The sequence below is a fragment of the Fulvimarina manganoxydans genome (assembly GCF_900176465.1).
In the GTDB taxonomy this organism is placed as follows: Bacteria; Pseudomonadota; Alphaproteobacteria; order Rhizobiales; family Rhizobiaceae; genus Fulvimarina; species Fulvimarina manganoxydans.
This window is the reverse complement of sequence record NZ_FWXR01000029.1, coordinates 1-53155: the sequence shown is the minus strand read 5'-3', so window position 1 is coordinate 53155 and position 53155 is coordinate 1. Positions and strand designations below refer to the sequence as shown.

At 64.5% G+C, this 53155-nt stretch carries 49 protein-coding genes; 26 read left to right on the top strand and 23 right to left on the bottom strand.

Annotated features, from left to right (window positions below; translation table 11 throughout):
* Window positions 1-584: 584 nt before the first annotated feature.
* Window positions 585-1946, bottom strand: a complete 1362-nt coding sequence (locus tag B9A15_RS20800; protein WP_084412638.1) for an Nramp family divalent metal transporter — start codon at window positions 1944-1946, stop codon at window positions 585-587.
* A 298-nt stretch (window positions 1947-2244) separates the two neighbouring features.
* Here B9A15_RS20800 and B9A15_RS20795 point away from each other — a divergent pair, with 298 nt between their 5' ends.
* The gene (locus B9A15_RS20795; protein ID WP_244557058.1) at window positions 2245-2700 is read left to right on the top strand and encodes a Fur family transcriptional regulator; all 456 of its coding nucleotides are present in this window, start codon (window positions 2245-2247) and stop codon (window positions 2698-2700) included.
* A gap of 29 nt (window positions 2701-2729) precedes the next feature.
* On the opposite strand, the gene B9A15_RS20790 is transcribed toward B9A15_RS20795, so the two are convergent.
* Window positions 2730-3068, bottom strand: coding sequence for a hypothetical protein (locus tag B9A15_RS20790; RefSeq protein ID WP_084412634.1), 339 nt, complete (start codon window positions 3066-3068; stop codon window positions 2730-2732).
* 463 nt (window positions 3069-3531) lie between these two features.
* On the opposite strand from B9A15_RS20790, the gene B9A15_RS20785 reads away from it, so the two are divergent.
* Window positions 3532-4026, top strand: coding sequence for a hypothetical protein (locus B9A15_RS20785; protein ID WP_139798522.1), 495 nt, complete (start codon window positions 3532-3534; stop codon window positions 4024-4026).
* 64 nt (window positions 4027-4090) lie between these two features.
* Here the strand turns inward: B9A15_RS20785 and B9A15_RS20780 are convergent, their stop codons facing one another.
* From B9A15_RS20780 to B9A15_RS20755, 6 genes are all read right to left on the bottom strand, one after another.
* A complete protein-coding gene (locus B9A15_RS20780) occupies window positions 4091-4402 on the bottom strand; it encodes a polyhydroxyalkanoic acid system family protein (protein ID WP_084412630.1) in 312 nt (103 codons plus the stop codon).
* 203 nt (window positions 4403-4605) lie between these two features.
* Window positions 4606-5997, bottom strand: coding sequence for a DEAD/DEAH box helicase (locus tag B9A15_RS20775; RefSeq protein WP_084412657.1), 1392 nt, complete (start codon window positions 5995-5997; stop codon window positions 4606-4608).
* Window positions 5998-6359: 362 nt separating this feature from the next.
* Complete coding sequence (locus tag B9A15_RS20770; protein ID WP_084412656.1) at window positions 6360-7556, bottom strand: D-alanyl-D-alanine carboxypeptidase family protein; 1197 nt, start codon at window positions 7554-7556, stop codon at window positions 6360-6362.
* Between the two features lie 224 nt (window positions 7557-7780).
* On the bottom strand, window positions 7781-9973 hold the full coding sequence (locus tag B9A15_RS20765; RefSeq protein ID WP_084412628.1) for a putative bifunctional diguanylate cyclase/phosphodiesterase: 2193 nt from the start codon (window positions 9971-9973) through the stop codon (window positions 7781-7783).
* A gap of 277 nt (window positions 9974-10250) precedes the next feature.
* Window positions 10251-11339 carry a TraB/GumN family protein gene (locus tag B9A15_RS20760; RefSeq protein WP_084412626.1) on the bottom strand — a complete coding sequence of 363 codons (1089 nt, stop codon included), beginning with the start codon at window positions 11337-11339 and terminating at the stop codon, window positions 10251-10253.
* A 127-nt stretch (window positions 11340-11466) separates the two neighbouring features.
* Window positions 11467-12420 carry a tyrosine recombinase XerC gene (locus tag B9A15_RS20755; RefSeq protein ID WP_139798521.1) on the bottom strand — a complete coding sequence of 318 codons (954 nt, stop codon included), beginning with the start codon at window positions 12418-12420 and terminating at the stop codon, window positions 11467-11469.
* Window positions 12421-12652: 232 nt separating this feature from the next.
* Here B9A15_RS20755 and B9A15_RS20750 point away from each other — a divergent pair, with 232 nt between their 5' ends.
* On the top strand, window positions 12653-13087 hold the full coding sequence (locus tag B9A15_RS20750) for an OsmC family protein (RefSeq protein ID WP_084412652.1): 435 nt from the start codon (window positions 12653-12655) through the stop codon (window positions 13085-13087).
* A gap of 103 nt (window positions 13088-13190) precedes the next feature.
* Here the strand turns inward: B9A15_RS20750 and B9A15_RS20745 are convergent, their stop codons facing one another.
* The 6 genes from B9A15_RS20745 to mnmE form a co-directional block, all read right to left on the bottom strand.
* Window positions 13191-13649, bottom strand: a complete 459-nt coding sequence (locus tag B9A15_RS20745) for a hypothetical protein (protein WP_084412624.1) — start codon at window positions 13647-13649, stop codon at window positions 13191-13193.
* A complete protein-coding gene (locus tag B9A15_RS20740) occupies window positions 13646-13999 on the bottom strand; it encodes a flagellar protein FlgN (RefSeq protein ID WP_139798520.1) in 354 nt (117 codons plus the stop codon). Before B9A15_RS20740 ends, B9A15_RS20745 begins: the two co-directional genes overlap by 4 nt.
* An 8-nt stretch (window positions 14000-14007) precedes the next feature.
* Window positions 14008-14508, bottom strand: a complete 501-nt coding sequence (locus B9A15_RS20735) for a rod-binding protein (RefSeq protein WP_084412620.1) — start codon at window positions 14506-14508, stop codon at window positions 14008-14010.
* 111 nt (window positions 14509-14619) lie between these two features.
* Window positions 14620-16110, bottom strand: coding sequence for an MFS transporter (locus B9A15_RS20730; protein WP_084412618.1), 1491 nt, complete (start codon window positions 16108-16110; stop codon window positions 14620-14622).
* A gap of 145 nt (window positions 16111-16255) precedes the next feature.
* Window positions 16256-16801 (bottom strand): GNAT family N-acetyltransferase, encoded by a 546-nt coding sequence (locus B9A15_RS20725; protein WP_084412650.1) that lies wholly within the window; start codon window positions 16799-16801, stop codon window positions 16256-16258.
* Window positions 16802-16915: 114 nt separating this feature from the next.
* Window positions 16916-18343, bottom strand: a complete 1428-nt coding sequence (gene mnmE, locus B9A15_RS20720; protein ID WP_084412616.1) for a tRNA uridine-5-carboxymethylaminomethyl(34) synthesis GTPase MnmE — start codon at window positions 18341-18343, stop codon at window positions 16916-16918.
* Window positions 18344-18609: 266 nt separating this feature from the next.
* Between mnmE and B9A15_RS20715 the strand changes: the two genes are divergently transcribed.
* A complete protein-coding gene (locus B9A15_RS20715; protein WP_084412614.1) occupies window positions 18610-19458 on the top strand; it encodes a DUF1206 domain-containing protein in 849 nt (282 codons plus the stop codon).
* A 158-nt stretch (window positions 19459-19616) separates the two neighbouring features.
* Here B9A15_RS20715 and B9A15_RS20710 read toward each other — a convergent pair whose 3' ends face one another.
* Entirely contained in the window at window positions 19617-19832 is a 216-nt protein-coding gene (locus tag B9A15_RS20710) for an HNH endonuclease (protein ID WP_244557057.1), read from the bottom strand.
* A 186-nt stretch (window positions 19833-20018) separates the two neighbouring features.
* The gene (locus B9A15_RS20705) at window positions 20019-20942 is read right to left on the bottom strand and encodes a sugar kinase (protein WP_084412610.1); all 924 of its coding nucleotides are present in this window, start codon (window positions 20940-20942) and stop codon (window positions 20019-20021) included.
* Window positions 20943-21307: 365 nt separating this feature from the next.
* On the opposite strand from B9A15_RS20705, the gene B9A15_RS23685 reads away from it, so the two are divergent.
* Both B9A15_RS23685 and B9A15_RS20695 read left to right on the top strand, forming a co-directional pair.
* On the top strand, window positions 21308-22756 hold the full coding sequence (locus B9A15_RS23685) for a DUF4214 domain-containing protein (RefSeq protein WP_084412608.1): 1449 nt from the start codon (window positions 21308-21310) through the stop codon (window positions 22754-22756).
* Between the two features lie 298 nt (window positions 22757-23054).
* On the top strand, window positions 23055-24317 hold the full coding sequence (locus B9A15_RS20695; RefSeq protein WP_084412606.1) for a cation:proton antiporter: 1263 nt from the start codon (window positions 23055-23057) through the stop codon (window positions 24315-24317).
* A gap of 46 nt (window positions 24318-24363) precedes the next feature.
* On the opposite strand, the gene B9A15_RS20690 is transcribed toward B9A15_RS20695, so the two are convergent.
* Window positions 24364-25419, bottom strand: a complete 1056-nt coding sequence (locus B9A15_RS20690) for a DUF2793 domain-containing protein (RefSeq protein WP_084412604.1) — start codon at window positions 25417-25419, stop codon at window positions 24364-24366.
* 137 nt (window positions 25420-25556) lie between these two features.
* Window positions 25557-27056: a CoA-acylating methylmalonate-semialdehyde dehydrogenase gene (locus B9A15_RS20685; protein WP_084412648.1), complete on the bottom strand. Its 1500-nt coding sequence runs from the start codon at window positions 27054-27056 to the stop codon at window positions 25557-25559.
* 139 nt (window positions 27057-27195) lie between these two features.
* Here B9A15_RS20685 and B9A15_RS20680 point away from each other — a divergent pair, with 139 nt between their 5' ends.
* The 3 genes from B9A15_RS20680 to B9A15_RS20670 all read left to right on the top strand — a co-directional run bounded on the left by B9A15_RS20680 (window position 27196) and on the right by B9A15_RS20670 (window position 28887).
* Window positions 27196-28077, top strand: a complete 882-nt coding sequence (locus tag B9A15_RS20680; protein WP_084412602.1) for a LysR family transcriptional regulator — start codon at window positions 27196-27198, stop codon at window positions 28075-28077.
* Window positions 28078-28248: 171 nt separating this feature from the next.
* Window positions 28249-28497 carry an AbrB/MazE/SpoVT family DNA-binding domain-containing protein gene (locus tag B9A15_RS20675; protein WP_084412600.1) on the top strand — a complete coding sequence of 83 codons (249 nt, stop codon included), beginning with the start codon at window positions 28249-28251 and terminating at the stop codon, window positions 28495-28497.
* Between the two features lie 3 nt (window positions 28498-28500).
* Window positions 28501-28887, top strand: coding sequence for a type II toxin-antitoxin system VapC family toxin (locus tag B9A15_RS20670; RefSeq protein ID WP_084412598.1), 387 nt, complete (start codon window positions 28501-28503; stop codon window positions 28885-28887).
* Between the two features lie 32 nt (window positions 28888-28919).
* On the opposite strand, the gene B9A15_RS20665 is transcribed toward B9A15_RS20670, so the two are convergent.
* Window positions 28920-30323 carry an MATE family efflux transporter gene (locus B9A15_RS20665; RefSeq protein WP_084412596.1) on the bottom strand — a complete coding sequence of 468 codons (1404 nt, stop codon included), beginning with the start codon at window positions 30321-30323 and terminating at the stop codon, window positions 28920-28922.
* A 219-nt stretch (window positions 30324-30542) separates the two neighbouring features.
* Here B9A15_RS20665 and B9A15_RS20660 point away from each other — a divergent pair, with 219 nt between their 5' ends.
* Window positions 30543-31511, top strand: coding sequence for a TAXI family TRAP transporter solute-binding subunit (locus B9A15_RS20660; protein WP_084412594.1), 969 nt, complete (start codon window positions 30543-30545; stop codon window positions 31509-31511).
* 92 nt (window positions 31512-31603) lie between these two features.
* On the top strand, window positions 31604-33394 hold the full coding sequence (locus B9A15_RS20655; protein ID WP_210190560.1) for a TRAP transporter permease: 1791 nt from the start codon (window positions 31604-31606) through the stop codon (window positions 33392-33394).
* A gap of 63 nt (window positions 33395-33457) precedes the next feature.
* On the opposite strand, the gene B9A15_RS20650 is transcribed toward B9A15_RS20655, so the two are convergent.
* Both B9A15_RS20650 and rirA read right to left on the bottom strand, forming a co-directional pair.
* On the bottom strand, window positions 33458-33775 hold the full coding sequence (locus tag B9A15_RS20650; RefSeq protein ID WP_210190557.1) for a DUF1289 domain-containing protein: 318 nt from the start codon (window positions 33773-33775) through the stop codon (window positions 33458-33460).
* 190 nt (window positions 33776-33965) lie between these two features.
* On the bottom strand, window positions 33966-34418 hold the full coding sequence (rirA, locus tag B9A15_RS20645) for an iron-responsive transcriptional regulator RirA (RefSeq protein ID WP_084412590.1): 453 nt from the start codon (window positions 34416-34418) through the stop codon (window positions 33966-33968).
* A 239-nt stretch (window positions 34419-34657) separates the two neighbouring features.
* Here rirA and B9A15_RS20640 point away from each other — a divergent pair, with 239 nt between their 5' ends.
* From B9A15_RS20640 to B9A15_RS20625, 4 genes are all read left to right on the top strand, one after another.
* On the top strand, window positions 34658-35683 hold the full coding sequence (locus tag B9A15_RS20640; protein WP_084412644.1) for a magnesium chelatase ATPase subunit I: 1026 nt from the start codon (window positions 34658-34660) through the stop codon (window positions 35681-35683).
* Complete coding sequence (locus tag B9A15_RS20635) at window positions 35683-37452, top strand: VWA domain-containing protein (RefSeq protein ID WP_084412588.1); 1770 nt, start codon at window positions 35683-35685, stop codon at window positions 37450-37452. The genes B9A15_RS20640 and B9A15_RS20635 overlap by 1 nt, the downstream gene beginning before the upstream one ends.
* Window positions 37449-38330: an alpha/beta fold hydrolase BchO gene (bchO, locus tag B9A15_RS20630; protein WP_084412586.1), complete on the top strand. Its 882-nt coding sequence runs from the start codon at window positions 37449-37451 to the stop codon at window positions 38328-38330. The genes B9A15_RS20635 and bchO overlap by 4 nt, the downstream gene beginning before the upstream one ends.
* Window positions 38331-38577: 247 nt before the next feature.
* On the top strand, window positions 38578-39078 hold the full coding sequence (locus B9A15_RS20625) for a lysozyme inhibitor LprI family protein (RefSeq protein ID WP_084412584.1): 501 nt from the start codon (window positions 38578-38580) through the stop codon (window positions 39076-39078).
* Window positions 39079-39433: 355 nt separating this feature from the next.
* On the opposite strand, the gene B9A15_RS20620 is transcribed toward B9A15_RS20625, so the two are convergent.
* Together B9A15_RS20620 and crtD are read right to left on the bottom strand one after the other, a co-directional pair.
* Window positions 39434-40294, bottom strand: a complete 861-nt coding sequence (locus tag B9A15_RS20620) for a carotenoid 1,2-hydratase (RefSeq protein ID WP_244557059.1) — start codon at window positions 40292-40294, stop codon at window positions 39434-39436.
* Window positions 40267-41832 carry a 1-hydroxycarotenoid 3,4-desaturase CrtD gene (crtD, locus tag B9A15_RS20615; protein WP_084412582.1) on the bottom strand — a complete coding sequence of 522 codons (1566 nt, stop codon included), beginning with the start codon at window positions 41830-41832 and terminating at the stop codon, window positions 40267-40269. The genes B9A15_RS20620 and crtD overlap by 28 nt, the downstream gene beginning before the upstream one ends.
* Before the next feature lie 104 nt (window positions 41833-41936).
* Between crtD and B9A15_RS20610 the strand changes: the two genes are divergently transcribed.
* The 11 genes from B9A15_RS20610 (at window position 41937) to pufC (ending at window position 52884) form a co-directional block, all read left to right on the top strand.
* Window positions 41937-43121, top strand: coding sequence for a methyltransferase (locus tag B9A15_RS20610; protein WP_170923389.1), 1185 nt, complete (start codon window positions 41937-41939; stop codon window positions 43119-43121).
* A 56-nt stretch (window positions 43122-43177) separates the two neighbouring features.
* Window positions 43178-44119, top strand: a complete 942-nt coding sequence (gene bchC / locus B9A15_RS20605; protein WP_084412577.1) for a chlorophyll synthesis pathway protein BchC — start codon at window positions 43178-43180, stop codon at window positions 44117-44119.
* 53 nt (window positions 44120-44172) lie between these two features.
* Window positions 44173-45144 (top strand): chlorophyllide a reductase iron protein subunit X, encoded by a 972-nt coding sequence (locus B9A15_RS20600; RefSeq protein ID WP_084412640.1) that lies wholly within the window; start codon window positions 44173-44175, stop codon window positions 45142-45144.
* Window positions 45145-45154: 10 nt separating this feature from the next.
* Complete coding sequence (gene bchY / locus B9A15_RS20595) at window positions 45155-46813, top strand: chlorophyllide a reductase subunit Y (protein WP_084412575.1); 1659 nt, start codon at window positions 45155-45157, stop codon at window positions 46811-46813.
* Window positions 46813-48282, top strand: coding sequence for a chlorophyllide a reductase subunit Z (gene bchZ, locus B9A15_RS20590; RefSeq protein ID WP_084412573.1), 1470 nt, complete (start codon window positions 46813-46815; stop codon window positions 48280-48282). The genes bchY and bchZ overlap by 1 nt, the downstream gene beginning before the upstream one ends.
* Before the next feature lie 52 nt (window positions 48283-48334).
* Window positions 48335-48562: a hypothetical protein gene (locus B9A15_RS20585; RefSeq protein WP_084412571.1), complete on the top strand. Its 228-nt coding sequence runs from the start codon at window positions 48335-48337 to the stop codon at window positions 48560-48562.
* 84 nt (window positions 48563-48646) lie between these two features.
* Window positions 48647-48874, top strand: coding sequence for a light-harvesting antenna LH1, beta subunit (gene pufB, locus B9A15_RS20580; RefSeq protein ID WP_084412569.1), 228 nt, complete (start codon window positions 48647-48649; stop codon window positions 48872-48874).
* Window positions 48875-48889: 15 nt separating this feature from the next.
* Complete coding sequence (pufA, locus tag B9A15_RS20575; RefSeq protein ID WP_084412567.1) at window positions 48890-49081, top strand: light-harvesting antenna LH1, alpha subunit; 192 nt, start codon at window positions 48890-48892, stop codon at window positions 49079-49081.
* 200 nt (window positions 49082-49281) lie between these two features.
* Window positions 49282-50121, top strand: coding sequence for a photosynthetic reaction center subunit L (gene pufL, locus B9A15_RS20570; RefSeq protein ID WP_084412565.1), 840 nt, complete (start codon window positions 49282-49284; stop codon window positions 50119-50121).
* A gap of 13 nt (window positions 50122-50134) precedes the next feature.
* Entirely contained in the window at window positions 50135-51121 is a 987-nt protein-coding gene (pufM, locus tag B9A15_RS20565; protein ID WP_084412563.1) for a photosynthetic reaction center subunit M, read from the top strand.
* Window positions 51118-52884: a photosynthetic reaction center cytochrome PufC gene (pufC, locus tag B9A15_RS20560; protein WP_084412561.1), complete on the top strand. Its 1767-nt coding sequence runs from the start codon at window positions 51118-51120 to the stop codon at window positions 52882-52884. Before pufM ends, pufC begins: the two co-directional genes overlap by 4 nt.
* Window positions 52885-53155: the final 271 nt, after the last annotated feature.

The window sequence follows — 53155 nt, the reverse complement described above, 5'->3', positions numbered from 1 at the left end:
AAAAGGAACCAAGATCCGAACCAGTCCGAAAAACCCGGCCGACAAAACGCCGCCCACGTCTCTCTTTCTTTCTCGCTTTATTCAATTGTCAAAGATCACACGACATCGGCCGTGCCGGGCTCGTCGATTGCTCGCCTAACCCGTTTGAAAACTTGCTAGACCCGAGTGGGTCGGAAGCTCTCGGAACTCGTTTCGGCTGGCACCAGAGCGAACCGAAGGGCTCGCCGGCGGCGCCTGCGCCGTCGATGGGTGGCTTATAGGCCGAGGTTGCTCGTGCGGTCAACAGCCTTTTTCGAAAAAAATGCGAAGGCCCGATTTTTTCTCGCAAAGGCCCGAAATCCCGCATTCTCAGGCTTCCGCGACGTCATCGCTTCGTCATGGGTGGAGCCCCGCCGTTCTATAGAACCCTTCACCGGCATCCTATCCGGGGCCTCCGGGCGAGGGCCTTTGGGAGCTCTCCGCAAACGCATCTCTGTCGCGGTGGGGCGTCCGAGAGCAGGATATAAATCTGATGCTAGAGGTCTTGTTATCGGGTCGATGACTACGCATGCGCGGCTGTCGCGCTCCCATGGCATAGTCGTGTTTCAGGGGGCGAGCGCGCCGCCAAAGGCGACGTCATAGACGAGTTTGACGTTCAGCCCGATGATGAGGACGGCGATCAGGGTGGCCAAGGCGAGCATCCAGATCGGCGCCCGCAGGGCCCCCATTCGCTGGGAGTCCGCCGAGAACATGACGAGGGGAACGACGGCGAAGGGCAACTGCAGGGACAGGACGACCTGGCTCATGACCAGGAGTTCAGCCGCCCCCTTCTCCCCATAGAGGATGATCATCGCGGCCGCGGGGACGATCGCGATCCCGCGCGTAACGAGCCGGCGCAGAACCGGCGAGATTCGCAGGGCGAGAAAGCCCTGCATGACGATCTGCCCGGCCAGCGTCGCGGTGACTGTCGAGGAGAGACCCGAGGCGAGAAGCGCCACCGCGAAGAGGATTGGGGCGATGGATGCGCCGAGAAGCGGGGCGAGAAGCGCATGGGCGTCGGTCAGATCCTCCACCGACCCCGTGCCCGCGGAGTAGAAGGCTGCTGCGGCAAGGATGAGGATCGCGGCATTCACCAGGAAGGCGAAACCCAGCGCGATCGTCGAATCGAGCGTGGCAAAGCCGATCGCCTCCCGGCGCTGGGCCGTGCTCTGACCATAGGCGCGCGTCTGAAGAATCCCTGTATGAAGGTAGAGATTGTGCGGCATCACCGTCGCCCCGAGAATGCCGAGAGCGAGATAGAGCATCCGCTCATGGGTCACGATCTCCGGCGTCGGCAGCAGCCCGACGGCGATCGCGGCGAATGAGGGCTGGGCAAGAAGCAATTCGCCGACGAAACACAAAGCGATGATAAGAATCATCGCTGCGACGAAGGCTTCGATCCAGCGAAACCCGCGCGATTGCAGATAGAGAATCAGGAATACGTCGAGCGCCGTGACCACGACGCCCCAGACCAGCGGCAGGCCGAACAGGAGTTGCAGGCCGATGGCGGTGCCGATCACCTCGGCAAGGTCGGTCGCCACGATCGCGATCTCGGCCAGAAGCCAGAGAATCACGGCGACCGGTTTCGAATAGCGGTTGCGGCAGGCCTGGGCCAGATCCTCTCCGGTGGCGATGGCAAGCCGCGCGCAGAGCGCCTGGAGGAGGATCGCCATGAGCGAGGAGAGCAGGACGGCAGTGAGCAGCGTATAGCCGAATTCCGACCCGCCGGCGATCGAGGTCGCCCAATTGCCCGGATCCATATAGCCGACAGCCACGAGGAAGCCGGGACCGAGAAAGGCGAGAAAGCGGCTGAAGAAAGAGCCCTCGCGCAGACGAATCGAGCGTTGCACCTCGGACAGAGAGGCTTCAGGACGCAGGGAGGACGTGGTCTGTCCCTCGATCGCCGTATCGGCATGGCTGTCGTTCAAGGGATCGTGGCTCCTTGCGATCGTTTGGCGCGTCTTTGGCCCGCATCCGACGCGGCCGCGACATGGGGGCACTCGGGCTCGGCCGTTCTAGCGCCAATGTGGAGAAGAGCCCTCTCTTCGGCCCATCCGCCAGTCAATCTGGGGGCATGGGGCGTTCGGCCAAGGGCGAGCGACGCCGTCCGGCTTCAAAGGCCGCTTGATAGCGGCGCCGGAATGGTCAAAGCACGCAAAGCTTGGCACAATTGGCCGATCATGCCTCGCATTCTGGCGGCGGGCATCGGGCGGAAGACAGCGAGCGATGGAAAGGTGGACGAACGGCATGGGGGGAGAGAATCAGGCGCGCATCGCGGATTACGAAGCGATTCTCCGCCGCTCCGGCATGCGTCTGACCCGTCCGCGCAAGATCATCATCGCGATTCTCGCCGAGAGCGCCGATCATCCCGACGCGCTCGAAATCTTCCGGCAGGCCAGCGCTGAAGACACCTCTGTCTCGCTCTCGACCGTCTATCGAACCATGAAGGTTCTGGAGGAAAAGGGCGCCATTCAGCGCCATGTCTTCGAAGGGGGGCCGGCCCGCTTCGAGCCCGATCGCGGCGAGCATCACGACCATCTCATCGATATCGAGACCGGACAGGTGGTCGAATTCCGCTCCGACCGGATCGAGCGGCTTCAGGAAGAGATCGCCCGCGAACTCGGCTATGAGATCGTCAGCCATCGCCTGGAGCTTTACGCCAAACGCGTCGGCAAGAACTGACGGTTTCGCATCCGTTTCACGAACAGGCCTCAGACCGCGTAGAAGCGACCCGCCAGACGGGACAATTCATGGGGCGGCATCCGCTCGGCAGGTCCCGCAAAGCGCAGGCCGATCTCGCCATGCGCCTGCCAGACCACGAAGGCGGCGCGCAGGGTCCCCTCCGCCTCGTCGAGAAGGATGAGCGAGGGTGGCAGCATCCCCTTGCCATAGCGGCGAACCCGCGCCCCGCCTGACGAGAGATCGACAGCCGAGCCATCCTCGATGAAGCGCTTGTGCAAGGTCACGAGCTTGACCGGCCGCAGCCGTGTGCGGCGGCGCGCGTGGGTGCGAAGGTCGGCGGCAGGCCGGGAGGGCGATGGAACACGCATGGGATAAGGATGGCGCGAAGCCGTGAAGGCGCTCTTAACGCGTCCCCGCGAAGATGTGTCCTAACTGATCCCCACTCCCCCTCGCCCGGTTCGCTGCGCCCATGCGCAATTAGCTTTCGCGAAGCTGGAGCATCGAAACGCCCCGTTAAGGATGCCGTGGCACCGTAGAAATCGATCGAGGACGACGAAAAGCCGGGCAAGCGCCGATGCCTGACAAGGGCAAGAGGCGCTCGTCCGACCCCTGTCGCTTCACCCATTCCTTCCGCGCACGGACGGCGGGAACGCATGAGGCGTTTCTGGCGACGGCTCGGTTTGTGCCACGGGCCCATGAAACCATCGGTTTGATGAGCCTGTCGCCAGCACGAGCGGCGTTCGAGCCCCTCGCCGGACATGGATTGACCCTTGGGGCACTTCATTCGTCCGGCGGTATCATGCCGCCATTTGGTTGGAGATTTGAGTATCCATGAGATCGCAACCTACGAAACTGGCCATTGCCGACGAAGTGCAGGCGGCGGAGATCGCCGAACGCCCCGATGCGGACCGGGTGGTCCAATTCCTGGCCTTCGCGGTCTTCACTCTGTCGATCGGATTCTTCGGCGCGGTGACGACGATTTCCTATACGGATCCGGGCTTCTTCGATCGGATGCTGATCGCCGACATCAAACGCACCGATATCGATCCGATTTCCGTCGGCTCGACCAGCAAGCCGGGGTCCGATATCAATGTGGAAGCAATGCCGGTGCCGCAATTGGTGCGCCCGCGCGATCTGACACCGCAGGATTTCGCCATCGTCATGGTCTTCGGTGGCGAAGCCCATCTCGCCTCCCCTGGTGAGCTCTGGCGCGTCAAGGTCGGATCGGAAGTGCCAGGCCTCGGCAAGATCCTCGCCATCGAGGAAAGCCAGAACGGCGGCACGATCAAGACCGAAAAGGCCGTCTTGACCGGCATTCCGCAATAAGACTGCATCCGGCTGATCAGGCCGGTGTCGTGTCAAAGCCAGACTGTAAATGTCGGGCACCGTATCATTTCTTCTCGAGAAGAATCTGGCCTTCCTTTTTCAACCGGCCGCGCAGCTTGTCGGCGATGGATGCGAGGAACATCGGCAGATCGACCTCCACATGAACGTGGTCGTCCTCGATGTCGAGCCGTCCGGTCACGGTCTGGCCCATCACCCGCGCCTTGAAGTCGAGATGGTCCCCGGTCCAGACATCGTCGAACTTCACCATGCCGCCCAGCATGTCTTGGCGCAGCTTGGCAAAGCCCTCGTCGATGCGCTGGCGGGCCGCCGCGCGTCCGAGCTTGTGCGGGATATCGACCTTGATCGTTTCGGCCATCGGGTCCTCCGGTTCAACCTTCCGACGATATGGAGAGCCGGGACGCCGGGTACAATCCATCAGCTCGATCCTTGGGAAACCAGGGTCGGAGCTTTGGTCGTCCTATGGCCGATATCGTCAGTGTCGGTATGACGCCACAAGACGCAAAAAGGGCCGGCGGATGATCCTCCGCCGACCCTTTCGATGTGATGCGTCGCTATCGCTTAGACGGCCGCACCCGCCTGACGGCGCTGGCCGCCGCGCGAGCGGCGCGGGCGACCCGATGGCTTTTGGGCCGAGCGGCCTTCGCCGCCGGCGTCCTGACGCGGTCCCCTCGCCCCATCGCGCGCGCCTTGCGGCTGGGGCTTGCGATCGCGCTGGCCGTTGGAGCGCCCACCGTTCGGCTTCTGCCCGACCGGCTTGCGACCGCGACCGCCCCGGCGCTCGCCGGAATTGTCCTCGGCGGCATAATCACCCGAGGCCGCGTAATCGGTCGGCTGCGGCGTCAGATCGACGCCGGTCAGCTTGGCGATCGCCCGCAGCTTGGCGCGCTCGGACGGATCGACCAAGGCGACGGCTTCGCCGGAACGACCGGCACGGGCGGTGCGCCCGATGCGGTGGACATAGCTCTCCGGCTCTTCCGGCAGATCAAAATTCACCACATGGCTGATATCGTCCACATGGATGCCGCGGGCGACGATGTCGGTCGCCACCAGCACATTGATCTCGCCCGACTGGAATTCGCCCAGCGCCCGCTGGCGGGCACCCTGGCTCTTATTGCCATGGATCGCGGCCGAGGCGATGCCGGCCTTATCGAGATCGCCCGCAAGCCGGTTGGCGCCGTGCTTGGTGCGGGTGAAGACGACGATCCGCCCATCAGGATGCTTGCCCAGAAAGTCGATCAGCCAAAGCTTCTTGGCCTTTTGCGGCACGGCATAGACGGTCTGGGCGATCGCCTCGACGGTCACGACTTCCGGCGTCACAGAGACCTTCACCGGCTCGGTGAGGATCTTCTTGGACAGGTCCTCGATAGCCTTCGGCATCGTCGCCGAGAACAGCATCGACTGACGCTCGTCCGGCAGGCGATCGACGATCTTCATGACATCGCGCACGAAGCCCATGTCGAGCATGCGGTCGGCCTCGTCGAGGACGAGGAAACGCGTCGCCTCGAAACCAATCGCCCGCTGGTTCATCAGGTCGATGAGCCGGCCCGGCGTTGCGATGAGAATGTCGACGCCGCGCCCGAGCGTGGCGATCTGCGGGCGGATCGAGACGCCGCCGAAGACGACGGCATGGGTCAGACGCGTGCCTTCGGCGTAATTGGCGATCGATTCGCCGATCTGGACGGCGAGTTCGCGGGTTGGGGCCAGAATCAGCGCCTTGGTGGTCTTTGGCGCCGGCCGCGAAGGATGGGAGAGGATGGCGTTGAGGACCGGCAGCGAGAAAGCCGCGGTCTTGCCGGTTCCGGTCTGGGCGACGCCGAGAATGTCGCGGCCTTCGAGGGCGGCGGGAAGCGCGCGGGCCTGGATCGGGGTTGGCGTTTCAATCGAAAGGCGCGACAAAGCGCGCGTAAGCGTTTCGGCAAGGCCGAACGCCTGGAAAGTCTCTGAAGTCAAGAACGATGCCTTGGAAGAAATGCGGCCATTTGGGCCGCGAAAAGGACCGATCGTTCCTGCGCAGAAGGAAACGAGCGGAGGGCCGTGCCGGCCGTCCGAGACTTCCATTTCAAGGGAAGTGGACGATCCGAGGCGCGCGCCGACTGGACGCTCCTAGGTGAGCGAAAAAGATGCGGCGGGCGCTGCGCGTTCACGGCGCGATGGGCTTCATATCGGCGATCATCGCCTCGACGTCAAGATGGCCCATGCCGAATGAAGCTTTCATCTGCGTTGCATGTCTGCTTGGCGCTTTCGCCATACAGCCGGCCTTAGGGCCTGAGCGAGGACGGAATCGCTAGACGGCCGCGTTCTCAGATCAGGCTTTATTCCTCGGTCTCGTTCGAGCGCCAGGTGAGATGATCGACGATGGTCCCGCCGATCCGCGCCAGAAAGCTCGTCTGCTCGACGGCTTCGGCGGCGTGAAGCGGAATGTCGCGAATGGTCTGATCGCCGCTCTTGATCTGAAGCCATCCGAGCCGCTGCCCCTTGGCGACGGGCGCCTCCACCGGGCCGTTGTCGGTCACGATCTTCTCGGCATCGGCAAGGCTGCCGGTGGGCACCAGAAGCGAGACGGTCTCCGAGGCTTCGAGGGGGACGCTGTCCGAAACGCCTCCGCGCACCGAGGCGCTCGCAATCGTCTCCCCGGCCTTTACGAGGCTCACTTCCTCGAAGTCCTGCAAGCCGTAATTCATCATGCGCTTGGCCTCGCGCGCCCGCTCATCGGCCGATCCCATGCGCGACAGGGCAAAGACGATGCGCCGCCCATTGGCCTTGGCGGAGGCGACGAGACCATAGCCCGCCGCACGGGTGTGGCCCGTCTTCAACCCGTCGGCGCCGAGCCCGAGAAGCGGATTGCGGTTCTTCTGATTGATGCCGTTGAAGGTGAAGGCCTCCTGCGAAAAGATCGCATAATCTTCCGGGTAGGTGCGGATGAGATATTCGGCGAGGGTGACGAGATCGCGCATCGTCACATGGCTGTCCGGATGCGGAAGGCCGGACGAATTACCGAACTGAGAATGGGTCAGGCCGATCTCCCGCGCCTTGGCGTTCATCATGTCGGCAAACGCGTCGACCGAGCCGGCAATGCCCTCGGCGGCGACGATGGTCGCGTCGTTGCCGGACTGGATGATGATGCCGTGGATAAGATCGTCGACGCTGACCATCGATCCGAGCGGCAGGAACATGGTCGAACCGCCCGAATTCGCCCCACCCGTGCGCCAGGCATTCTCCGAGACCTCGAAGGTCTGGTCGCGGGTGATGCGACCGGCCGCCAATTCGTCGAAGATGACGGCGACGGTCATCAGCTTGGCCAGACTCGCGGGCTCGATCTTAAGGTCGGCGCTTTTCTCGTAAAGGACGCGGCCGGTGCCAAAATCCTTCATGAAGGCCGTCGGCGCGGTGGTCTCGAAGGCGAACGCTGAACCCGGCAGCCATGTGGCGACCGTAAGGACGAGGCAGGCAAGCACCGAGAGACGGGCAGAGGCTTGCCGCGAGCGAAAGGCAGGAGTGGAATAAGGCATGGACGGTCTCGTCGGCGCTGAGAGCAAGGGGCGATTGAGGCCATTGGTGACCATAAGCTTATCTTGCAGCGCAGCGGAGTCCAGAGGTCGCCTCGTCTCGGCGACGAGCCGTCTCGCTCGCTCATAGCCGCCGCCTGACCTGCCGGCGCGGCGGGCCTCTGCAACGTTAAAGCGCCGCGCGGGCAGACACCCATGATCATCGGCCCAAACCGGAGGCCAGTGGATTATCCCGTTCTTGCCGACGTCGCAGCGCGTTGGACGGCCGGGTCCAACAATCGCGTGATCGCCTCGGCCGGCACGGGACGACCGTAGCGATAGCCTTGGCCGACCCGGCAACCGAGCCGCATCAAAATCGCTTCCTGCTCGCCGGTCTCGATGCCCTCGGCGATCGTCACGAGGCCGAGATCGCGGCCCATGGCGATCATGGCGCGGGTGATCGCGGCATTGGCTGCGTCATGAGCAATGTCGCGCACGAAGCTCATATCGATCTTCAATGTATCGATCGGGAAGCGGCGCACGGTGGACAGCGAGGCATAGCCGGTCCCGAAATCGTCAAAGGCGAAGGTGACGCCAGCCTCGCGAAGGCTATGGAAGCTCCGCAGCCCGACATCGTCCTGATGAAGCGCGATCGTCTCGGTGATCTCGAGTTCGAGCCTTGTCGGCGATACCTGATGGCGATCGAGGGTTTCGAGTACAGATGTCGCGAGCGTGCCGCTCCGCACCTGCGCGGCAAAGAGGTTCACGCCGACCTTGAAAGGCGGCAGGCCGATCTGGTCCCATTCTGCGATCTGCCGGCAGGCTTCGTCGAGAACGAAGGCGCCGACCGGCAGCGTCAGGGAGCTCGTTTCGAGAGCGGATAAGAAGGCGCCCGGCCCGATGAGCCCAGAGACCGGATGGTTCCAGCGCAAAAGCGCCTCGGCACCGATGATGCGACCGCTCGAAAGTTCAATCTGCGGCTGGTAGTGAAGGACGAGTTCGCGCTTCTTCAAAGCCTGAAGCAACTCGTCCTGCATCCCGCGCCGCCGGACCGAGGCCGAACGCATTTGCGGGCAGAAGAGCCGGATCGTGCCTCTTCCCTCCTGCTTGGCACGTAGGAGGGCGAAATCGGCGCTGGCAAGAAGCTCTTCCGCATCCCGACCATGGGTGGGAAAGAGCGCCGCACCGATGCTCAGCCCGATATGGAAGAGCTGGTCCGCGATCTCGAACGGTCGCTGAAACGCGCTGAGGATTTCGGCGGCGGTTGAATCGACGATGAGCGGGTCGCCGCAATCGGGAATAAAGATGGCGAATTCGTCGCCGCCGAGCCGCGCGGCCAGGAAATCTTCCGGCACGCTCGCAGTCAGGCGAATCGCGACGGCCTCCAAAAGCATGTCGCCCACCCCGTGGCCCAGGCTGTCATTGACCTCCTTGAAGTTGTCGAGATCAATCAGAATGACACTCGCGCGTCCCTGTGAAGCGATCGTCTCGCTGATGCGATCAAGAAGATGACGCCGATTGGCAAGGCCCGTCAGGGTGTCATGATGGGCCAGGAGCATCAGCTTTTCGTCCCGCTCGCGCCGCTCGGTGATGTCGCGAAGGAAGGCGCCGACACCGGTACCGCGCTCGTCGTGCCAGAGCGAAAGCGTCAGCTCCACCGGCACTTCTGAGCCGTCGCTTCGCTGAGCGAGAACTTCGACCGTCTTTCCGTCGAGCTTGCTGTCTCCCGAAGCCAAAACCTTGCTGAGCATGGCCTTGTGGCCGCCGCGATATCGTTCGGGCACGATGATTTCGACCGGCTGATTGTGCATTTCCGCCGCACTATATCCAAGAAGCGCACAGGTGGCCCGATTGACGAACTCGATGCGCCCAGCGCCGTCGATGGCGATCATGCCCAGGCTGGTCGCCTCGGCGAACTGGGTGATGCCATGGATTCTCGAGGTTTTCAGCCGCTGGTCGAGATACTCCATGACCATCATCGCCAAACTTTTCAGTGTCGTCTGCTCGGCAATGGACAAAGGTCCGCGCGGCGCCGGGTCGAGAACGCATAAGCTCCCGATTGCATGACCATCCGCCGTCGTGAGAGGCACGCCGGCATAGAATCGAAAGCGTGGATGATCGCGCACAATCGACAAGTGAGAAAAGCGATTGTCCTTGGCCAGATCGGGCACGACCAGCGCTTCGGTTCGCGTCAACACATGCTGGCAGAAACCGTCCTCGCGCTTGAGAGCCTTGATCGTCAGGCCCGTGCGCGCCTTCAGCCACTGCGTATCGGCATCGATGAAGGAGATCGCGGCGTAGTGGGTGCGCAAAGCGCGAGCAGCAAGGCTGGCGATCTTGTCGAGATCAGGCTCGGCTCCGCTGCCGCAAATCCCGTATCCGTCAAGCGCTGCAATCCGGGCAATTTCGGTCTGCGATCCAAGATTCCGGCATTCGCTCATTCGAGGACATCCGAGGCTGACTTTCAAGACTGCGTGATAATAAGCGCGCCAATCTTAAAGGACCCTGAACCTACGGTATAAGTCGAACCGCAGAAGTATTATAACATTTTAAAATTCAGACGAATTCAAGTGCTGGCGAATGATTCCGGAATAATATCGGTCTGGGGGAAGAGAAGCACACCCCCGAGAGCTTTTTCTACCATGAAGTTGCAAAAGGACAGGCTCGCTGTTCCGCTCTTCGGCCATCCGATGCTCGAGGCGCAAGCGCGCCCTCCCGTCATTCAGCGCGCGTCACCGACCAGCCGCGATTACGCAGCGTCTCGACGATGCCGTGTTCGCCCGGCAGATGCAGCGCGCCGACGGCGACGAAACCATTTCCTTTTTCCAAGAGCGGCTCCATGGCCTCGACCATGCGCAGATTGCGGTCGTCGATGAGGGTCTTCTCGACGGCCGCATAGCCCTCGCCCGCCCCCACCAGCATGCCGCCATTGGGGAACGCGGCTTCGAGCGTCGGCATGATCCTCGCGATGTGCCCCTTCAGATAGAGCTGGATCATCGTCTCCATGGTGTCGTTCATCCGATCGCCGAAATCGGCAAGTGCAACGAGCTGTTCGATCTGGGCATCCATCGGCAGGCTGGAGATCGCGCTCAGCTGGTCCTCGACGGTTTCGAGCCCGATCACCTCGCTGCCATCGGCCCTTTTTCGGGCGATCAACGTGCCGTCGAGAACGTCTGCCGGCGACGCCGCCTGAAGCGCCGCGCAATCCGGTGCCGCGAGGTTGAGGGCGATGAACCATGGTTTCAGGGTACGAACCGATGCCGGCGGAATGCCGCGCCCTTCGAGCATGGCGTCGACCTTCTTGCGCCTCTCAGCGCCGATCAGATCGTCGAGCGTCTGGCCGTTCGGCAGGAGCAAGACGTCGGGCTTGGCATAGAGCGCGCCCATCGCCGTAGCTGCATCGCCGATTTCCGTCACCTCAACGGCGAGCCTGTCAGCCGCTCGAAGATCGGCGTCGATCGGCTCCGGCAGCTCGGTCACGCGCTTGTCGGCAACATGGATGGTGCCGAGAAGATGGGAAGGCGCAATGCCCGCCTTCTCGATTCGCCAATAGATCCCTTCCCCCGCCGGGACCTTTGCGGCCTTTTCGCCGATCGCGCGCTTTTGCTCGGCCGTCAGTTCGGCGGAGAGATCGGTGCCGCAGGTCGGACGGTTCTTCTCCTGGGCCTTCGCTTCGATCGTCGCGACGGTGAGAAAGAAAACCGCGACGAGGAGGAGCGGAAAGAGAAGGGCAAAGCGATAGAGCCGATCGGCCAATCGATCGAAATCGAATCGGCCGAAGGAGAGGGTTGAACGGGTCGGTCTCATGATCTCTCTTTGCCCTTGATTGCATTCAGGCACTGAGCTTTAGCGGACAAAGGCGACCGAAAGCTGAACCCGATCTCGTCTTTTCGATCCGTCCAAACGCGGGACATCGCTGAGGAATGCTGCGAGCTTACGCCCGCCGACGGGCCCGTGGATGGGCCGCGTCGTAGACGTCGAGAAGCCGGCCCGTATCGACCGCCGTATAGCCCTGCGTCGTCGAGAGGCTGGCATGGCCGAGAAGGTCCTGAATGGTTCTGAGATCGCCACCGGCGGCCAGAAGATGGGTCGCGAAGGAATGGCGCAGCGCATGGGGCGTCGCCGAAGACGGCAGGCCAAGGGCGCCCCTGAGGCGGGCCATGGTCCGCTGCACGATCTGCGGGCGAAGCGGCCCGCCCTTGGCGCCGCGAAAGAGCGGGGCGTCCTTCGTCAGCGTGTAGGGACAGAGGCGACGATAATCCGCGACGGCCTCATGGACGACGGGCAGGAGCGGCACCAGACGCGTCTTGCCGCCCTTGCCGGCGATCGTGACGGAGCGGGCGGCGGGATCGAGCAGCGCGTCTCCCGGCAGCGACAGCGCCTCCGAGATGCGCAGTCCACAGCCATAGAGCAGGGTCAGAACCGCGATGTCCCTCGCCCCGATCCAGGGCAGGCTCGCCATCGCATCCGCCTCTTCCGTCACGGCGACGGCGTCCGGAGCGCTCAAGGGTCGGGGAAGCGATTTCGCCATCTTCGGCGCGCGCATCGCCTTGGCGCCGGCCGAGGATGCAAGCCCCTTGCGCTCCAGATAGCGCAGAAAGGCGCGCACACCGGACAGGCCGCGTCCAAGCGTGCGCGCACCTGCGCCCTCCCGCCGGCGCGAGGCGAGGAAGCCGCGCAGATCCTGAGGCTTCAGATCGGCAAAATCGGCGAGCTCGGCCGGGCGGGCGTGAAAACCGGTGAGGAAGATCATGAACTGGCGCAGATCGCGTTCATAGGCCGCGATCGTATGGGCGCTCGCCTGGCGCTCGTCGGCGAGGGCCGTCAGCCATGCGTCGCGTTCGCCCAGAAGGGACTTCGTTCCATAAATCAGAAAGGGTTCGCTCATCGGAGTCGCCAATCGCTTCGCCTCCTCCATATGCCGGCTGCGAAACGGCCGAAGGGTTTTTTGAGAGAGTTTCGCATCGGAGTGCGAAGAGAAGGTTTCGCTCCCTGGATTTTATTCGCGCGTGAACTATCTCATGGGTCAACTGCCCGCGATCGCGCTTTCAGCTCATCGAGCCGGGGCCGATCGAACAGAAACTCGACGGTGCAAGATCAACGCCAAAGGAGGCTTCATCATGAAACGCCATTCGACTGCCATCTGGAAGGGCGCGCTCGCCGACGGAACCGGTCATATCACCACCCAGTCCGGTGCCCTGTCCGACCACGGCTATTCCTTCAAGGCCCGCTTCGAGGACGAAAGCGGCAAGTCCGGTACCAATCCGGAAGAGCTTCTGGCGGCGGCCCATGCCGGCTGCTTCGCCATGCAGCTGTCGCATTTCCTGGCCGAGAACGGCACGCCGGCCGAGGAGCTGAAGGCGACCTCGACGGTCAATGTCGAGCAGGTCGAGGGTGGCTTCGAGATCAAGGAGAGCGCGATCAAGCTCGAGGCCAAGGTGCCGGGCATCGAGGCCTCGAAGTTCGAGGAGCTCGCGACCAAGGCCAAGAATGGCTGCCCGGTTTCCAAGGCCCTCGGCGCCATTACGGTCACCATGGACGCCAAGCTCGTCTGACGCTGCCGCGTCAGCGATGACGATAAGTCATACAAACGGCCGCCGGTCTCGACCGGCGGCCGTTTGGCGTTTCAAGCATGTCTTCGCGCGCAAACGAGGCCGATCAGCCCGGCATGCCATTCGAGCCCTTGGGCAGATAATCGAACTGTTCGACCAGGATGTCCTGAACGAGATCTTCCCCATATCGTCCGTTCACGGCTGTCTTGAGCTCCTCCATGAAGCCCGGAAGATCGAAGCGCTGAGGATTCTCGAAGTCGAAATCGTCGCTCGAATAAAGGCGGCGGAAGGCTTCGTCGAGAACGAAGGGCTCGGGCGGAACCGTCAGCTTGGCCACCGTCTTGCCGTCGATCGTGTAGACGAACCGCGCCAGGACATAGCCCTTGATCGCCTTGTCCGCGATGATCGGCACGGTGATGGCACCGGTCGAGCGATAATCGAGCCCGTCATAAAAGTCCGATTCGACCTCACCATGCGCTTCCGGCGCGCTCATGGAAAAGACCACATAGCTCGAGCCGAGCGTGACGACGCAGGCCCAGACGCCAATGATGAGAAGCTTGATCACCGGGTTCGGCCTTTGAATTCAGGGCGCTCCCCATAGGTGCCGTCGGACTCGGCTTCCTTGATGGACTGGGCGAGAATCGCGGCGATGTCGCGGCTCGCATGAAGCTGCGTCTCCAGCGCCTTCTGGTTTTCGTGGAGCCGCTCCTTCAGCCCGGCAAGCTTTGCCATCAGCTCCCGATCCAACGAATCCAGGCTCATGCCACGGGTCAATCGTGTCAGTTCCAGCAGCGATTGGTTCTTGCGGCCCGAAATCTCGCTGAGATCGATCGCCTGATGGCTGCGAAGCGCCTCGGTTTCGGTCACAAGAATCGCATCAAGGCGGTCGACGGCATTGGTCAGCGCGGTCTGCATCAGGAAGGTCACTCGTCGGAGAAGTTGTCGGAAGGGTCGAAAGACGTCGAAAGACGCGCGAGAATATCGCCGGCCGGTGCGGAGCGAGACGCGCTGTTCACGTCGCTCTTTTCGCCGGCGCGCGGGTCGCGTTCGGCGACGATGTCGGCAATGCCGATCCCGCCATTTTCGGCCAGCGAGGCGCCGAGATGCTCCGCCAGCATGGAGCGCCAGATGGAGCCCGCCGTGCCCGAGCCGAAAAAGGTCGATTTCTCGTCCGGCAGCATGGACTCGACGAAATTGCGCAAGGCGAAGGCTTCGAATTCCTGAAGCGGCGACGCCTTTTGAGCCTCGTGCCGCACCAAGGGGCGATGGGCGCCTACACGCTCGCTTTGCGAAAGGGTCTCTGCGAAGGCCACGCCCTCATCACGTGCGGCGGTCGAAGGCGCCATGGGGCGCATGGGCCCAGCCGCCTCGGCCTCGCCGGTATCGATCCGCGACTGAACGCCCGTGATCGGCAGAGTCGTCATGTCATCTCCGTCCGGTTCGTCTCTCAAGCTGAAGCTATAGGCGGTGCGCCTTGACCGAGACTGGCGGAGATCGATGCATTTGTAGCGACACCGGCGATGGCGCCGGTCTCGTCAGGAGCCAGACTTCAACCCTGCGGCCTGATCCGTCGACGCCCTCTCCCTTCCTCGCGTCGGCCCCTTCGTCACCAGAAGAAGCGCCAGACCTGCCACGAAAAAGGCGATCAGCGCGCTCATGCCGACACGCGAGGCCGTCACCGGGTCGGTCATGCCGGCCGCGATCGCCGTCAGGCCGGCAACGGAGGCTGGGGCGAGGAAGCTCGTCGCCCGGCCGATCAGGGCATAAAAGCCGAAATAGCGGCCGGCCTCGTCGGGCGTGACGCTCTGGGCGAGCCAGGACCGCGACGAGGCCTGGACCGGGCCGAAGGCAAGGCCGACGAGAAGGCCCCAGGCGACATAGGCCTTTTCCGCGCCGCTCGCGAAGAGTCCCCCGTCGCTTGCCGGGGCGAAGGGCAGAAGGCCGAACAAGGTAGCCTCCGGGCTCGTCGAGACGAGACCGAGGGTTGCGATCGTCAGAAGCGTCACGGCCCCGGCGACGATCGCTTTGGAGCCGAGCCGGGCATCGAGGCTGCTAGCGACGAGACAGCCGGGAATGGCGGTTAGGTTCAAGATGATGCCGAACAGGCCGATCTCGACGATGGACCAGCCGAACATCGCCGCCGCGAAAGCCCCGCCGAGGACGAGAAGTGCATTGACGCCGTCCTGATAGATCATGCGGGCAATAAAGAACTTGAGGAGTTCGGTGCGCCGACGGATCTCCCCGGCCGTCGCCTTCAAGTCCGACAGGCCGGAGGCCACGGCGCGCGAAATGGGTTCTGCCCGCGGCCGGTCGGGCGTGAGAAAGAGAAGCGGCAGAAGGAACAGCACATACCAGATCGCTGCGAGGGGCCCGGTCGCCCGCGCCCCCTCCCCTTGCGCCGGATCGAGGCCGAAGAGCGGGGTAAGCCCCAAGAGAGTCCGGCCGGTCTCGGGCGAAGCGGCCAGGAGACCGAGGGCGAAGACGAGAAAGATGATGCCGCCCGCATAGCCGAGGCCCCAGGCGACATTGGACACCCGTCCGATCGCGGGCGCTGCGACGAGGCGCGGCAGCATGGCGTCGTTGAAGACGATCGAGAATTCCGCAGCGACCTGGGCCAGAACGATCGCCGCGATAACCGGGATGAGCGCCGAGCCTGGCGCGGCCAAGGGCCAGATTGCGAGGAGCGCTGCGACTTTCAGACAGGCGAAGGTCGCGATCCACGGCTTTCGAGGACCCGCCCGGTCGGCGATCGAGCCGAGGACAGGGGAAAGGATTGCGACGGTGAGGCCGGCGATCGTCGCGGCCAAGCTCCATGCGGTTTGCCCGGAAGCCGGATCGCTCGCGAGTTCGGAGACGAAATAGGGGCCGAAGACGAAGGTGAGGATCACCGTAAAGAAGGGCTGGGCGGCGAGATCGAACGACATCCAGCCCCAGACGGCCGGCTTTGCGAGAGGCCGCGTATAAGGCGGGCCGTCAGTCTCGTTCGAAGCGGAGACCTTTCCCTGGCCGTTCGGTTCTGTCGTCATCGAAGCCCTCGCAATGGCACCGCGGGAAGCGCCGGGCGATGAATCAGGATCACACGATGCTCTCAAAGCGGTCGATATCTGAGTTCCGGGCTTCGGGAAATGGCGGCCTTAAATCGAGAGGGGTCCTCCAAAGCGGCCAGTCTCGTTACGGATCGACGATCCCATCGCCCGGCAGCGGCGAAGGCGGGCGAAGCCGCCCCATCATCAGCATATCCGCATAGGCTCCGTCACGGATCGCCGCCGCCGGCCGCACGCCTTCATCCCGAAAGCCGAATTTCCGATAGAGGGCGATGCCGGGACCATTGTCGGCATAGACATCCAATTCGAGCCGAACGAGGCCCAGCCAGTTGTCGGCGAGATCGATCAGTTCGGACAGCAAAGCTGTGCCGACGCCACGGCCCGACCATCCGTCCCGAACGCCCATGCCGATTAGCCCCACATGGGCGCGGCGATCGCTGAGGCGGACAAGGCTCGCCAAGCCAACGATCTCGCTTTCGATTTCGGCCACGAGAGAGGTCTGGCCCGGCCGCTCGAAAAGCCGCGAGCGCGCCGCTTCCCTGCTCTCGTGAGGAAGCCGCATCGTCCCGAAACGGTAGTCATGACCGTTCATGATGTCGGCCAGGGCGTCGAGATCGGAGGGCTCGGCCGCGCGGACGCCGATTTCATGCCGTTCGGACTTCGAGCTCGTCATGCGCATCCATATCGTCTTGAACCTGTCTGATCGATCTCAGCGATCGATTGGTTCGCCTATATTCAGCTAATGGGGCATGATCCATGTGACCTCTCAGAGAAGAGGGAAGCGACCTCACTTCCCGATACAAAACTCGGAAAAGATCACGTCCAGAAGGTCTTCGACGCCTACCTGACCGGTGAGCGCGCCGAGGCGGGTCGAGGCTCGGCGCAGGGTCTCGGCGGCGACTTCCGCCGGCGCCTCCGGCTCGTCGCGATAGCTCTCCAGAATACGCAGGGCGTCGGCGATCAGCTCGCGCTGGCGCTGGCGCAAAGGGATTGTCTCGGTCGGATCGCCCGCCGCCTCGCGGGCGAGATCCGCAATGCGCCGGGTGAGATCCGCCAATCCCTCGCCCGTCTTGACCGATGTGACGAAGTCGTAGCCGCCTTTCTCGATCGCCCGGGCGCGGTGGTCGTCGGGCGAGCCCTCGACTTCGTCGATCTTGGTGCGCACGGTCAAAATCGCCCGGGTCGGCCGCGCTTCCTCTTCGTCCTCCTGGCCCGGCAGAGCGAGCCCCATCGGGCCGAGCGGATGCTTGACCATCGACATCAGCGAGAAGAAGCGGGAGATCGGCCCCGGCGCATCCGCCGGATCCTCGAGCGCCAGGACAAGATCGGATTCGCGCATGGCCGCCCGCGCCTTGGCAACGCCGATCTCCTCCACCTTGTCTTTCGTCTCGCGGATACCCGCCGTGTCCGAGAGGATCACCGGATAGCCGCCGAGATCGAGGGTGACGGATATGACGTCGCGGGTGGTGCCGGGAATATCGGTGACGATCGCCGCCTCGCGCTCGGCAAGCGCGTTCAGAAGGCTCGACTTGCCGGCATTCGGCGCGCCGACAATGGCCACCTTGAAGCCCGTGCGCAGGATTTCGCCGCGCGCCGCGCTGGCGAGATGGGTCTTCATGTCTCCGATCAGCCGATCGACCGCCTGCCTCACACCGGCATCGGCGTCCTCGCCCACATCGCCTTCGTCGGCAAAGTCGAAGGAGGCCTCCACCATCGCCCTTGCCCGGGTCAGCCGCTCCATCCACCCTTCATAGACATGCCGAAGGGCGCCGCTTGCCTGGTTGACGGCGGCGCGGCGCTGGGCCTCGGTCTCGGCCGACAGAAGATCGGCGAGCCCTTCCGCCTCGGTCAGATCAATGCGGCCGTTCTCGAAGGCCCGGCGGGTGAACTCGCCCGCCTCGGCCGAGCGAACACCCTCGATCCGCGTCGCGGCGGACAGGAAGGCCGCAACGACCGCCCGTCCACCATGAAGGTGGAATTCCGCGACATCCTCGCCGGTCACGGTCTTCGGCGCGTCGAAGAAGAGGGCGATACCCCGGTCGATGACGGCGCCATCGCCATCTCGGAACGTTCTCAAACTCGCGCGGCGTGGCTCGGGCAGGTCGCCGCAAACGCTTTCGAGAAGGGCGCGCGCCTTCGCCCCGCTCGCCCGAATCACGGCGACGCCGGACGGGAGAGCGCCGGAAGACAAAGCGACGATCGTTTCGGTGTGCATGGGTCGTGAGCGCTCGGGTCGGGGATCGGCATCGGCGATGAAGTGGAATGCCAGAGAACCAGCTTCGGCAGAAGGGCGCAACCGTTCAGGGCTCGCCGCCACATCGCCCCTTTGGCTTTGGACGACGATCGCGTTTGGCGCCGTCCCCGTCAATGGCGTCCTTCAGCGTAATCATACGCGGCCCTCGATGAGACGAACCGGGACAGGATTTGGAACGATGCGGCGTCCCCGCGAGTTGCCGCAACGTTCACAAGGGAGACTGATCAATGGGCAAGACGGATCTGTCCTGGGCCGTTCCGGTGATGCGAGCGGGCTATGCGGGGCGTGGCATCGTCTATCTGGTGGTCGCCGGCTTCTCGCTTTATGCCATCTGGCGCGGCGGCCAGGCCAAGGGCACGCAGTCGGCCCTTCACCAATTGGAGACGACTGCCGGCGGCTATGTGATCTTGACCCTGATCTTTCTCGGCATGCTCGCCTATGCGCTTTGGCGCGTCGTCGCCGCTTTCTACGATCTCGAATGTCGAGGCAATGACGCCAAGGGTCTCGTCGCCCGGACCGGCATGATCATCACCGGCCTTCTCCATCTCTCGATCGGCTTCCTCGCCTTCTCGCTGGTCTTCACGTCAGGCGGCTCGGGCGGCTCCTCGATTCCCTCCTGGGTCGCGAGCATCATGGCCCTGCCCGGCGGGCGCTGGATCATTGCCGGCGGCGGCGCGATCATCATCGGGGCCGGAATCCACTATGCGATCAAGGGCTGGAAGGAGAAATACCGCCAATTTCTACAAGCCAATCATTTTACCCTGCACTGGAATCCGGCTTTGAAGGCCGGTCTCCTGGCACAAGGTGTGGTGATCGCCGTGGTCGGACTGCTCTTCGTCTTCGCCGCCTGGCACGCCAATCCGAGCGAGGCCGGCGGCACGGAGGAAGCCTTTTCATGGCTCACCCATCAGCCTTATGGCTGGGCTTTGATCGCGGCCGTCTGCATCGGCCTCCTCGGCTTCTCGCTCTTCTGCTTCGTCAACGCCGCCTATCGGATCGTTCCGCGCGTGACGGGCGACGACATCGAGACCGTGGCCGCCCGGCTGGAGGCCAAGGCGCGGCAGGCCACCAGCTGACGACCCTCGCCACGTTCTCTTAAGCTCACCGCTTGTCCGCATGGCGAAGGTTCATTCATACAAAATGCGTTTGATCGCTTCGCAATACGAATTTTAAAGCCGCTGGGGCGCTGCGCGGGCTTTGAGACGGCGGCCGATTGAATCAGCCGAACGCTGCGTCATCCGTCCCGCCTGCGCTTGCGCGTCGGGGCGTAAAAATCCGGCGGCTTTCCCGCGATGAAGGCTAGAAAGGCGGCGATCGGCTCGGCCCTGCGGATATCGACGCCGTCGCGCTCCATGCGCGCAAGCTCGTGATTGGTGAAATGGGCATGGAGCGTACGGTGGCAGATCGGATGAACCGGCTCGGTCTGCCGGCCACCCCGACTCTTGGGCACGGGATGATGCCATTCGACCCGCCGCCCGAGCGGGCGCTCGCACAGCCAGCAACGGGGCTTGTCAGTTTCGGCGATCGGCGGCGGAGGGCCGGGAGGCAGGCGTTTTGGCATCGCCCTTAAGATAGGAGCAAAGCCCTGCCGCCTCCACGTCGCGTCCGTGCGACCGAATGCCGGCCGCGCTCGGCCTCAGCCCTTTCGCGCCCAGCGCTCAAAGAGCGGCCAATCGGCGAGTGCGCCGCGCACGCCAACCACTTGGGCGGCCATGTCGCGGCCAGCCGCCGCAGCCTTTAACGGGTCCGCACCCGACAGCCGCGCCCCGAGATAGGCGCCGTTGAAGGAATCGCCCGCACCGGTCGCGTCGACGACCTCGACATTCGGGACCGCCTCGACCCGCTCCGCCTTGCCGTCCGCAAAGACGTGGATCGCGCGAGGCCCGTCCTTGACGGCGATTTCCTTCACGCCTGCGCCGGCATAGCGCGCAATCGTCGCCTCCGGCCCGTCATCCTCAAAGGTCGCATGCTCGTCGTCGAAGCTCGGCAGAACGATCGAAGCCGATCCCGCCATCGCCATGATCGCCTCGCGCGCTTCGTCGAGACGGGTCCAGAGGGCCGACCGGATATTGGGATCGAAGGCGACGATCTGGCCCCGCGCCTTCGCAGTCCCGCACAAAGCGATCAGCCGTTCGCGATGCTCGGCCGGCAGGATGGCGAGGGTGATGCCCGAGAGATAGACGAGCTCGGCCGCCTCGATCGCGGCCGAGAGCCGCGTTTCGTCCTCGGCGAGACGGCGGGCGGCGGAGGTCTCGCGCCAATAGGTGAAATGGCGATCTCCGGCGATCTGCTCGATAATATAAAGGCCGGGCCGTCGACCCTCGATCCGCACAATTTGCGACGTGTCGATGCCATTCGTATCGAGAAAATCCGCGATTTTGTCGGAAAAGCCGTCATCGCCAAGCGCTGTGAAATAGGCAGCGGACCCTTCAGCCGGATCGAGGCTCGCCCGCGCATACCAGAGCGTGTTCAAAGTATCGCCGGCAAAGCCGAGATGCCACGCACCACCGGCCCCGCCGGACATCTCGATCATACATTCCCCGATCGACAATATGCGCATCGCGTCTGGTCTTCCCTAAAAAGGCTTCTTGGAATTCGGGCGGCATGAATGCCGATTGGGAGGGTTGGGCCGGGGGGACGGACGAAGTCAAGCCTTGCTGTCATACGGTGTCCGACTGATTCAATCGGGCTCTGTATCAAAGCCCGCGCAGCGCTTGTTTGGCTTTAAGAAGCCGGATCGTGAAGCGATCAATCGGATTTCGTAAGGGCCGGCAGCCCGTGGCCTATCGGCCTTTCCTCGCGGCTGGCCGCTTGCCTGCGACCAAGAACCCTACCGGCTTCTCGGCCTGCAACCCATTCCATTCAAAGGTCTTTTAGTATCCAGTGTTTATCACGTGTTTGCGGCAGAGGACGAGGACCACCGATATGAGCCTTCTTTCAAGTTTTGGGATGACCTATGACGAACTGGCCTTCTGGGGCGATGCGAGCTTGGCGTCATTCTCACCGGACAGGGTCCCGGTCGGATGGTCACTCGTCGACCTTCGCGGGCTGGGCGTCGATCCGGCTCGGGTGAATGGCTCGACCTATGACTATAATGGCGCCCAGGCCGTCATCTTGGAAAATGCCGGCACCTATGTCGTCTCATTCAGAGGCACGGACGAACAGATCGATGTGGCGCAATATCCGGGTCTTTATACCGGATCCTATCTCGAGAACTTCCGCTCCCTCTTGCAGACACTGGCGGCCAACGCGCCCGACGGGTCCAATTTCGGCTTCACGGGCGCCTCGCTTGGCGGCGGAGCCGTCAATCTCATGGCGCGCGTCGCCGACAACGACTACGGGGGTCGCTTCGCCGACGCGCGATTCGTCGCCTTCGCCTCGCCCAACATCACGAGCGAGAACGGCATTCTCAATGTCGGCTTCTCCAACGATCCGGTCTACCGGCTTCTCGCCGGCTATCAGAACAATCCGTCGAGCCTCGACAATCTCGTTCTGGCTACGGGCGACTATCTCGACGGCAATTATGACGGGCGCCACCCCTTCGACGACTACGCCCATTCCGAGGGCGAGACCGCTTTCGCAGCCTTCGCGCGCCTTGGCGATTCGCGCTTCGCCGACCGGATCGGCGCCGATTCCATCGTCATCTTCGACGCCTCGAGCCGCGAGGTCAGCGACCAGACGCCCGGCCGAGAGGGGATCGGCGCGCTTTATATCGGCGATGTCGGTGCCGACCAGATTCGCGGCCGGGACGGCAACGACCTGATCGATGGCAGCTTCGGCAATGATCGGCTGATCGGCGGGCGCGGCAATGACGAAATCGAGGGTGGTGCCGGGCTCGATACGGCCGTCTTCGCCGTCTCCTTTTCCGCCGCCGCCCGATCGATCGCACCCGATGGGCGTCTGCAGGTCGCATCCGACGAGGGCGCCGATCTCCTGTCGGGCGTCGAGCGGCTCGCCTTTACCGACAAGATGCTTGCCCTCGATGTCGGGGCCGGCGAAAATGCCGGCGTCGTCTATCGCACCTATCAGGCCGCTTTCGACCGAACCCCGGACGCGGCTGGACTGTCCTTCTGGATCCGGTCGGCCGATCAAGGCACGAGCTTCGAGACGATTGCCCAAGGCTTCATCGACTCCTCGGAATTCCGCGATGCCTATGGCCGCAACCCAACCAACCAAGAGTTCGTCGGTCTCCTCTATGAGAATATTCTCGGACGTCCCGGCGAGACGAGCGGCCTGGACTATTGGACCGATGCCCTTGCCGAGGGTGCGAGCCGAGCCCTGGTCCTGACCAATTTCGCCGAAAGCAGCGAGAATATCGCTCTGACGGCCCCGGCCATCGGCGACGGTATTCTTCTCGATCCGATGGCAGCTTAGAGCATGATGCGGAAGAGTTACATAACTTTTCCGCTCACATCATGCGGCAAAACAAAGAGTTGGAGAGAAGTTGCGATCGCAACTTATCGCTTGTCGCTCCAACCTCCGCTGTGTCATCTCCCTGGAGGCTTGCGGCATCGGCGACAGCCAAGCGGATGCCAGCCGGGCTTCACCAGACCTCTCGACTTCGATCTCGGGACAGATGGGAAAAGTCGAGGGAGGCGTTAGGCACATGGGCCGACAATCCCTTGATACGCCCTAGCTCTCTCGGCCCATAGCCAGCGCCCGGAGGCCGGTCGTGTCCATCTTCGACCTTATCGCGACCCTTCTCGTTCTCACCGCCCTCTTTGCCTTCGCGAACCACGTCGTGCTTCGCCTGCCTCAGACGATCGGCCTTTTGATCGTCGGGCTTGGCGCGTCGCTTCTCCTCGTCGCGCTTCAGATCGCCTTTCCGCGGATCGGGCTTCAGGAGACGGTCACGACCTATGTCCGCCAGATCGACTTTCGTGCAACCGTGCTCGACGGCATGCTCGCCTTCCTGCTCTTTGCCGGCGCGATGCAGGTCGATCTGACGCGCCTGAAGAGCCGGGCCCTGGCGGTCGGGTCCATGGCGACGATTGGTGTTCTCATCTCGACCGCGATCGCCGGCATCGGCTTCTGGCTGATCGCCGGCTGGACCGGCCTCTCCGTCTCGCTCGCCTGGGCCCTCGTCTTCGGCGCGCTGATCAGCCCGACCGATCCGGTGGCCGTTCTCTCGACCCTCAAGACCGTCGACGTACCGGACACGCTGGAGACCGACATGAGCGGCGAATCGCTCTTCAATGACGGCGTCGGCGTGGTCGTCTTCACCGCCCTTCTGGCGATCGCGGCCGGATCGAGCGGTCATGGGGGCGAGGGCGGGGGCAGCCTGTCGCAAGTGGCGGAGCTCTTTCTCGTCGAAGCACTCGGCGGCGCGCTTTTGGGCCTCGTCGCTGGCTATGCGGCTTTCCGAATGATGCGGGCGATCGACGATTATCCGGTCGAAGTCCTGATCTCGCTTGGCCTCGTCGCCGGCACCTACGCGCTGGCCGGTCACCTTCATATGAGCGGGCCGATCGCCGTCGTCGTGGCCGGGCTCCTCATCGGCAATCGCGGGCCCCATCATGCCTTCAGCGATCTGACCCAGCGCTATATGTTCGGCTTCTGGCAGCTCGTCGATGAAATCCTCAATGCCGTGCTCTTTCTCCTGATCGGCCTCGAAGTCCTCGTGCTGCGTTTCGACCTTTCCTTCGGCTGGGCCATGGGCCTCGCCATTCCCCTTGTCTTCCTCTCGCGCCTCGTCGCGGTGGCCGTGCCCGTCCTGACCTTGTCGCGTTTCATGCCTTTCATGAAGGGGACGATCGCCATCCTCACATGGGGCGGGCTGAGGGGCGGCATCTCGATCGCGCTCGCCTTGTCGATCCCGGAGACGCCGGAGAAATCGGCGATCCTCGCCGCGACCTATGCCGTCGTCCTCTTCACCATCATCGTCCAGGGCCTCACCCTGAAACGGGTCGTTCTCCGTTTCGCCGATTGCAACTGATACGAAATCCGTTTGATCGCTTCGCGATACGGATTTTCAAAGCCGCTCAAGCCAACAAAAAGGCGGAAAGGCGCGTGACGTCCCTGGCGAGATAGCCGTCGACAGCCGACAACCGGGCCTCCAGCTTGACCTCATCGCCTGCGGCAAGCGGCACCGCCATCGTGAAAACGAGCGTCGCCTCGCCTTCGGTGAGATCGCTTGTCGAGAAGGGCCCGGCGAGGATCGTCGACCCACTCACAAGACGCCCGGAGAGTCTTATGGGAACATTCGCGCCGTTCTGATGCCAGCCAAGGGCTGCGGCGAAGAAATAGAGGCCGGCGATTGGTGTGGTGAAGACATTCGCGCCCGCATCGAACGCGCCTTGTGCATTGCTCGCGGTGTCGTTCAGCGCGACCGCCGTCCAGGCATCGGCGGCGATGTAGTTGTCGTAATTGGTCGAAGCAACCGCCTTCGGAACGCTCGGCAAGCGGGCGATCCCATTGGCGCTCGCCGCTTCGAGGACGGTCGCGAAAGCCGAGCCATCGCCGGAGACCTTGATCGACAGGCTGTCGCCGCCCAGAAGCCCGAAAAGCGCGTTCGTCTGGTAAGCGGTCTGGAAATTGAAGGCGGCGTCCTTCGATGCGTCTTGGCGATTGAAGCTGCCCAGGACCGAGCCATTGCCGCTCCCTGAGACGTCGTCATGGGAAAACAGCGCTGAACTCGTCTTCACGACAAGGCGATTATAGCTATCGCCCAAGGCGTTGACGCCAAAGATCGGCGCATTCGAGACCGCTTCCACCCAGCGCTCGCCATCATAGCGGCGCAGGCGCCCATCGCCCGCCACATGGGCGAGCCAGCCGACGCGCGGCGTAAAGAAGGCCCAGGCACCATCCTGGAAGGCGGCGACTTGAGTGCCGCGACCGACCCATTCCCCACCCGCCGGCGCGGCTACGATATGCCGGTCGCCTTCTTGCGGCTCGGCGGGCGGCTCGGTCCGGTCGAGATCGAGAACCGAGAGATGGACGATGGCGTCGAGCGCCCGCAAGGCCTCGTTATGGGTCAGATGCTTCTGTGCCTGGACGGCGAGAATATAGGGAAGGGCGAGATTGACGGTTTCGGACATCGAAGAGCTCCAAGCGGTCTTTGTCCGATGATGCACCGAGGAGAGGGGGGTGGGGATTTCTCCGGTCGGCTCAGAACACGAAAAGGCGCGGAAAGCCTTAGCTCCCGCGCCTTTTCCAGTGTGCCGTCTTCGAAGTTTTACCGCATGGTCGGGATGACGAATTCCGCGCCATCCTTGATGCCCGAGGGCCAGCGGCTCGTGACCGTCTTGGTCCGCGTATAGAAGCGGAAGCCGTCGGCGCCGTGCTGGTTGAGATCGCCGAAGCCGGAAGCCTTCCAGCCGCCGAAGGTGTAGTAGGACAGCGGCACGGGGATCGGCACATTGATGCCGACCATGCCGATATTGATGCGGGCGGCGAAATCGCGGGCCGCATCGCCGTCGCGGGTGAAGATCGCAACGCCATTGCCGTATTCGTGGCTCATCGGCAGATCGAGCGCCTCTTCGTAATTGGCGGCGCGGGCAACGGAGAGAACCGGACCAAAGATCTCGGTCTTGTAGATGTCCATGTCCTTCTTGACATCGTCGAAGAGGCAGGCGCCGACGAAGAAGCCATTCTCATAGCCCTGCATCGAGAAATCGCGGCCGTCGACGACGAGCTTGGCGCCCTCCTCGACACCCCGATTGACGAGACCCAGCACCCGCGACTTGGCTTCGGCCGTCACCAGCGGGCCGAAATCCACGTCGTCGCCGGCTGTATAGGGGCCGACCTTCAACGCCTCGATCTTCGGGACGAGCTTCTCGATCAGACGATCGCCGGTCTCCTTGCCGACGGGCACGGCGACGGAGACAGCCATGCAGCGCTCGCCCGCCGCGCCGAAGCCGGCGCCGATCAGCGCGTCCGCCGCCTTGTCCATATCGGCGTCGGGCATGATGATCATGTGGTTCTTGGCGCCGCCGAAGCATTGGACGCGCTTGCCGTTGGAGCAGCCCCGGCCATAGATGTATTTGGCGATGGCGGTGGAGCCGACGAAGCCGACGGCCTGAATGTCCGGGTCGTCGAGAATGGCGTCGACCGCTTCCTTGTCGCCATTGACCACATTAAGGATGCCGGCCGGCAGGCCCGCTTCCATCATCAACTCGGCGAGCATCAAAGGCACGGACGGATCACGCTCGGACGGCTTCAGGATGAAGGCGTTGCCGGAGGCGATCGCCGGGCAGAACTTCCACATCGGGATCATGGCGGGGAAGTTGAAGGGCGTGATGCCGGCGACGACGCCGAGCGGCTGGCGCATCGAGTAGATGTCGATGCCGGGGCCGGCGCCTTCCGTGAATTCACCCTTCAGCATCTGCGGCGCGCCGATGCAGAACTCGGCGACTTCCAGGCCGCGCTGCACGTCGCCCTTGGCATCGGGAATCGTCTTGCCATGCTCGCGCGACAAGGCCTCGGCGAGCTTGTCCATGTCGCGATTGAGAAGCTCGACGAACTTCATCATCACCCGGGCGCGGCGCTGGGGATTGGTGGCGGCCCAGGCCCGCTGGGCGGCCTTGCCGTTCTCGACCGCCGCGCGCAGCTCGCTTTGGCTGGCCAGCGCCACCTCGGCCTGGACTTCGCCCGTCGCCGGGTTGAAGACCTTGGCGGTGCGCCCGCTCGTACCGGCGACACGCTTGCCGCCAATGAAATGACCGATGGTTTCCATCGCTTCGTCTCCTCCGAATGGTTTCATTGCTCTTGGGGCCCGTTCTGACGCATGAATTTGTCGAACCCAATCCCTTGAAACGCGAATCCGTTGTGCGAAAAATCGAGTCCTCACGCTTCGCCTTCGGAGAGCCATCCTCATGAATTGGGACGATGTCCGCGTCTTTCTGGCGGTCGCGCGCGCCGGTCAAATCTTGTCCGCCGCGCGTCGGCTGGAGTTGAATCATGCGACGGTCGGGCGCCGGCTGACGAGCCTGGAGGCGGCGATCGGCGCAAAACTTCTGCACCGCCGGCCGAACGGATGCGAACTGACCGAGCGCGGCCGGGCCTTCCTTGCAAAGGCGGAGCGCATGGAAGCGGCGATGATCGACGCGCGTGCCGAGATCGAGGGCGCGGATGTCGCGCTCTCGGGCACGGTGCGCGTCGGGGCGCCCGACGGCTTCGGCACAGCGTTTCTGGCGCCGCGGCTTTGGCGCCTGACCGAACGCCATCCGGGCCTCGTCATCGAACTCGTCCCGGTGCCGCGCGCCTTCTCGATCTCGCGCCGCGAGGCCGATATCGCGATCACGGTTGAGCGGCCCGAGGCCGGGCGCCTCGTCGCCGCCAAGCTCACCGACTATGCACTCGGCTTTTATGCGAGCCCGGCCTATCTGGCGGGGGCGGGCTCCCTGGCCGATGTGGGCGATCTCATGCGCCATCGTCTGGTCGGGGCGGTCGAGGACCTTCTCTATTCCCAGAAGCTCGCCTATTGGGCCGACCTGCTACAGGACTGGCCCTCGCGCTACGAGGTGTCCTCGGCGATCGGCCAGACCGAGGCGGTGGCGGCCGGAGCCGGCATCGGCATTCTGCACGACTTCATCGCCGCGGGTCGGCGCGATCTGAAGCGTGTGCTGCCGGCCGAGCGGATCGAGCGCGCCTTTTGGCTCGTCTATCACGAGAGCGTGCGCGACGTGCCGCGCATCGCCGCCGTCGCGGCCTTCATCCGGGAAAGCGTGGCGGCGGAGCGGGAACTGTTTGGCTGAAGGTGGGGCGGTCAATCCGACGCGTGCACCAAGGAGAGAAAGCCACATATGCGGCGCCGGGGCGGTAAGCGTCGGCATGGCCTGACAATCGCAAATGTACGTCACTTGGTTTTGTGCATATATGAAGAGAGTCGGTCGTTCCGGCATCCGATCCAAGGACGGGGCTTTTGCATGACTATCGCGAAAGGCAAGATCGTCGAAGGAGGGCGTGTCATCCTTCCTGCCGCGTTTCGCAAATCCCTCAATCTGGCGAAGGGCGATACGGTACTGATCGAACTTGATGGAGACGAGCTCCGCATCCGGCCGGCTCGTTCGGCCCTCAGGCGCCTGCAGAACAAGCTTAGGGCCTATGCCCCGAAGGAGGGCAGAGTGTCCGACGAGCTGATCGCCGAGCGTCGGCGCGAAGCGGATAGCGAATAACCCATGGGCTGCGTACTCGACGCGTCGGCGATTCTCTGCCTTCTCTTTTCGGAGACCGGCGCAAAGACGGTCGAGGCACGCTTGGGTGAGGCCATGGTCTCCGCCGTGAACTACACGGAAGTTCTGTCTAAGCTGATCGATCGAGGCCTCGATCCAGACGAAGCCATTCGCGACTTTGCCGAACTCGACATGACGATCGTGCCCGTCAGCCAGGACGACGCCGAAGAAGCGGCGCGGCTGCGTATGATGACCCAGCATATGGGGCTGTCTCTTGGGGATCGATACTGTTTGGCATTGGCCAAGCTGCGGGGCGTTCCGGCCATGACGACGGATCAAGCCTGGAAGAGAATCGACACGTCGGCGGGCATCGAGATTGAGTTTGCCCGATAGGCAGTCGGCGTTTTCGGTTCAATTTCGCACCCCTACGATCGACCCAAGCCGGGCGCGGCGTTTCGCCCTCTCGCAAATGTCCGCTCCCGATTGCGCGGCAAGAGCGCGAGCAGGGTGAGACCGCGCAGGCCGAGAAACAGCAGCATGGCGACCCAAAGCCCCTGATTGCCGAAGACGGATGTCAGCCCATAGGCGGCGAGAACGAAGAGGGCGAGCGAGAGGAGCATCATGTCGCGCATGGTCTTCGACCAGGTGGCGCCAATGAAGATGCCGTCCATGGTGAAGGCAAGCGAGCCGGCGATCGGCGTCATGGCGGCGAAGGGCAGGAAGGCGTCCGCCGCCTCGCGCACGGCCTCATCGCTCGTCAAAAAGGCGATCAACGGCTCTCCGCCAAGCCAGAAGACGCCCGCGATCAGGATCGACAGCACGAAGCTCCAGACGATGGTGAGCTTCACCGCCCGGTCGAAAGCCGGCCGCCAATCGGCGCCCACCGCCCGGCCCGCCAGCTGCTCGGAGGCGGTCGCCATGCCGTCGAGGAAATAGGCGCCCACATGGAAGACGGTCATCAAGATGCCGTTAGCCGCCAGGATCACCGCGCCGAAGCCGGCTCCGAGCCGGGCAAAGAGCACGAAGCCGGTCAGGAGACAGAAGGAGCGGATCATGATGTCGCGATTGACCGAAACCATGCGCGCAAAGCCGGCGCGATCGAAGATGCGGGTAAGGGCCGGTCGCTCGGCGCGATCGAAACCTCTCAAGACGACGACGAAACCTATCAGGGCGCCAGCCGCCTCGCCGCACACCGTGCCGAGAGCGACGCCGGCAATCCCCCAACCGAAGACGAGACCGAACAGCACCGAGAGCGCGATATTGACGCCATTGACGACGATCTGAAGGGCGAGGCCGAGATTGGCCCGCCCAAGGCCGAGCACCGTCCCGAGAATCGCGTAATTGATAAGCGCGAAGGGCGCCGAAAACATGCGCAGAAAAACGTAAGTTTCGACCGTCTCGGCAACGCCCTCGCCCGGCGAGACGGCAAAGAGCCCCGCCGCGGTCACCAACGGTTCGAGGACAATGAGCGCAAGCCCGATGCCGAGCGCCAGGATCGCCGCGCGGAAGAAAACCGCCTGCACCTCGCGCCCCTGCCCCGCGCCATAAGCCTGGGCAGCAAGGCCGGTCGTCCCCGTGCGGATGAAATTGCAGGTGGCGAAGGCGAAATCGAAGACGAGCGCGCCGACCGTCAACCCGCCCAGCGCCGCCGCATCGCCCACCTGGCCGACCACGGCCGTATCGGTCAGCCCGATCAGCGGCGTCGTCAGGAAGGCGAGCGTCATCGGGATCGTGATCGCCCAGACCATGCGATGGGTGACGTCGAAGCGCCGCGCGCCGCCCAAATCGGCGCTCTCGAAGTTGGAGCTCTCGACCGTCCTCTCGCTCATCGGTTCCGATTCCCTTCCCGGCGGCCATGTCGACGATCTCTATAGCCGCTTCGCCCGCACGCCGTCATTGTTAGAACGCGCCCGCCCCCATACGCTCAAAGGCCTGGACGAATTAGGACTTCTCCCTTTCGCGGCTCGCGCTCGCCATGGGCAGTGCTATAAGCTCGGCGAGCGACCGAGGGAACGCGGCCGTGACATGACATCCAAGGGAGGAACAACATGACGATCTCGACGAAATGGGCGCTGGCCGGAGCCGGCATCCTCATCGCCAGCATGACCGCGTTTGGCGCGGCCAACGCGCAAGAGCGCATCACCTATAAGTCGGCCAAGAGCGGCACATCCTATTACCAGATGGGCGTCGAGCTCGCCAATGCGATCAAGGCGGGGACCGATGGCGAGGCGATTCTCACCGTCGAGGAAAGCCAGGGATCGGTGCAGAATGTGATGGAGGCGGCCGCCCGCCCCGGCAATTACGTCTTTACCGCACCGCCCTCGCTCGTCACCGCGGCAGCCGAAGGCAAGGGCCCCTTCGCCGATCGGGCCAATCCGAAATTCGCCGAGATCCGCTCGCTTTTCCCGATTCCCTCCCTCACCATGCATTTCGTCGTGAACGCCGAGGAGGGCGCGAAGACGCTCGGCGATCTCGCGGGCAAGACCATTCTCCTCGGCAAGGGCAGCTTCGGGGCGACCGAGGGCGAGAAATATCTCGAACTCTTCAACCTCAAGGATAAGGTCACGGTCGCCGACGCCGAGCTCGGCAATGCCTCCGACGCCCTAAAGAACGGGCAGATCGACGGCTTCGTTACGGCGGGCTCCTTTCCCGCCCCGAACGTCATCGAGGCCTCGGCCGGCTCGCCGGTCACTCTCCTCTCGATGAGCGACGAGGAAATCGAGAAGACCGGCCGCAGCCGGCAGGTCATTCCCGCCGGCACCTATTCGGGCGTCGAGGAGGATGTGGTGACCACGTCGCTGCCCGTCGTCGCCTTTTCGACGACCGAGATGAGCGACGACACCGCCTATCTCGTCACCAAGACCTTCTGGGAGGAAAAGGCCGAGCTTGCGGACGAATCGCGCTGGTGGGCGGCCGTGACGCCGGAGCTCCTGGCGGAAGGCTCGGTCAAGCTGCATCCGGGCGCGCTACGATATTATGAAGAGGCCGGCATCGAGGTTCCGGACGCTTTGCGCTGATCCCTCATCGCCCCTCCCTTCACAAGCGAACCGGGCCGGCAAAATAGGCCGGCCCGACCAAGCGCCGGAGCCGCCCCCTCTTCATGTCGATCATGACCCCGTCCAGCACCGCGCCCACGACGGAGCGGCGCATCCAACCGCTCTGGCCTCTTCTCGGCCTCGTCTCGATCGGCTTTCATCTGTCGCTGATCTTCAGCGGCCTCGTGCCGGCGCTCATCGCGCGGCCGATCCATATGGCCCTGGCGCTGCCCTGGATCTTCATCCTCGGCGCGCGCGGCCCGCTCGCCAAAGCGAGCGGCCTTGTCTTCTTTCTCTTAGGTGAAGCGGCCTGCCTCTACATCGTCTTCAACGCCGATGCCTTGTCCGATCAATATGGCTTCATCGACACCGGGCTGCAGATGGCCGTCGCCATCACGCTTTTGGTCGTCACCTTGGAGATGGCGCGCCGGGCGATCGGCTGGCCTTTGCCCCTGGTTGCCCTCATCTGCCTTCTCTACGGCCTTTTCGGCCAGTTCATCCCCGGCGAATACGGCCATCCGGGTTTTCCGCTGGCGAGCTATCTCGGGACGCTGACGATCACCGAAGGCGGTATCTGGGGATCGCTGACCGGCGTCTCGGTCGGCATCGTCTCGATCTTCGTCATTCTCGGCGCCGTCCTGAATGCCGGGGAAGCGGGCCAAGGCTTCATGAATCTCGCAGGGCTCGCCGCCGGCCGCCTTAAAGGCGGGGCGGGCAAGGTGGCGATCCTTTCCTCGGCCCTGTTCGGTTCGATCTCCGGCTCGGCCTCGGCCAATGTCGCCTCCACCGGCGCGATCACCATTCCGGCGATGAAGAAGCTCGGTTATCCGAAAGCGCTCGCCGGCGCGGTCGAGGCGGTCGCCTCGTCGGGCGGCCAGATCATGCCGCCTTTGATGGGCGCGGGCGCCTTCGTCATGGTCGAACTCACCGGCATCGCCTATCCGGCGATCATGGGCGCGGCGCTCCTGCCGGCCATCCTCTACTTCCTGACCGCATGGATCGGCGTCGATCTCTTCGCGCGGCGCTATGATCTCAAGCCCGTCGACGTCGCGGATCGCCCGAAGCCGCGCGACGTCGCCATCACGGCTTTGTTCTTCGCGGTCCCTTTCGCCATTCTTCTGGAGCGCATGTTCGTCGGCGGCGTCACGCCGCAATATGCCGCCTGTCTCGCCATTCTGGCGGCCGCCCTCCTTCTCTTCTTCGACATCCGCTTCCGCTTCTCGGCTCGGCGCTTCGCCGATCGCCTATCGCTCGCGGCGGTCGAGGCCGGGCGGCAGATCGCCATGATCGCCGCGATCATCATCTGCGCCTCGATCGTTATTGGTGTTCTGGGCCTGACCGGGCTCGGCGTAAAGGTCACCTCCGCCATTCTGGCGGTCGCAGGCGAAGCGCTCTGGCCCGCGCTTCTCTTGACGGCGCTTGCCTGCATTCTCCTCGGCATGGAGGTGCCGACGACGGCCGCCTATGTCATCTGCGTCACCGTTGCCGGTCCGGCTCTGCAGCGCCTCGGCATCGAGCCGCTGCTCGCCCATCTCTTCGTCTTCTGGTTCGCGCTTTTGTCGACCATCACCCCGCCCGTTTGCGGCGCCGTCTTCATCGCAGCCGGCATGGCGGGGGAGAACTGGCTGAAGGTCGCGGGCTCGGCAATGCGCCTCGGCATCGGGCTTTACGTGATCCCGCTGGCGATGATTGCCAATCCGGCGGTAATCGACCTTGTCGAGGCGCCGGGCGCGGCGCTGATCGCCTTCGTCAAGATTGCGATCGCCCTCTGGGCGCTTTCGGCAAGCCTGATCTGGAAAGGCGCCCTCCCCTTGCGCGCGCTTCTTTTTGCCGGCGGGCTTCTTCTCTGCTTCTGGCCAATGTGAGGCAACCGCTGACGGGTCTGCTGAGCGCAGACCACGCGAAAGGACGGCGGCCCCGAAATCGTCTTATGCTTCGCCGCTCTCGTCGATCTCGACGGGACAAGGAACGCCCTCGCGCTCGCATTTGTGGCGATAGGTATAGGCCCAGAAGACCGGGTTGCGGCCGATCTCTTCAAGCCGCGCGATCAGCCCTTCGATGAAGGCCTTCTTCTGCTCGGGCGCGCCAGAATGGGGAAAGGTCTGCTTTTCCATCTTCGTCATGGAACAGCCGATACAGCGGCCCTGACGCTTGTATTTGCAGACATCGATGCAGGGGCTCGGCGCGTCGGCCCAAAGCGCGCGCTCGTCCGGCGTCATATCATCGGCTGCGATCGTCTCTGTCACGTCAAACTATCCGTCAAACCGTCCATTTTGCCCGGGACATCGGGTCTGGCTAGGCCGAAGGCAAGAGGGAGAGTTCGCAAGGGGCCTCACGGCCATCGGGCATGAGGTCGCGCCCCAACGGCCCTTTCGACGCTTTTCCCAAAGCAATCGAAGGGCGGTCCCGCCCATCAGCGAGGCCGGATGTTTGGCGTCAGGCGGCGGCTTCTGCCGGCGTCTCGATGCCGAGAGTGCGATGAAGATAGGATTTGTTCTTTGTCAGATCAGCAATCGTGTAGCGGCCGAGCGTCGACAGAAACGCCTCCAGCGCCGCCCGCAGCGCGCCGTTCAACTCGCAGCTATAGACCAGCGGGCAGTCCGAGCCGCCCTCGAAACATTCGGCGAGCGTGAAGCTCTCTTCGGTGACCTCGACCACTTCCCTGAGATTGATCTTCGAAGCCTCGCGCCCAAGCCGGATGCCGCCGCCGCGCCCGCGCACAGTCTCCACGAAGCCGGCTGAGACAAGAGGCTGCAGGATCTTGAACATGAAGGGTTCAGGCGCCTGATAAGCCTTGGCCACCTCGCCCAACCGGCTGAGACGGCCGGGATTGGCGGCAAGATACATCAGGATTCGGATGGCGTAATTGGTCTGGCGCGTAAGGCGCATAAAGTGCTTCCACCCTGTCGAATGACGATGCTTTTGATCCAGTTTAGAATCATTCGAGACAAAAGGGAAGGCCGGACGGATAGAAGCTCATGGGCAGACGCCATGCGGAGCCACGAAAGGCGCCGGAGATCGCGCCGATCGTTTCCTTTCAGCGAGCAGCTTGACCGCATCGGCATTTTCCCGCGTCACGCATGACGAACGCGGTTTGCGGCGCCTCGCCCCTTCTGTATGGTTCGCCCATGACGCGCCATTATCCCTTCACCGCCATTGTCGGCCAGGACGCTCTGGTGACCGCTCTGAAGATCGCCGCCATCGATCCGGCGATCGGCGGTGTGCTGGCTTTCGGCGATCGCGGCACAGGCAAATCGACGGCGCTGCGCGGCCTTGCGGCGGTGCTTCCACCGCTTATCGCCTATGATTGCGACTATCGCTGCGATCCCCAGCGGCCGGCGAGCCTTTGCGCCCAATGCCGGGCCGTGATCGAGACCGGCGAGGCGCCTGATGTGAAACAGGTACCGGTGCCCGTCGTCGATCTGCCGCTCGGAGCGAGCGAGGATCGCATCGTCGGCGGGCTCGATCTGGAACACGCGCTTTTGACCGGCGAGCGGCGCTTCGAGCCGGGCCTTCTCGCCAAAGCCAATCGCGGTTTTCTCTATGTGGACGAGATCAATCTTCTGGAGGACCACCTCGTCGATCTCCTTCTCGACGTCGCAGCCTCGGGCGAGAATGTCGTCGAACGCGAGGGGCTTTCGGTACGCCATCCGGCCCGCTTCGTAATGATCGGCAGCGGCAATCCGGAAGAAGGGGAATTGCGCCCCCAGCTTCTCGATCGCTTCGGTCTATCGGTGACGGTAACGACGCCGAAGGACGTTCAGACCCGGATCGCCATCGTGAAGGCGCGAGACCGCTATGAGCGTGATCCCGACGCCTTTCTGGCCGATGCCGAACCGGCGGAGGCTAAGCTTCGTGCCGATCTGGAAGACGCGCGCGAGCGGCTGAATTCGATCGAGGTGTCCGACCGCATTCTCGAACAGGCCGCCCATCTCTGTATCGAGCTCGGCACCGACGGTCTGCGTGCCGAGCTGACGCTGGTGCGTGCCGCCCGTGCGCTCGCCGCCCTGAAGGGCGACGCCACTGTCACCTTCGCCCATCTCGCCGAACTCGCTCCCTTCGCCCTCGCCCACCGGCTTCGCCGGGGTCCTCTCGAAGAAGCCGGATCGGAAGTGCGCATCGAACGGGCGCTGAAGGCGCTCGACGCCGCTTGATGCTGGAAACCGCCCTTCGCCAACGCATCCGCCTGTCACCCCTGGCTGACGCCGCCATCGCGCTGCTGGCCGCAGATCCGTCCCTCGGCCTGCGGCTGACGGCCCGGCCGGGCCCCATGCGCGAGGCCTTTCTCAGCGCGCTTGGGGCGCAAAAATCCTGGAGCGGCGCGCGCCCGATGCCGGCCGGCACTGGCCGCGCCACGTCCCCATTGCTCGCCAGTCAGGCGGGAGACGTCACGCGAGCATCGCGCCCCGCCTCGATCGTTGCCGGCGCGGAGCGGATGAGCCCCAGCGACGCCGCCGGCCTGATCGAGCGGCTTGGAGACCGCCACCCGGTCGTTGCTCTCGACGAGGGCCTGACGAGCGAGGAGTCGCCGCCCGCCGCCCTCACCGACCGGCTCGGCCTCTGGCTCGATCTCGGCCGTCCAGCGGAGGACCGCGAATTTGGCGGTGAAACGCCTTCAGAGGTTCAGACGCCAGTCTCTCCCGCATCGGTCGACGTCTCGGAGGCGGCGATCGCTGCGCTTTGTGAGACGGCCGCCGCCTTCGGCATCGCCAGCCTGCGCGCACCGCTCTTCGCCCTGCGCGTAGCGCGGCTTTCGGCTGCGCTCGCCGGCCGCTCGGCGGTGGCTGACGAGGATATCCTCCTCGCCGCCCGGCTGGTTCTCGCCCCCCGCGCCATTCAGGTTCCCTCGACCGGCGAGACGGCCGCCGACGAGCCGGAGGAGGAGGAGGAAGACGCCGACCAGCAGGCGGACCGGACCGACCCGCCTCAGACGAACGGATCGGATGATCCCGCCGGCCAGACCGAACCATCGCAGAACGACAATGACCGATCGGGCGATAGCTCGGAGGCCAGCGGGACACCCGACGCAGAAAACGGCATGACGGTCGAGATCGGCGATGCCGCCATCTCCGCCGATCTCCTCAAACGCCTCGCCGAAACCGCCTCGGCCTCGCATATGAGAGGGGCCGGCGCCTCGCGGGCCGGCGCCAGGGCCTCATCGGGGGCCAGGCGTGGGCGACCCGTCGGCAGCCGGGCCGGCCGGGCCGATCAAGGCCCTCTCGACATGGCCGGCACGCTGACAGCCGCTCTCCCCTGGCAACGTCTCCGCCGCCAACGTTTCGAGCGCTTGGCCGGCCGCAAGCTCATTCTTCTGCCCGACGACATCCGCATTCGCCGCATGCGGGTGAAGCGCGAGACGGCGACGATCTTCGCAGTCGACGCCTCGGGGTCCGCGGCCCTCGCCCGGCTGGCCGAGGCCAAGGGCGCGGTCGAGCGGATTCTCGCTGAATGCTATCGCCGGCGCGACCGGGTGGCGCTGCTCGCCTTTCGCGGCACGGATGCCGAACTCCTCTTGCCCGAAACCCGCTCCTTGACCCGGGCCCGGCGCGCCCTCGCCGATTTGCGGGCCGGCGGCGGCACGCCGTTGGCTGCCGGCATCGCGCTTGCCCGGCGCCTCGCCGAACAATGCGAGCGCCAAGGTCGCACGCCGCTTCTGGTCTTCCTGACCGATGGCCGCGCCAATATCGGCAAAGGCGGTCTCGCCGGCCGGGCGGAAGCGCGCAGCGACGCGAGCGCGGAGGCACGAAGCTGCCGCGGGGCCGGACTGGCGAGCCTCGTCATCGACCTTTCGGCGCGCCCAGGCCAGGCCGCGCGCGATTTGGCGAGTGATCTTGGCGGCCGCTATCTGGCCCTGCCCCAGGCCGATGCCGCAGGGCTGGCCGATGCGATCGCCCATGATGCGTCGAAGGCGGTGACCCGATGAGGCCGGGTCTCCCGCCCGCCGACTGGCCCCATGTCGCCCAAAGCCGCATCGTGTCGGCGGGCGGGATCGACTGGCATGTGCAGGTGATGGGGGAAGGCCCGAGCATTCTCCTCATCCACGGCACCGGGGCCTCCACCCATTCCTTTCGCGATCTCGCACCGCTTCTCGCCAAGACCCACAAGGTCGTCATGGCCGACTGTCCGGGCGTCGGCTTCACCGAAACGCCGCGCCGCCGGCCGGACCTGCAAACCATGGCCGATCTCCATGGCGCGCTGTTGGGCAAGCTCGGCGAGAGCCCGGCCTTCATCGTCGGTCATTCGGCCGGCGCCGTGATCGCCATCGAAATGGTCTTGCGCGGTGCAGCAAAGCCGAAGGGGATCGTTTCGCTGAATGGCGCGCTCCTGCCCTTTCCGGGCCGGGCGGGACGGCTTTTTCCGGCATTGGCCAAGCTCCTCTTCCTCAACCCAGTCGTGCCGCGCTTCTTTGCCCTGCGCGCCCATAGCGAGCGGGCCGTGACAAGCCTTCTCGACGGAACGGGCTCACGGATATCGCCCGCCGGCCGGGCCTATTATGCCCGCCTCTTTCGCGAGCCGCGCCATGTGGAGGGCACGCTCGCCATGATGAGCCATTGGGATCTGGAAAACTTCTCCCGGCGCCTTTCGCGGTTGGACGTGCCGCTGCTTCTGATTGCCGCCGGCAATGATCTCGCCATTCAGCCCAAAGTGGCTGAGGAGGTCCATGGGCGCATCCTGAATTCCAAACTCGTGAAACTGCCGGGCCTCGGCCATCTCGCCCATGAGGAGACGCCGGACCGGGTCGCCGAGGCGATCCTCGCCTTTGCCGCCGAGGCCCCGGAGACCGGCCAGCCAGCGGCCTGATAGGGTTTGCGGCTGATCAAGCCGGGGACCGGATCAAGCCCGCGCGGCGATTGAGCGTCTTAAAAACCGTCCTCGCGAAGCAGTCGGCCGAATTTCGTATGACGCGCCCGAACCACGCGCCACCATCGCGCGCAATTTTCTACGGCATCATTGCCAAGCTCGAGACGGCGTGACTCTATGGGGTGTTCGCCCGATCGCCGGGCCGACTCTCGCGGGCGGATCCGTGCCCCGTAAAGGTTGTCACGCCATGCGCGTCCTTGGTTTCCCGCTCACCCTCCTTGCCGCCACGGCCTTCGCGGCTCTCACCATCCATGCCCCGGCGCGCGCCGAAGACAATGGGCTCGCAAAGATCGAAGCCTGTCTCGCCAAGACCGACGAGCCGCGCAGTTGCATCGGCACGATCGCAAAGCCCTGCATGGAAACCGAAGACGGCCAGACCACGATGGGCACGGCCGATTGCTTCGCCGATGAGGAAGCGGCCTGGGACGCGCTTTTGAACGCGCGCTACAAGACCACGCTGTCCGACGCCAAGGACATGGACAAGCGGCTTGCGGAAGACGGCAATTTCGAAACCGGCGTCGCCGATGCCCTCGTCAAAGCCCAACGCGCCTGGATCGCCTTCCGCGATGCCGAATGCGACCGCCTGTTCGAAGCCAACAAGGAAGGCACCATCCGCACCGTCGTCGCCGCCTCCTGCTCGAACGACTTGACGGCCGAACGGGCGATCGCTCTGGGCGAGGAGGGGTGAGGTTTTTTGCGATGAGGCCGGGTTCGGCATCGGCGCTTTGGTGGGGCATGCAAAGGGCGACGCCGCCAATCGCTCTTATCTGCGCTGCGCCGAGTTCATCGAATAATTCCAAGACGGTCGCCCGCTGTTCTCCCCATCGATACGGTGTCCGACTGATTCTGTCGGCCTCCGTATCAAGTCCGCGCGGCGCTTGAGCGGCTTGAAAAATCCGTATCGCGAAGCGATCAAACGGATTTCGTATCAAGCCGTCGTAGCCACGCTGAACTCAAATTGAGAAGAGAACAGCGCGGGCAAAACCGGGCGAAGACTGAAAAAGTGAGAGAAATCCGCTCGGTCGCTTTCCGATCGTTCCCCCTCAGAAAAACCGCCTCGGCATGCGATAAGGCAGCATCGACTGGACGACCGGGTTGCGGAAGCGGTCGAGATCGAGGCTTTCATGCATGGCGACGGTCTTCTCACCGAAGAGCGTCGCCTTGACGAGGGAGCGGGCGTAGAAGGGGGAATCCTCCAGCGTCTTCAGGACGACCGTCCGATCCCGGTCCTCGCTGCGCGTGACGCGCGCCATGCGCCAGACGCTGGTGATCAGCGTCGTCTTGGGCGGCGGGGCAAAATCGGTGACGCCGGATTTCGGGTCGAAGAGAATGGCGAGCGAGACGTCCTCGCCTTCGCGGTCCGTAAGATCGTAGAGGACGGCGGTGCCGCCCGGCACGCTTGCCCGGCTCCAGTTCCAGCGGGAGAAGGAGTCTTCTAAGGGCTCGGCGCCGGTGTTGAAGTCGAGATAGCCATGGCCGCGCCAAGAGAGGTCAGGCGCCGTGAAATCGGCCTCCACCCGCGCGCAAGGGGCGATCGGCCACCAGCAATGGCGCCCGTGCCGGTCGAGCGGCATCGGATGGTTGAGCAGCGCTTGCGGGTGGAGCTTTACCGTGCCGCGCACGCGCTTGGGCAGAAGCGGCGTCACCTCGTCGATCTCGATGGTCAGGCAATTGCCGTCCCATTGCATGGCGCTCGGGCCGACCTGAAGATGGGAGGCGCTGCGCGACACCGCGCCCTCGCCCCGCTCGGTCATCGCCCAGCGGCGCACGCCCCGCCCATAGAGCGCGACATTGATCGCGACGTGATTCTCCGGCCGGCCCCGCCCGGCGATCTTGTAATAGGGCGAGAAGACCGAACCGACGAAACCGATGATGGTCAGACCGAAGGCGCCTTCGTCGGAGATCGCGTCGCAATACCACCAGGCATAGCCCCCCGGCGGGACACGCTGGTCGAAGCGCGGTCCGTCACGATCGCGCTCGCGGCGAGGCTCCCCGAGAGGGATGCCATCGGCACGCCCGCTCCCGGATGGGCGCTGCCGCCGCACAGATAGAGCCCCCGGATCTTGGAGCGCCCCGCGGGCCGCTGGAACGAAGCCGTCGACCCATGCGAGGCCCGCCCGTAGAGCGCTCCGCCCGTCCCCGGAAAAAGCGCCGCGAAATCCGAGGGCGTCGAAAGATGACGATCCCCCGGCGCCCATTCCAGGCGCAAGCCCGAGGCCGCGAGGGTCGAGAAGGCCGCCGTTACGCATGTCTCGATCTCCTGTCGATCGAAGGTTTGGGAAGCACCGGCCTGGGCCGGCGCGTTGACGATGAGGAAAAGCCGTTCAGGACCCGAAGGCGGGTCCTCGCCCGCCTCGCCGCGATCTTCGGCGCAGACATAGACATTGGGCGCGCTCGGCAGCCGGCGGCCCTCGAAGATCTGATGGAACTCCAGCAAAGGGTCGGCGGCGAAGAAGACATTGTGGTGGATGAGCTCGCGCCCGCTCACCTTCGCCTTGAGCGCGATGCCGATCGCCGAGAGCGATTTGTCCCTCACTGCGAGCGGAGGATCGACGGCGGCAGCCGCTGGCGCGCCGAACAGGCCTGAGGCCAGCGCCTCGGTATCGCAATTGGCCAGAACCGCGCCGGCCTCGATCCGTTCTCCCCCGGCCAGCTCCAGCCCGCGCGCCGCGCCACCCGAGATCGCGATGCGTTCGACTTTCGCGCCATAGCGCAAGACGACGCCCTTCCTTTCGGCAAGATCGGCGAGCGCCTCGGCGAGCCGCGCCATGCCGCCTTCGATCCGCCAGACCCCCGCAGCCTCGACCGCCGCGATCAGCCGCAAGGTCGAAGGCGCCTCGAAGGGGGAGGAGCCGACATAGGTCGTGTAGCGGGCGAACAGGGCCCGAAGCCGTTTGTCGGAGAAGGCGCGCGTCAGCGCGTCGAAATAGCTGCGATTGGCGCCGATCCGCGCCATCTTCAAGGCACCGGACAACCCGGCCCGCATGGTGAGATCCAAAGGGTTCTTCGGCCGCTCCGCGCTCATGAAGATCGGATCGAGGAGATCAAGCGTCTCGAAGGCGCTCTCCATGAAACGGCGATAATCGCGCGCGGCCCCAGCGCCGGCGAAATCGGCGACGGCCCGCGCCGAGCGCCCTTGGTCGGTGAAGAGATCGAGCGAGGCGCCATCGGCAAAGACATGGCGCGCGATCGTCTCACAAGGGCGGATCGTCAGGTGATCGTCGATCCGCTCGCCGGCGAGCGCGAAGAGCTCGTCGAAGACGGCGCGCTTGGTGAAGACCGTCGGCCCCGCATCGATCTCGGCATCGCCCACGCGAACGCGCCGCATCTTGCCGCCCGGCCGGGCCTCCTTTTCGAACACGGTGACCGAAAGTCCTGCCGCCGCGAGCCGCAGCGCGGCGGACAATCCCGCGATCCCGGCGCCGATGACGGCGACGTCCATGGCCGACTCCTCGTCTCTCCGCCCCGTTAAGTGTCAAGTTAATTTGACACATGAGGGCCGGTCATGTCCATTTTGAAGATGAGATAAGGCGAAGGATCGAAACCATGTCGCTGTCTGACAGCCGCCCATCCGCGCCGATCGCCGGGGCAGACAAAGCCCCGCGTGGCTCATCGCCGCTGTCGGTTCGCTGGCGCGATATCCGCAACCGGGCCTTGATGAGCCCGCGCTTCCACGCCATCGCCCTGGCGACGCCGATCGGCCGGTTCTTCGCTCGCCGCTCGGCGGACAAGCTCTTCGATCTGACCGCCGGCTTCGTCTATTCGCAGATCCTCTTCGCCGGCGTTCAAACCGGCCTTTTCGAAGCCCTGGCGGAGGGTCCGGCGCCGGAGGAGGATCTTGCCAGGCGCCTCGAAATGCCGCTGGATGGCGCTCGCCGTCTCCTGTCGGGCTCCGCCGCCCTGGGGCTCCTCGACAAGCTCCCCGACGGGCGCTTCATGCTGGGCGCGCAAGGTGCGGCCCTCCTCGCCAATCCCGGCGCGATCGCCATGATCCGCCATCACGACGCCTTCTATGACGACCTGCGCGACCCCGTAGAGGTCTTGAAGATCCGTGGCGGCGGGCGTTTGGCGCGGCTCTGGGACTATGACGGCCAGAGCGCGGACACGAGGCCAGAGGGCCGGAGCACCAGCGAGACGACCCGTTATACGAAGCTCATGGAGGCGAGCCAGGACCTCGTCGCCCGCGAGGCGCTGCGCCTTTTCGACGTCCGACCCTTCAAGCGCATTCTCGATCTGGGCGGTGGGTCGGGACGCTTCCTGACGGCGCTCGCCGAGCGCAATGAGACGGCCCAGCTTCATCTCTTCGACCGCCCGGATGTTGCCATTCTCGCGCGTGAGCGGCTGGATATCCGGCCCGATGCGGACCGCTTTCGCGTCCATGGCGGCAGCTTCTTCGCCGATTCCCTTCCCGACCGATGCGACCTCGTCACTCTCGTGCGCATCCTTCATGACCATGACGATGAGCCCGCGATGAACATATTGCGACGGGCCCGCACCGCTCTTGCCCCCGGTGGTCGGATCCTCATCGCCGAGCCCATGGCTGATCGACGCGCCCACTCGCGGATCGGCGACGCCTATTTCAACCTCTACCTTGCCGCGATGGGGAGCGGACGCCCCCGCACGCCCGAAGAGATCGCCGAAATGCTCGGCGCGGCAGGGTTTTCGAAGCCCCGCACGATCCCCGCCGGGATGCCGATCGCAACCAGTGCTGTCACGGCAGTTGCGACATGAGAGCTTGACATCTGTGACTGTCCAGTTACCTTGACAGTTAACAAAGGAGCCGTCTGATGACGCGCCGAACCCAAGCCATTTTATTCGATCAGCCGGGTCTCATTGCCACTCGCTCCTTGCAGCTCAAAGAGCGCGAGGCGAACGAAGCTCTCGTGGCGATCGAAGTCTCCGCCATCTCCACCGGCACCGAACGCCTGCTCTATTCGGGCGACATGCCCGCCTTTCCCGGCATGGGCTATCCGCTGGTGCCCGGCTATGAGGCGATCGGCCGGGTGGTCAGGGCCGCCGACGATGGCGGGCCCGCTGAGGGAACGCGCGTTTTCGTGCCCGGCTCGAACGGCTTTCTCGATGCCAAGGGTCTTTTCGGGGCGTCGGCCTCGGATCTGATCGTGCGGGCCGACCGTCTGGCGCCCTTGCCCGACTCGGTCGGCGAGGAAGCGGTCCTGATCGCGCTCGCCGCCACTGCCCACCACGCGCTCATGCGCGGCGAACATCTGCCCGATCTCATCGTCGGCCATGGCGTTCTCGGCCGTCTCGCGGCCCGCCTCGCCCTCGCGCTCGGCGGGGCTCCCAAGGTCTGGGAGACCCATGCCGGTCGCCTGTCGGGCGCCCACGGATACGAGGTTCTGTCGCCCGAGGCGGATGCGCGGCGCGACTATCGCGGCATTCTCGATCTATCCGGCGATTCGGCGATCCTCGACACGCTGATCGCCCATATGGCGCGCGGCGCCGAGATCGTGCTGGCCGGCTTCTACAAGGCCCCTCTCTCCTTCGCCTTTCCGCCCGCCTTCATGCGTGAGGCGACGATCAAGATCGCGGCCGAATGGGCGCCATCGGACATGGACGCCGTCATGGCGCGCCTCGCCGACGGCACGCTCGACCTCACCGGCCTTCTCACCCACCGGGCAAGCCCCGGCGAGGCGGACAAGGCCTATCGCACGGCGTTTCAGGACGCCGATTGTCTGAAAATGATCATCGAATGGGGAGCCGGCGCATGAGCGCACTCAGAAAGCCGACGACCGAAAGCAATCTCGAGGACACCCAGGCTGCGATGCACGCCGCCTTGCGCGCGGAAGCCTCGGAGCCGATCGACGAGCCGACTTCCGGCCCGGTCACGCGAGAAACCCAGATCATCGCCATCTATGGCAAGGGCGGCATCGGCAAGTCCTTCACCCTCGCCAACCTCTCCTACATGCTTGCCCAGCAGGGCAAACGCGTCCTTCTCATCGGCTGCGATCCAAAGTCGGACACGACCTCCCTGCTCTTCGGCGGCAAAGCCTGCCCCACCATCATCGAGACCTCTTCCAAGAAGAAGGCCGCCGGCGAAGAGGTCGACATTTCCGATGTCTGCTTCAAGCGCGACGGCGTCTTCGCCATGGAGCTCGGCGGGCCGGAAGTCGGCCGCGGCTGCGGCGGGCGCGGCATCATTCACGGCTTCGAGCTTCTGGAAAAGCTCGGCTTCCACGATTGGGGCTTCGACTACGTCCTTCTCGACTTCCTGGGCGACGTCGTCTGCGGCGGCTTCGGCCTGCCGATCGCCCGTGACATGTGTCAGAAGGTCATCGTCGTCGGCTCGAACGATCTCCAATCGCTCTACGTCGCCAACAATGTCTGCTCGGCGGTCGAATATTTCCGCAAGCTCGGCGGCAATGTCGGCGTCGCCGGCATGGTGGTGAACAAGGACGACGGGACCGGCGAGGCGGCGGCCTTCGCGAAATCGGTCGGCATCCCGGTCCTGGCGGCGATCCCGGCCGATGAGGACATTCGCCGCAAGAGCGCGAATTATCAGATCGTCGGCCTGCCCGGCGGGCGCTGGGCGAGCGTCTTCGAGGAACTGGCCACCGGCATCGCCGAGGCACCGCCGCTCCATCCGACCCCGCTCGACCAGGACGGGCTTCTGGGCCTCTTCGCCGACGAGGAGACGGGGCGCGACTTCGTCCTCCAGCCGGCGAGCCAAGAGGACATGATGGGCCGCCCGATCACGCCCAAGCCTTCCCTCGAAGTCGTCTACGACAACGCCTGAGGCCGCCATCATGGATTTCGATCGTCAGGATTTCAGGCATGAGACGGAGCGGGGCGAAGCCGTCACGCCCGTCGAGTTGCCGAGCCCGGATATCGGTTCCTCGACGCCGAGCGGTGCCACCGGTCCCGTCGCCAAGGACGGCGATGCGAGCTGCCATGGCGGCCGCGAGACGCTTCTTGACTCGGCTCGCAAGGCCGGCGCGAGCGACACGCTCGACCGCTATGCCAAGGACTATCCGCTCGGACCCCACGACCAGCCGCAATCCATGTGCCCGGCCTTCGGCTCGCTCCGCGTCGGCCTGCGCATGCGGCGCACGGCGACGGTTCTGTCGGGCTCGGCCTGCTGCGTCTACGGGCTGACCTTCACCTCCCATTTCTACGGCGCCCGGCGCACCGTCGGCTATGTGCCGTTCAATTCGGAGACCCTTGTCACCGGCAAGCTCTTCGAAGACATTCGCGACGCGGTCCACGATCTCGCCGATCCCGAGCTCTACGACGCGGTGGTCGTCACCAATCTCTGCGTGCCCACCGCCTCAGGCGTGCCCTTGCGGCTTCTGCCCAAGACGATCAACGACGTGCGGATCATCGGCATCGACGTGCCGGGCTTTGGCGTGCCGACCCATGCGGAAGCCAAGGACATTCTGGCCGGCGCGATGCTGGCAAGGGCCCGCGAGGAGGCCGAGGCAGGCCCCGTCGCCAAACCGCGCGGCAAGGCCGAGACCGGCGAGCGCCCGACCATCACCCTTTTGGGCGAGATGTTCCCGGCCGATCCCATGGTCATCGACCGGCTGCTGCAGCCCATGGGGCTCGCGGCGGGTCCGGTCGTACCGACGCGCGAATGGCGCGAGCTCTATGGCGCGCTCGACTGCGCGGCCGTGGCCGCGATCCATCCCTTCTATACGGCCTCGATCCGGGAATTCGAGGCCGCCGGCCGCCCGGTCGTCGGCTCCGCCCCGGTCGGCGTCGAAGGCACGGCCGAGTGGCTTGCACGGATCGGTGGGGCCGCCGGCGTACCGACAAGCGCCGTCGCGGCCGCTCAGAACGCGATCCTTCCCGCGATCCGAGGGGCACTCGCCGGCGCCCCGATCAAGGGACGCATCACCCTGTCGGGCTATGAAGGATCGGAGCTTCTCGTCGCCCGTCTTCTCGTCGAGAGCGGCGCCGATCTGCGCTATGTGGGCACGGCCTGCCCGCGCACGAAATGGTCCGATCACGACCGGGAATGGCTGGAAGCCAAGGGCGTCCATGTCGCCTTCCGCGCCTCGCTCGAACAGGATCTCGCCGCCTTCGAAGAGTTCAAGCCCGATCTCGCTATCGGCACGACGCCGGTGGTTCAGAATGCCAAGGAGAGCGGCACACCCGCCCTCTACTTCACCAATCTCATCTCCGCCCGCCCGCTGATGGGCCCGGCCGGCGCCGGCTCGCTCGCCGAAGTCGTCAATGGCGCCATCGGCTCCAAGCCGCGCTTCGACCGGATGAAGGCGTTCTTCGAAGGCGTCGGCACGGGCGACAAGACCGGCGTCTGGCCGACGGCGCCCGAAAAGCGGGCCGCGCCCAAGCGTCGGACCGATGTTCCCGTCTCGGCGGTCGGATCGGCGAAAGCGTCGAAATACGGCAAGGTGCTGGATAGCGTAGCGGCCAGCGAAGCCGATGACGAGGGAGACGCCTGATGCTCGTCCTCGATCACGACAGAGCCGGTGGCTATTGGGGCGCGGTCTATGTCTTCACCGCCATCAAGGGCCTGCAGGTGGTCATCGACGGGCCCGTCGGCTGCGAGAACCTGCCCGTCACCTCGGTTCTCCACTACACCGACGCCCTTCCGCCCCATGAACTGCCCATCGTCGTCACGGGTCTAGCGGAGGAAAATCTCGGCCAGACCGGCACCGAAGGAGCGATGAAGCGGGCCCATGGCACGCTCGACCCCAAGGAGCCTTCGGTGGTCGTCACGGGCTCGATCGCCGAGATGATCGGCGGCGGGGTGACGCCGGAAGGCACCAATCTCAAGCGTTTTCTGCCGCGCACCATCGACGAGGATCAGTGGCAGTCGGCCGATCGGGCGCTGACCTGGCTGTGGACCGAATACGGGCCGAAGAAGAAGCGCCCGGACAAGCCGCGCGCGGAAGGCGCCAAGCCCCGCGTCAACATCGTCGGCGCCGCCTATGGCATGTTCAACATGCCCTCCGATCTCGCCGAAATCCGGCGGCTGGTCGAGGGCATAGGCGCCGAGATCAATCTGGTCTATCCGCTCGGCAGCCATCTGAAGGACACGCCCCGTCTTGGCGATGCGGACGTCAATGTGTGCCTTTATCGCGAATTCGGCCGCGGTCTCTGCGAAGCCCTCGACAAGCCCTATCTCCAAGCGCCGATCGGGCTCCACTCGACCACTGCCTTCCTCAGGGCGCTCGGTGAATTGACCGGACTCGACCCCGAGCCCTTCATCGAACGCGAGAAGCACACCACCATCAAGCCGCTCTGGGATCTCTGGCGCTCGGTGACCCAGGATTTCTTCGGAACGGCAAGTTTTGCCATCGTCGCCAACGAGACCCATGCGCGTGGCATCCGGCTGTTTCTCGAGGATGAGATGGGCCTGCCCTGCCGCTTCGCCGTTTCGCGCAAGGCCGGGCAGAAGACGGCCAATGACGAGGTCCGCTCGAAGATCGGCGCGTTGAAGCCGCTCGTCCTTTTCGGCAGCTACAATGAGCGCATGTATCTGGCCGAGACCGGCGGGCGCAGCGCCTTCATCCCGGCCTCCTTCCCGGGCGCCGCCATCCGCCGCGCCACGGGCACGCCCTTCATGGGCTATGCGGGCGCGACCTGGCTCGTCCAGGAGGTCTGCAACGCCCTCTTCGACGCTCTCTTCTTCATCCTGCCGCTCGGCACGGAAATGGACGCGGTCTCGCCGACGCCGGCGCGTGCGCCCTCCAGCCTCAGCTGGTCGGCCGAGGCGAGCGAGGTCTTCGAGGCGGCCATGGCCTCCGAGCCGGTGTTGACACGCATCTCGGCCTCCAAGCGCTGGCGCGACGGCGCCGAGCGCCGGGCACGGGCGGCCGGGTCGGCGAGCGTCACGCTCGATCATCTCGATCCGGGGCTCGTCCCCCGCAAAGCCCTTTCGCAGCGCCACCCGGAACCGGCCGAATGAGACCGCTTCCGACCCATCCCGATCCGAAGACCTGTCGCAGAAGGAGGACATCATGAGCCTTGTCGATCGTCCCGCGCCGTCGCTGTTTCGCGCCGAACGCCGCGAGTACCGGCTGATCTACTGGATCAGCTTTCCGCTCTTCCTCGCCATGTCGGTCCTCTCGCGCCTCCTGCCGGCGTCGATGCGGCCGATCCCGCTGGAACGAGGGCGCTTCTTCCAGATCGTCGCCGACGCTCGCGAGACGGCTCATTCCGTCCTGCCCCACGCCTTCATGCGCTGATCTCCAGCGCATCTCAAAGCTTCCGGCGGGCGGGGAACAGGTCCTCGAGCGCCGAGGAGACATGCAAACAAATGGAGAAAGGAAATGGCTGAAACCCCAATGGCGGGCTCCGAAGCGGGCACGCTATCCGGTCTGACGGAACGGGAGGCGCAGGAGTTCAACTCCCTGTTCGTCACATCGTTTCTGGCCTTTACCGGGGTCGCGGTCCTGGCCCACTTCCTAGTGTGGCTGTGGCGCCCGTGGCTCCAGACACCCGACACGACGGCGGCGAGCCTGGACTTGGTCCAGCCGCTTCTGTCGATGATCTCTTAAGAGGAGACGACACCCATGTGGCGAGTTTGGCTTCTCTTCGATCCGCGCCGTGCGCTGATCGGGCTCTTCACCTTCCTTCTGGTGTTGGCGCTTCTCATCCACTTCATCCTTCTGTCGACGGCCCGGTTCAATTGGCTTGCCAATCCGGCTCCGGCTCAGAATGCCGCGCAGGCGACCACTCTGGTCGTACCGCACGGTTTCGCCTGACGGCGGGACGAAGTCCGGCAATCTCCGGGGGCGACCTCGTGCCGCCCCCGGCATCATCAAACGAAACGACGACGCTTGAGGCGGTGCGGCGACGAGCCGGCCGTGAGAAGCGCGCGGGGCCGAGCACGTCCTTTGATGGGCGAAGGAGGCTTTCGAGGGTTCGACGGCCCTGACGGGGCTTTCAAGGGGAGCGACACGCCATGGCGATGCTGTCATTCGAGAGAAAATACCGGGTGCGCGGCGGTACGCTGGTCGGCGGCGACCTGTTCGATTTCTGGGTCGGGCCCTTCTATGTGGGCTTTTTCGGCGTGACCGCGATCTTCTTCGCGCTGCTTGGCTCGCTCCTCATCTTCTACGACATCAGCCAGGGCACCGAGACGAACATCTTCGCCTTCTCGGTCAATCCCCCCTCGATCAAATACGGGCTCGGCCTTGCGCCCCTGAATGAGGGCGGCATCTGGCAGCTCGTCACGATCTGCGCGGTCGGCGCCTTCGGGTCCTGGGCCTTGCGCGAGATCGAGATCTGCCGAAAACTCGGCATCGGCTGGCATGTCCCGATCGCCTATTCCTTCGCCGTTCTCGCCTATGTCTCGCTGGTGGTCATCCGCCCGCTGCTTCTGGGCGCCTGGGGCCACGGCTTTCCCTACGGCATCATGAGCCATTTGGACTGGGTGTCGAATGTCGGCTACCAGTTCCTGCACTTTCACTACAATCCCGCCCACATGCTCGCCGTGACCTTCTTCTTCACAACGACCATGTTCTTGGGCCTGCATGCCGGCGTCATTCTCGCCGTCGTCAACCCGCCCAAGGGCGAGGAGGTCAAGTTCGGCGAGACCGAGAACGCCTATTTCCGCGACTATATCGCTTATTCGGTTGGCCCTTACGGCATCCACCGCCTGGGTCTCTTCTTCGCTTTGAACGCGGGTTTCTGGAGCGCGGTCTGCATCATCATTTCCGGTCCGTTCTGGGACAAGGGTTGGCCGTATTTCTACGACTTCTTCCTCCAGACGCCGGCCGCGATCGGCAATGTTTCCTATTGAGGGCGGCAAGACCATGGGTTCCTACGCTTCCATATACAATCGCACGCAGATCCGCGGCCCTTTCGATCCGGGCGTCCCCCTGCCAAAGAGCGACCAGCCACGCGTCCAGGAGGCCAAGGCCTTTAGCTACTGGCTCGGCAAGATCGGCGATCCGCAGCTCGGGCCGCTCTATCTCGGCTGGTCGGGCACACTCTCTCTCGCCTTCGGCTTCATCGCCATCGAGATCATCGGTCTCAATATGTGGGCCTCGGTCGACTGGGACCCTTACGCCTTTGTGCGCAACATCGCTTTCCTCTCCCTCGATCCACCACCGGCGAAATACGGGCTGAATCCGCTTGTCCCGCTCGGCGACGGGGGCTGGTGGATCCTGGCCGGCTTCTTCCTCACCGTCTCGATCCTCTTGTGGTGGGTCAGAAGCTATACGAGAGCACGGGCGCTCGGCATGGGCACCCATACGAGCTGGGCCTTCGCCTCGGCGATCTTCCTCTATCTTTCCCTTGGCCTGTTCCGGCCGATCCTGATGGGCTCCTGGTCGGAAGCCGTCCCTTTCGGGCTGATCACCCATCTCAACTGGACCGCCTCGGTCTCGGTGCTCTACGGAAACTGGTACTATAACCCGTTCCATATGCTCTCGATCGTCTTCCTCTACGGCTCGACAATGCTGTTCGCCATGCATGGCGCAACGATCCTTGCCGTCTCACGCTTCGGCGGCGAGCGCGAGGCGGAGGAAATCGTCGATCGTGGCACGGCGGCCGAACGCGCCGGCATCTTCTGGCGCTGGACCATGGGCTTCAACGCAACCTACGAGTCGATCCACCGTTGGGCCTGGTGGTTCGCTGTGCTGACCACGTTCACCGGTGCTATCGGCGTCCTTCTCACGGGCACGGTTGTCGACAACTGGTATTTGTGGGGCGTCAAGCACGGCATCGCGCCGAGCTATCCATCCGTCTATCCCGATTTTCCGATCCCTGACGAAGCTCTGAGGGGGGCCGCCCAATGAAACGCGTCCTGAAACCGCGCGAAACGCGCAGACGGCGCACGGCCCCGATCTATGCGGCGGTCGCAGCGGGTGCCATCGCCCTGATCATCGTTGCGGTGCCGCCATGGGTCCTGCCTCCAATCGAGTCGCGCGAGACGGGTCCCGCGGCGATCGAGATGGTCCAGTTCAAGGACGAGGACCGCAAGCCCGACTATATCCTTCCTGAGGCCCTGCCGCCGGCCGAGCCTTACGAGGGCGAGCCGAAGGCAAGCGAAATCTATGAGAATGTCCAGGTGCTGGGCGAGCTCTCCGACGGGGAATTCACCCGGTTGATGCTGGCGATCACCGAATGGGTATCGCCGCAGCAGGGTTGCGAATACTGCCACAATCTCGAAGAGGGTTTTGCCTCCGACAGCCTCTACACCAAGGTTGTCGCGCGGCAGATGCTCCAGATGACCCGCTATGTGAACGCCAACTGGCCCGAGCATGTCGCTCCGGCAGGCGTCACCTGCTACACCTGCCATCGAGGTGAGAACGTGCCGGCCGACAGCTGGTACGATCAGGAAGCCCCTTCCGGCAACCAGTTCCTGGGCAAGCCGCGTCCCTGGTATCTCGAGGCCAAGACGATCCGGCAGTTTTTCCCGAACGTGCCCTATGCTGAATATCTCATGAAGGATCACCAAACCGCTCAGATCCAGTCGCGCGATCCACTCGTTTCCCCGACCGGCACGGCAGAAGTGGCCCGGGAGCAGACGGCGGAAGATCTCTATCTCTTCATGATGCAGCAGTCGAACTCGCTCGGCGTGAACTGCACCTATTGCCACAATTCGCGTGCCTTCGCCGACTGGTCCCAGTCGACGCCCTATCGCTGGATCGCCTATTGGGGCATCCGCATGGTCCGCGATATCAACACCGACTATATCGAGCCGCTCAAGAGCGTTTTCCCGGCCGAACGACTCGGCCCCCTCGGCGATCCGGCCAAGGCCAATTGCGGTACCTGCCATCGCGGCGAGCCCCAACCGCTGGGCGGCTATGAGCTGATGCACTCCTATGTGGCCGGTCTGTCGGCGAACGGCGAGCTGCCCGATCCGAGCCCAAAAGAGCAGATCCTGCTCGGCACGGCGGTGGCCGTCGCTCAGACGGGAGACGCCCCCGAGGCCGGGACGCCTCAACCGGCACCGGTCAGCGAGGACGCGATCGAACAGTCCGTGGCGCCCGCCGACGGTGGCCAGACCGAGGGTCAGGGTCAGGGTCAGGGTCAGGGTCAGGGTCAGGGTCAGGAAGGATCCGCTAATGGCGCAGCTACACCAGGCGTAGCGGTGCCGGAAGGTCAGAACGGCTCTGGCGGTTCGAGCAGCGGTCAGAGCCAGCCGGCGGATGGCGAGGTGCGCTACGAGTCCCAGACGCAGCCGACGGGCGACGCGAACGATCCTGCGATCGAGGCGACCACACAGGCCCTGCCTCCCGAGTCACCGGAGGAAGAACCGCCCGCTGAAATTCCGACCGGCACCGACGCTCCGCAAGGCGCCCGACCGGACGTTCTGAGGCCGGGCACGCCGATGATCCGCGAGGGCGGCACCAATGACGCGCCGAGCGACGGCGCGCCTCAGACCGGGGAGGAGAGCTCGAGCGGGGAAAACCCGACCGGTGGTACCGGCCCAGCGCCGCGCCAGGACGAAAATGTCGATACCGGCACTCGGATGATCGAACCGCAGGGCACGACCAGCATGACGCCGAACCAGAAGAGCCCCAACGTGGTCATCATCCCGCGCAGCGGTGGCTGAGGGGTCCGAGCTTTCACTTTACCTGCACTCTAAGAAAACACCGCCTGGAAGCGGCCGGCGCGAGACACGCGTCGGCCGTTCGATTTGTAAAGCCTCGCGCCCCGGCACCTACGACATTCACATATCTTTTCGCGAACAGGTAGGAGCCAGACATAGCCGCTTCTGCTCCTCCCCCATGGGGGAGAGCGACTGTCTTTCCGGTCAAGCGCTTTGCCATGGTCTTTTGTCCCTTATGATGGCGTTGAGGATGGTGAGGAGCTTTCGCATGGTT

Excerpts from the sequence above, each read along its gene's own strand:
- pufL (WP_084412565.1), top strand. The coding sequence starts at position 49,282 with ATGGCGATGCTGTCATTCGAGAGAAAATACCGGGTGCGCGGCGGTACG.
- B9A15_RS23685 (WP_084412608.1), top strand. The coding sequence starts at position 21,308 with ATGAGCCTTCTTTCAAGTTTTGGGATGACCTATGACGAACTGGCCTTC.
- crtD (WP_084412582.1), bottom strand. The coding sequence starts at position 41,832 with ATGGACGTCGCCGTCATCGGCGCCGGGATCGCGGGATTGTCCGCCGCG.
- B9A15_RS20610 (WP_170923389.1), top strand. The coding sequence starts at position 41,937 with ATGTCGCTGTCTGACAGCCGCCCATCCGCGCCGATCGCCGGGGCAGAC.
- pufA (WP_084412567.1), top strand. The coding sequence starts at position 48,890 with ATGTGGCGAGTTTGGCTTCTCTTCGATCCGCGCCGTGCGCTGATCGGG.
- B9A15_RS20640 (WP_084412644.1), top strand. The coding sequence starts at position 34,658 with ATGACGCGCCATTATCCCTTCACCGCCATTGTCGGCCAGGACGCTCTG.
- B9A15_RS20660 (WP_084412594.1), top strand. The coding sequence starts at position 30,543 with ATGACGATCTCGACGAAATGGGCGCTGGCCGGAGCCGGCATCCTCATC.
- B9A15_RS20665 (WP_084412596.1), bottom strand. The coding sequence starts at position 30,323 with ATGAGCGAGAGGACGGTCGAGAGCTCCAACTTCGAGAGCGCCGATTTG.
- B9A15_RS20730 (WP_084412618.1), bottom strand. The coding sequence starts at position 16,110 with ATGACGACAGAACCGAACGGCCAGGGAAAGGTCTCCGCTTCGAACGAG.
- B9A15_RS20655 (WP_210190560.1), top strand. The coding sequence starts at position 31,604 with ATGACCCCGTCCAGCACCGCGCCCACGACGGAGCGGCGCATCCAACCG.
- pufM (WP_084412563.1), top strand. The coding sequence starts at position 50,135 with ATGGGTTCCTACGCTTCCATATACAATCGCACGCAGATCCGCGGCCCT.
- B9A15_RS20770 (WP_084412656.1), bottom strand. The coding sequence starts at position 7,556 with ATGCCTTATTCCACTCCTGCCTTTCGCTCGCGGCAAGCCTCTGCCCGT.
- B9A15_RS20715 (WP_084412614.1), top strand. The coding sequence starts at position 18,610 with ATGGGCAAGACGGATCTGTCCTGGGCCGTTCCGGTGATGCGAGCGGGC.
- B9A15_RS20600 (WP_084412640.1), top strand. The coding sequence starts at position 44,173 with ATGCACGCCGCCTTGCGCGCGGAAGCCTCGGAGCCGATCGACGAGCCG.
- B9A15_RS20670 (WP_084412598.1), top strand. The coding sequence starts at position 28,501 with ATGGGCTGCGTACTCGACGCGTCGGCGATTCTCTGCCTTCTCTTTTCG.
- B9A15_RS20790 (WP_084412634.1), bottom strand. The coding sequence starts at position 3,068 with ATGCGTGTTCCATCGCCCTCCCGGCCTGCCGCCGACCTTCGCACCCAC.
- B9A15_RS20750 (WP_084412652.1), top strand. The coding sequence starts at position 12,653 with ATGAAACGCCATTCGACTGCCATCTGGAAGGGCGCGCTCGCCGACGGA.
- B9A15_RS20780 (WP_084412630.1), bottom strand. The coding sequence starts at position 4,402 with ATGGCCGAAACGATCAAGGTCGATATCCCGCACAAGCTCGGACGCGCG.
- B9A15_RS20705 (WP_084412610.1), bottom strand. The coding sequence starts at position 20,942 with ATGCGCATATTGTCGATCGGGGAATGTATGATCGAGATGTCCGGCGGG.
- B9A15_RS20740 (WP_139798520.1), bottom strand. The coding sequence starts at position 13,999 with ATGCAGACCGCGCTGACCAATGCCGTCGACCGCCTTGATGCGATTCTT.
- B9A15_RS20690 (WP_084412604.1), bottom strand. The coding sequence starts at position 25,419 with ATGTCCGAAACCGTCAATCTCGCCCTTCCCTATATTCTCGCCGTCCAG.
- B9A15_RS20795 (WP_244557058.1), top strand. The coding sequence starts at position 2,245 with ATGGAAAGGTGGACGAACGGCATGGGGGGAGAGAATCAGGCGCGCATC.
- B9A15_RS20735 (WP_084412620.1), bottom strand. The coding sequence starts at position 14,508 with ATGACGACTCTGCCGATCACGGGCGTTCAGTCGCGGATCGATACCGGC.
- B9A15_RS20785 (WP_139798522.1), top strand. The coding sequence starts at position 3,532 with ATGAGATCGCAACCTACGAAACTGGCCATTGCCGACGAAGTGCAGGCG.
- B9A15_RS20585 (WP_084412571.1), top strand. The coding sequence starts at position 48,335 with ATGAGCCTTGTCGATCGTCCCGCGCCGTCGCTGTTTCGCGCCGAACGC.
- bchY (WP_084412575.1), top strand. The coding sequence starts at position 45,155 with ATGGATTTCGATCGTCAGGATTTCAGGCATGAGACGGAGCGGGGCGAA.
- B9A15_RS20760 (WP_084412626.1), bottom strand. The coding sequence starts at position 11,339 with ATGAGACCGACCCGTTCAACCCTCTCCTTCGGCCGATTCGATTTCGAT.
- bchZ (WP_084412573.1), top strand. The coding sequence starts at position 46,813 with ATGCTCGTCCTCGATCACGACAGAGCCGGTGGCTATTGGGGCGCGGTC.
- mnmE (WP_084412616.1), bottom strand. The coding sequence starts at position 18,343 with ATGCACACCGAAACGATCGTCGCTTTGTCTTCCGGCGCTCTCCCGTCC.
- B9A15_RS20755 (WP_139798521.1), bottom strand. The coding sequence starts at position 12,420 with ATGAGCGAACCCTTTCTGATTTATGGAACGAAGTCCCTTCTGGGCGAA.
- pufB (WP_084412569.1), top strand. The coding sequence starts at position 48,647 with ATGGCTGAAACCCCAATGGCGGGCTCCGAAGCGGGCACGCTATCCGGT.
- B9A15_RS20725 (WP_084412650.1), bottom strand. The coding sequence starts at position 16,801 with ATGACGAGCTCGAAGTCCGAACGGCATGAAATCGGCGTCCGCGCGGCC.
- B9A15_RS20625 (WP_084412584.1), top strand. The coding sequence starts at position 38,578 with ATGCGCGTCCTTGGTTTCCCGCTCACCCTCCTTGCCGCCACGGCCTTC.
- B9A15_RS20765 (WP_084412628.1), bottom strand. The coding sequence starts at position 9,973 with ATGAGCGAATGCCGGAATCTTGGATCGCAGACCGAAATTGCCCGGATT.
- B9A15_RS20685 (WP_084412648.1), bottom strand. The coding sequence starts at position 27,056 with ATGGAAACCATCGGTCATTTCATTGGCGGCAAGCGTGTCGCCGGTACG.
- B9A15_RS20675 (WP_084412600.1), top strand. The coding sequence starts at position 28,249 with ATGACTATCGCGAAAGGCAAGATCGTCGAAGGAGGGCGTGTCATCCTT.
- B9A15_RS20635 (WP_084412588.1), top strand. The coding sequence starts at position 35,683 with ATGCTGGAAACCGCCCTTCGCCAACGCATCCGCCTGTCACCCCTGGCT.
- B9A15_RS20680 (WP_084412602.1), top strand. The coding sequence starts at position 27,196 with ATGAATTGGGACGATGTCCGCGTCTTTCTGGCGGTCGCGCGCGCCGGT.
- rirA (WP_084412590.1), bottom strand. The coding sequence starts at position 34,418 with ATGCGCCTTACGCGCCAGACCAATTACGCCATCCGAATCCTGATGTAT.
- bchC (WP_084412577.1), top strand. The coding sequence starts at position 43,178 with ATGACGCGCCGAACCCAAGCCATTTTATTCGATCAGCCGGGTCTCATT.
- bchO (WP_084412586.1), top strand. The coding sequence starts at position 37,449 with ATGAGGCCGGGTCTCCCGCCCGCCGACTGGCCCCATGTCGCCCAAAGC.
- pufC (WP_084412561.1), top strand. The coding sequence starts at position 51,118 with ATGAAACGCGTCCTGAAACCGCGCGAAACGCGCAGACGGCGCACGGCC.